This is a genomic window from Achromobacter sp. FW305-C-28, from assembly GCF_058783235.1.
The window spans coordinates 346,489-402,422 of sequence record NZ_JBYSYL010000004.1 but is presented as its reverse complement, the minus strand read 5'-3'; the positions used below and the strand labels follow the sequence as shown (position 1 = coordinate 402,422).

53 protein-coding genes (2 of these 53 only partly in view) are annotated in these 55,934 nt (G+C 67.4%); 31 read left to right on the top strand and 22 right to left on the bottom strand.

The window, feature by feature from the left end; all coding sequences use genetic code 11:
• The 5 genes in view from AC3WMR_RS13940 to AC3WMR_RS13920 are tightly spaced (at most 48 nt apart) and all read left to right on the top strand, a layout consistent with a single transcriptional unit that may run on beyond the window.
• Positions 1–162 carry the 3' portion of a VOC family protein gene (locus tag AC3WMR_RS13940; protein ID WP_492265555.1) on the top strand. Its footprint begins 408 nt before the window's first position, so the window shows 162 of its 570 coding nt (coding positions 409–570); its start codon lies off the left edge, out of view; it ends in the stop codon at positions 160–162.
• 13 nt (positions 163–175) lie between these two features.
• The gene (locus AC3WMR_RS13935) at positions 176–1,150 is read left to right on the top strand and encodes an alpha/beta hydrolase (protein WP_492265500.1); all 975 of its coding nucleotides are present in this window, start codon (positions 176–178) and stop codon (positions 1,148–1,150) included.
• A 10-nt stretch (positions 1,151–1,160) separates the two neighbouring features.
• The gene (locus tag AC3WMR_RS13930; RefSeq protein ID WP_492265499.1) at positions 1,161–2,060 is read left to right on the top strand and encodes a dihydrodipicolinate synthase family protein; all 900 of its coding nucleotides are present in this window, start codon (positions 1,161–1,163) and stop codon (positions 2,058–2,060) included.
• 28 nt (positions 2,061–2,088) lie between these two features.
• A complete protein-coding gene (locus AC3WMR_RS13925) occupies positions 2,089–2,673 on the top strand; it encodes a malonic semialdehyde reductase (protein ID WP_492265498.1) in 585 nt (194 codons plus the stop codon).
• A 48-nt stretch (positions 2,674–2,721) separates the two neighbouring features.
• Positions 2,722–3,708 carry a Bug family tripartite tricarboxylate transporter substrate binding protein gene (locus AC3WMR_RS13920; RefSeq protein WP_492265497.1) on the top strand — a complete coding sequence of 329 codons (987 nt, stop codon included), beginning with the start codon at positions 2,722–2,724 and terminating at the stop codon, positions 3,706–3,708.
• Here the strand turns inward: AC3WMR_RS13920 and AC3WMR_RS13915 are convergent.
• Complete coding sequence (locus AC3WMR_RS13915) at positions 3,702–4,691, bottom strand: LysR substrate-binding domain-containing protein (protein ID WP_492265496.1); 990 nt, start codon at positions 4,689–4,691, stop codon at positions 3,702–3,704. The genes AC3WMR_RS13920 and AC3WMR_RS13915 overlap by 7 nt on opposite strands.
• Before the next feature lie 303 nt (positions 4,692–4,994).
• Between AC3WMR_RS13915 and AC3WMR_RS13910 the strand changes: the two genes are divergently transcribed.
• Positions 4,995–6,035 carry a porin gene (locus AC3WMR_RS13910; protein ID WP_492265495.1) on the top strand — a complete coding sequence of 347 codons (1,041 nt, stop codon included), beginning with the start codon at positions 4,995–4,997 and terminating at the stop codon, positions 6,033–6,035.
• 54 nt (positions 6,036–6,089) lie between these two features.
• Entirely contained in the window at positions 6,090–7,874 is a 1,785-nt protein-coding gene (locus AC3WMR_RS13905) for an LVIVD repeat-containing protein (RefSeq protein WP_492265494.1), read from the top strand.
• A 27-nt stretch (positions 7,875–7,901) separates the two neighbouring features.
• Here AC3WMR_RS13905 and AC3WMR_RS13900 read toward each other — a convergent pair whose 3' ends face one another.
• A complete protein-coding gene (locus tag AC3WMR_RS13900) occupies positions 7,902–9,077 on the bottom strand; it encodes a GGDEF domain-containing protein (RefSeq protein WP_492265493.1) in 1,176 nt (391 codons plus the stop codon).
• Between the two features lie 201 nt (positions 9,078–9,278).
• On the opposite strand from AC3WMR_RS13900, the gene AC3WMR_RS13895 reads away from it, so the two are divergent.
• Complete coding sequence (locus tag AC3WMR_RS13895) at positions 9,279–10,100, top strand: DUF7822 domain-containing protein (protein WP_492265492.1); 822 nt, start codon at positions 9,279–9,281, stop codon at positions 10,098–10,100.
• 17 nt (positions 10,101–10,117) lie between these two features.
• On the opposite strand, the gene AC3WMR_RS13890 is transcribed toward AC3WMR_RS13895, so the two are convergent.
• Together AC3WMR_RS13890 and AC3WMR_RS13885 are read right to left on the bottom strand one after the other, a co-directional pair.
• Positions 10,118–10,597 (bottom strand): VOC family protein, encoded by a 480-nt coding sequence (locus AC3WMR_RS13890; protein WP_492265491.1) that lies wholly within the window; start codon positions 10,595–10,597, stop codon positions 10,118–10,120.
• Positions 10,563–11,594, bottom strand: a complete 1,032-nt coding sequence (locus AC3WMR_RS13885) for an aromatic alcohol reductase (protein ID WP_492265490.1) — start codon at positions 11,592–11,594, stop codon at positions 10,563–10,565. Before AC3WMR_RS13885 ends, AC3WMR_RS13890 begins: the two co-directional genes overlap by 35 nt.
• 255 nt (positions 11,595–11,849) lie before the next feature.
• Here AC3WMR_RS13885 and AC3WMR_RS13880 point away from each other — a divergent pair, with 255 nt between their 5' ends.
• The 12 genes from AC3WMR_RS13880 to AC3WMR_RS13825 all read left to right on the top strand — a co-directional run bounded on the left by AC3WMR_RS13880 (position 11,850) and on the right by AC3WMR_RS13825 (position 23,460).
• Entirely contained in the window at positions 11,850–12,749 is a 900-nt protein-coding gene (locus AC3WMR_RS13880; RefSeq protein ID WP_492265489.1) for a LysR family transcriptional regulator, read from the top strand.
• Between the two features lie 137 nt (positions 12,750–12,886).
• Positions 12,887–13,792, top strand: coding sequence for a DNA/RNA non-specific endonuclease (locus tag AC3WMR_RS13875; RefSeq protein ID WP_492265488.1), 906 nt, complete (start codon positions 12,887–12,889; stop codon positions 13,790–13,792).
• A 287-nt stretch (positions 13,793–14,079) separates the two neighbouring features.
• The gene (locus AC3WMR_RS13870) at positions 14,080–14,274 is read left to right on the top strand and encodes a hypothetical protein (protein WP_492265487.1); all 195 of its coding nucleotides are present in this window, start codon (positions 14,080–14,082) and stop codon (positions 14,272–14,274) included.
• Between the two features lie 146 nt (positions 14,275–14,420).
• Positions 14,421–14,906 (top strand): EF-hand domain-containing protein, encoded by a 486-nt coding sequence (locus tag AC3WMR_RS13865; protein ID WP_492265486.1) that lies wholly within the window; start codon positions 14,421–14,423, stop codon positions 14,904–14,906.
• 251 nt (positions 14,907–15,157) lie between these two features.
• Positions 15,158–15,793 (top strand): hypothetical protein, encoded by a 636-nt coding sequence (locus AC3WMR_RS13860; RefSeq protein WP_492265485.1) that lies wholly within the window; start codon positions 15,158–15,160, stop codon positions 15,791–15,793.
• Between the two features lie 176 nt (positions 15,794–15,969).
• Positions 15,970–16,656 carry a hypothetical protein gene (locus AC3WMR_RS13855; protein ID WP_492265484.1) on the top strand — a complete coding sequence of 229 codons (687 nt, stop codon included), beginning with the start codon at positions 15,970–15,972 and terminating at the stop codon, positions 16,654–16,656.
• A 40-nt stretch (positions 16,657–16,696) separates the two neighbouring features.
• On the top strand, positions 16,697–17,188 hold the full coding sequence (locus tag AC3WMR_RS13850; RefSeq protein WP_492265483.1) for a hypothetical protein: 492 nt from the start codon (positions 16,697–16,699) through the stop codon (positions 17,186–17,188).
• 81 nt (positions 17,189–17,269) lie between these two features.
• A complete protein-coding gene (locus tag AC3WMR_RS13845) occupies positions 17,270–18,469 on the top strand; it encodes an SGNH/GDSL hydrolase family protein (protein ID WP_492265482.1) in 1,200 nt (399 codons plus the stop codon).
• 199 nt (positions 18,470–18,668) lie between these two features.
• Complete coding sequence (locus AC3WMR_RS13840; RefSeq protein WP_175192108.1) at positions 18,669–19,970, top strand: UDP-N-acetylglucosamine 1-carboxyvinyltransferase; 1,302 nt, start codon at positions 18,669–18,671, stop codon at positions 19,968–19,970.
• Between the two features lie 78 nt (positions 19,971–20,048).
• Positions 20,049–20,882, top strand: coding sequence for an alpha/beta fold hydrolase (locus AC3WMR_RS13835; RefSeq protein ID WP_492265481.1), 834 nt, complete (start codon positions 20,049–20,051; stop codon positions 20,880–20,882).
• A 167-nt stretch (positions 20,883–21,049) separates the two neighbouring features.
• Positions 21,050–22,429: an HdeD family acid-resistance protein gene (locus AC3WMR_RS13830; RefSeq protein ID WP_492265480.1), complete on the top strand. Its 1,380-nt coding sequence runs from the start codon at positions 21,050–21,052 to the stop codon at positions 22,427–22,429.
• The gene (locus AC3WMR_RS13825) at positions 22,426–23,460 is read left to right on the top strand and encodes an Lnb N-terminal periplasmic domain-containing protein (RefSeq protein ID WP_492265479.1); all 1,035 of its coding nucleotides are present in this window, start codon (positions 22,426–22,428) and stop codon (positions 23,458–23,460) included. The genes AC3WMR_RS13830 and AC3WMR_RS13825 overlap by 4 nt, the downstream gene beginning before the upstream one ends.
• Positions 23,461–23,465: 5 nt before the next feature.
• On the opposite strand, the gene AC3WMR_RS13820 is transcribed toward AC3WMR_RS13825, so the two are convergent.
• Genes AC3WMR_RS13820 through AC3WMR_RS13810 form a run of 3 tightly spaced genes read right to left on the bottom strand, consistent with a single transcriptional unit; the run spans position 23,466 to position 25,733 of the window.
• Positions 23,466–24,209, bottom strand: a complete 744-nt coding sequence (locus tag AC3WMR_RS13820; RefSeq protein WP_492265478.1) for an SDR family NAD(P)-dependent oxidoreductase — start codon at positions 24,207–24,209, stop codon at positions 23,466–23,468.
• A 9-nt stretch (positions 24,210–24,218) separates the two neighbouring features.
• Complete coding sequence (locus AC3WMR_RS13815; RefSeq protein WP_492265477.1) at positions 24,219–25,055, bottom strand: alpha/beta fold hydrolase; 837 nt, start codon at positions 25,053–25,055, stop codon at positions 24,219–24,221.
• Between the two features lie 36 nt (positions 25,056–25,091).
• Positions 25,092–25,733 (bottom strand): TetR/AcrR family transcriptional regulator, encoded by a 642-nt coding sequence (locus AC3WMR_RS13810; protein WP_492265476.1) that lies wholly within the window; start codon positions 25,731–25,733, stop codon positions 25,092–25,094.
• Between the two features lie 137 nt (positions 25,734–25,870).
• Here AC3WMR_RS13810 and AC3WMR_RS13805 point away from each other — a divergent pair, with 137 nt between their 5' ends.
• A complete protein-coding gene (locus AC3WMR_RS13805; RefSeq protein ID WP_492265475.1) occupies positions 25,871–26,539 on the top strand; it encodes an O-methyltransferase in 669 nt (222 codons plus the stop codon).
• Here the strand turns inward: AC3WMR_RS13805 and AC3WMR_RS13800 are convergent.
• On the bottom strand, positions 26,485–28,056 hold the full coding sequence (locus AC3WMR_RS13800) for an MFS transporter (RefSeq protein WP_492265474.1): 1,572 nt from the start codon (positions 28,054–28,056) through the stop codon (positions 26,485–26,487). The two genes, AC3WMR_RS13805 and AC3WMR_RS13800, sit on opposite strands and share 55 nt — an antisense overlap.
• 110 nt (positions 28,057–28,166) lie before the next feature.
• Between AC3WMR_RS13800 and AC3WMR_RS13795 the strand changes: the two genes are divergently transcribed.
• Entirely contained in the window at positions 28,167–29,063 is an 897-nt protein-coding gene (locus tag AC3WMR_RS13795) for a LysR family transcriptional regulator (RefSeq protein WP_492265473.1), read from the top strand.
• A 46-nt stretch (positions 29,064–29,109) separates the two neighbouring features.
• On the opposite strand, the gene AC3WMR_RS13790 is transcribed toward AC3WMR_RS13795, so the two are convergent.
• The 5 genes from AC3WMR_RS13790 to AC3WMR_RS13770 form a co-directional block, all read right to left on the bottom strand.
• On the bottom strand, positions 29,110–30,420 hold the full coding sequence (locus AC3WMR_RS13790; protein ID WP_492265472.1) for an alpha/beta fold hydrolase: 1,311 nt from the start codon (positions 30,418–30,420) through the stop codon (positions 29,110–29,112).
• A gap of 9 nt (positions 30,421–30,429) precedes the next feature.
• Positions 30,430–31,416 (bottom strand): Bug family tripartite tricarboxylate transporter substrate binding protein, encoded by a 987-nt coding sequence (locus AC3WMR_RS13785; RefSeq protein ID WP_492265471.1) that lies wholly within the window; start codon positions 31,414–31,416, stop codon positions 30,430–30,432.
• Between the two features lie 176 nt (positions 31,417–31,592).
• Positions 31,593–32,150, bottom strand: coding sequence for a DUF1415 domain-containing protein (locus AC3WMR_RS13780; RefSeq protein WP_492265470.1), 558 nt, complete (start codon positions 32,148–32,150; stop codon positions 31,593–31,595).
• 68 nt (positions 32,151–32,218) lie between these two features.
• The gene (locus AC3WMR_RS13775; RefSeq protein WP_492265469.1) at positions 32,219–33,691 is read right to left on the bottom strand and encodes a M20 family metallopeptidase; all 1,473 of its coding nucleotides are present in this window, start codon (positions 33,689–33,691) and stop codon (positions 32,219–32,221) included.
• A gap of 45 nt (positions 33,692–33,736) precedes the next feature.
• Positions 33,737–34,654: a LysR substrate-binding domain-containing protein gene (locus AC3WMR_RS13770; protein WP_492265468.1), complete on the bottom strand. Its 918-nt coding sequence runs from the start codon at positions 34,652–34,654 to the stop codon at positions 33,737–33,739.
• A 114-nt stretch (positions 34,655–34,768) separates the two neighbouring features.
• Here AC3WMR_RS13770 and AC3WMR_RS13765 point away from each other — a divergent pair, with 114 nt between their 5' ends.
• Both AC3WMR_RS13765 and AC3WMR_RS13760 read left to right on the top strand, forming a co-directional pair.
• Complete coding sequence (locus AC3WMR_RS13765) at positions 34,769–35,722, top strand: alpha/beta hydrolase (RefSeq protein ID WP_492265467.1); 954 nt, start codon at positions 34,769–34,771, stop codon at positions 35,720–35,722.
• A 19-nt stretch (positions 35,723–35,741) separates the two neighbouring features.
• Positions 35,742–36,728, top strand: coding sequence for a Bug family tripartite tricarboxylate transporter substrate binding protein (locus AC3WMR_RS13760; protein ID WP_492265466.1), 987 nt, complete (start codon positions 35,742–35,744; stop codon positions 36,726–36,728).
• A gap of 42 nt (positions 36,729–36,770) precedes the next feature.
• Here AC3WMR_RS13760 and AC3WMR_RS13755 read toward each other — a convergent pair whose 3' ends face one another.
• Positions 36,771–38,141: an ATP-binding protein gene (locus AC3WMR_RS13755; RefSeq protein ID WP_492265465.1), complete on the bottom strand. Its 1,371-nt coding sequence runs from the start codon at positions 38,139–38,141 to the stop codon at positions 36,771–36,773.
• Positions 38,138–38,806 (bottom strand): response regulator transcription factor, encoded by a 669-nt coding sequence (locus tag AC3WMR_RS13750; RefSeq protein WP_492265464.1) that lies wholly within the window; start codon positions 38,804–38,806, stop codon positions 38,138–38,140. The genes AC3WMR_RS13755 and AC3WMR_RS13750 overlap by 4 nt, the downstream gene beginning before the upstream one ends.
• A gap of 142 nt (positions 38,807–38,948) precedes the next feature.
• On the opposite strand from AC3WMR_RS13750, the gene AC3WMR_RS13745 reads away from it, so the two are divergent.
• Positions 38,949–39,722, top strand: coding sequence for a MipA/OmpV family protein (locus AC3WMR_RS13745; RefSeq protein WP_492265463.1), 774 nt, complete (start codon positions 38,949–38,951; stop codon positions 39,720–39,722).
• A gap of 27 nt (positions 39,723–39,749) precedes the next feature.
• A complete protein-coding gene (locus tag AC3WMR_RS13740) occupies positions 39,750–40,391 on the top strand; it encodes a substrate binding domain-containing protein (protein ID WP_492265462.1) in 642 nt (213 codons plus the stop codon).
• Positions 40,392–40,416: 25 nt separating this feature from the next.
• Here the strand turns inward: AC3WMR_RS13740 and AC3WMR_RS13735 are convergent, their stop codons facing one another.
• Together AC3WMR_RS13735 and purL are read right to left on the bottom strand one after the other, a co-directional pair.
• A complete protein-coding gene (locus tag AC3WMR_RS13735; protein WP_492265461.1) occupies positions 40,417–42,042 on the bottom strand; it encodes a methyl-accepting chemotaxis protein in 1,626 nt (541 codons plus the stop codon).
• 174 nt (positions 42,043–42,216) lie between these two features.
• Positions 42,217–46,275: a phosphoribosylformylglycinamidine synthase gene (purL, locus tag AC3WMR_RS13730; protein ID WP_492265460.1), complete on the bottom strand. Its 4,059-nt coding sequence runs from the start codon at positions 46,273–46,275 to the stop codon at positions 42,217–42,219.
• Positions 46,276–46,639: 364 nt separating this feature from the next.
• On the opposite strand from purL, the gene AC3WMR_RS13725 reads away from it, so the two are divergent.
• The 3 genes from AC3WMR_RS13725 (at position 46,640) to AC3WMR_RS13715 (ending at position 49,597) form a co-directional block, all read left to right on the top strand.
• Positions 46,640–47,191 carry a TRAP transporter small permease gene (locus tag AC3WMR_RS13725; RefSeq protein ID WP_492265459.1) on the top strand — a complete coding sequence of 184 codons (552 nt, stop codon included), beginning with the start codon at positions 46,640–46,642 and terminating at the stop codon, positions 47,189–47,191.
• Positions 47,188–48,486: a TRAP transporter large permease gene (locus AC3WMR_RS13720; protein ID WP_492265458.1), complete on the top strand. Its 1,299-nt coding sequence runs from the start codon at positions 47,188–47,190 to the stop codon at positions 48,484–48,486. Before AC3WMR_RS13725 ends, AC3WMR_RS13720 begins: the two co-directional genes overlap by 4 nt.
• A gap of 82 nt (positions 48,487–48,568) precedes the next feature.
• Positions 48,569–49,597 (top strand): DctP family TRAP transporter solute-binding subunit, encoded by a 1,029-nt coding sequence (locus AC3WMR_RS13715; protein ID WP_492265457.1) that lies wholly within the window; start codon positions 48,569–48,571, stop codon positions 49,595–49,597.
• A 217-nt stretch (positions 49,598–49,814) separates the two neighbouring features.
• On the opposite strand, the gene greB is transcribed toward AC3WMR_RS13715, so the two are convergent.
• The 4 genes from greB to AC3WMR_RS13695 form a co-directional block, all read right to left on the bottom strand.
• Positions 49,815–50,366 (bottom strand): transcription elongation factor GreB, encoded by a 552-nt coding sequence (greB, locus tag AC3WMR_RS13710; protein WP_025136048.1) that lies wholly within the window; start codon positions 50,364–50,366, stop codon positions 49,815–49,817.
• 100 nt (positions 50,367–50,466) lie between these two features.
• The gene (locus AC3WMR_RS13705) at positions 50,467–51,312 is read right to left on the bottom strand and encodes a 3',5'-nucleoside bisphosphate phosphatase (RefSeq protein WP_492265456.1); all 846 of its coding nucleotides are present in this window, start codon (positions 51,310–51,312) and stop codon (positions 50,467–50,469) included.
• Positions 51,313–51,460: 148 nt separating this feature from the next.
• Positions 51,461–52,393 (bottom strand): alpha/beta fold hydrolase, encoded by a 933-nt coding sequence (locus AC3WMR_RS13700; protein ID WP_492265455.1) that lies wholly within the window; start codon positions 52,391–52,393, stop codon positions 51,461–51,463.
• A 59-nt stretch (positions 52,394–52,452) separates the two neighbouring features.
• A complete protein-coding gene (locus tag AC3WMR_RS13695) occupies positions 52,453–52,995 on the bottom strand; it encodes an AAA family ATPase (RefSeq protein WP_492265454.1) in 543 nt (180 codons plus the stop codon).
• Between the two features lie 130 nt (positions 52,996–53,125).
• Between AC3WMR_RS13695 and AC3WMR_RS13690 the strand changes: the two genes are divergently transcribed.
• Positions 53,126–53,680, top strand: coding sequence for a hypothetical protein (locus AC3WMR_RS13690; protein WP_492265453.1), 555 nt, complete (start codon positions 53,126–53,128; stop codon positions 53,678–53,680).
• A 131-nt stretch (positions 53,681–53,811) separates the two neighbouring features.
• Entirely contained in the window at positions 53,812–54,987 is a 1,176-nt protein-coding gene (cfa, locus tag AC3WMR_RS13685; RefSeq protein WP_492265452.1) for a cyclopropane fatty acyl phospholipid synthase, read from the top strand.
• 64 nt (positions 54,988–55,051) lie between these two features.
• On the opposite strand, the gene AC3WMR_RS13680 is transcribed toward cfa, so the two are convergent.
• Positions 55,052–55,934 carry the 3' portion of a GMC family oxidoreductase gene (locus tag AC3WMR_RS13680; protein WP_492265451.1) on the bottom strand. The gene runs 725 nt beyond the window's last position, so the window shows 883 of its 1,608 coding nt (coding positions 726–1,608); the start codon falls outside the window, past its right edge — the gene reads right to left on this strand; the stop codon is at positions 55,052–55,054.

Below are 55,934 nucleotides of genomic sequence, written 5' to 3'. Positions count from 1 at the left end.
CAGATACCGACCAGCGCCGAACACGAACCGCAGACCTGGGCCCGCGACCTCGAATCGTTCGACCGGCACCGCCTGGCGCATTTCGTGGTGCAGCCGTCGCCGGCGATTCTGGCGGCCAAGGAAGGCCGGCCCGCGCCGGGCAAGAAAGACCAGCCCGAATGAGCCGAGGCGCGCGATGACATTCCCCTTCCCGCACGCGCCGTTTCCCGGGCTGGACGACGCGCAACGTGCCGCCATGCTGACCCTGGGCCCGACCTGGGCCAACGACATCCAGGGCAACCGGCGCCAGGTCTGCGAGCTCTACGACGCCGTCCATTGTGGCCTGCCCGCGGACGGCCTGCGCACGATGCCCGCGCAGGCGTATGGCGACGATCCGCGCCAGCAGCTTGACCTATACCTGCCGGCCGCAGCCGATGGCGCCGCGCGGCCCATCGTGGCCTTCGTGCATGGCGGCGCGTTCCTGCGCGGCAGCAAGGACGCCACGCCGCACATCTACGCCAACGTGCCCAGGCTGTTCGCACGCGCCGGCTGCGTCGGCGTCAACGTCGAATACCGCCTGGCGCCGCAAGCGCCCTACCCGGCCGGCGCCGACGACGTGGCCGCGGCGGTGGATTGGCTGCGCAAGCATGCCGCCGCCTGGGACGGCGACCCGCGGCGCATCGTGCTGATCGGCCACTCGGCCGGCGGCAGCCACGTCGCCACCTTCCTGACCGACCCGCGCTACCGTGGCCAGGCGGATGGCGTGGCCGGCGCCGCGCTGATCAGCGCCCGCCTGGAGGCCGACACCCTGCCCGGCAACCCCAACGCCGCCGGCGTGGTGGCCTATTACGGCCCGGACCCCGCGTTGCAGCGGCGCCATGCCCCCATGGCGCATGCCGAGGCCATGGCCGTGCCGCTGCTGATCGCGATCGCCGAATACGAAAATCCTTACCTGGATCGCTACGCGCTGCAATACGCGGCGCGCGTCGCCGCCGCCGGGCGGATGCCTCGCATCATCCAGGTGCCCGGACACAACCACACCTCCGTGGTGGCGCACCTGGGCAGCGCCGACAGCGCCTTTGCCGCCGCGCTGCTCGATTTCGTCGCCACCCATGCCGGCCCCTTGCCCGTCACCGCCCCCGTTACCCCGGCCCCGGGCCGCTCATCCTGAGGAACCTTCCATGTCACATCCTTCGCTGCGCGGCGTGTTCGCACCCGTGGTCAGTCCGTTTCGCGCGGACGCTTCACTGAACCTGCCCGCGTTCGTCGCGCACTGCAAGCAACTGGTCGCCGATGGCGCCGGCCTGGCGATTTCCGGCACCAACAGCGAGGCCTGCTCGGAAACGTTCGACGAACGCATGTCGCTGGTCGATGCCGTGATCGACGCGGGCATCGCCCCCGACCGCATCCTGGTCGGCACGGGCTGCTGCGCGGTCGACGACGCCGTCGTCCTGACGCGCCATGCCCTGGAACGGGGCTGCGCCGGCACGCTGGTGCTGCCGCCCTACTTCTTCAAGAACGTGCAGGAAGACGGCGTGTTTGCCTATTACCGGCAATTGATCGAGCGGGTGAACAACCCCGCCCTGCGCATCGTGCTGTATCACATCCCCGCCGTGTCGGGCGTTGCCATCACGCTACCGCTGATCGAGCGGCTGGCGGCGGCGTACCCGCAGCACATCGTCGGCGTGAAAGACAGCTCGGGCGACTGGGACAACCTGAACGCCATGCTGACGCGTTTTCCGCAGCTGTCGATTTTCCCGGCATCCGAAGTGCTGATGCTGCGCAGCCTGGAAAGGGGCGCGGCGGGCTGCATTTCGGCCACCAACAACATCAATGCACGCGACATTGCGCTGGCCTGCGGCTCACCCGAGCAAGCCGCGCGCCTGGGCGACCGCATCACGGCGGTACGCAAGACCGCCGAGCAGTTCCCGATGGTGGCGGCCGTCAAGCACACCCTGTCGCTGTTGACGGGCGACGACGGCTGGCGCCACGTGCGTGCGCCGCTGGTGCCACTGGATGCCGACACCGCCGCGCAGGTCGAAGCCCGCATGCGCGCAGCGTTGCCGGCACTGCAGGCATGACGGCCGGCGTCTGCCAAGGAGACCGCGCATGAACGATTCCAGCACGCTGGACCAGTTGTTCCGGCAGGCGCGCAGCCACAACGGCTGGCTGCCCCGCGACATCGCCGACGCCGAGCTTCACGTCCTGTACGAACTGGTGCGCCACGGCCCCACCAGCGCCAACACCAGCCCCATGCGGCTGGTGTTCGTCAAGACTGCCGAGGCCAAGGCCCGGCTGGTGCCGGCGCTGGCGCCCGCCAACGTGGCCAAGGTGCTGGGCGCGTCCGTCACCGCCATCGTTGCGTACGACAGCGCCTTTCACCAGTGGGGCGAAACGCTGTTTCCGCATCGGCCATCGCAGTACGACGCCTATGCGGCGGACGCGGCGCTGGCCGAGGAAACCGCGCTGCGCAACAGTTCGCTGCAAGGCGGCTACCTGATCCTGGCCGCGCGCGCCCTGGGCCTGGACTGCGGGCCGCTGTCCGGCTTCGACGCCCACGCGGTGAACCAGGCGTTCTTTGCCGACAGCACCTGGCGCGTGAATTTCCTGTGCAACCTGGGCAAGGGCGATCCCGACAAGCTCTTTGCGCGCTTGCCGCGGCTGGACTTCGCCCAGGCCTGCCGGATTGCATGACCGACCCGGCACAACGCCGGGCGCATACCAAGAAAACGAGGAGACATCATGACAACCCCCATCAACCCGGCCAGGCGGCGCTTCAGCCTGGGCGCGATGACCCTGCTGGCCGGCGCGCCCTTCGTGGCGCGGGCCGAAGACAGCTGGCCCAACCGGCCCGTCACCATCGTGGTGCCGTTCTCGCCCGGCGGCAACACCGACCTGATCGCGCGCATGATGGCCGAGAAGCTGGGCCAGCGCATCGGCAAGCCGTTCATCGTGGACAACCGCGGCGGCGCGGGCGGCCTGATCGCGGCGGAATACGTGGCGCGGGCCAAGGCGGACGGCCAGACCCTGTTCATGTCGACCATGACGCAGATCGTCACGGCGCCCATGACCAACAAGATCCGCTACGACCCCATCCGCGATTTCGCGCCCATCATCAATGTGGGCGGCAACCCGTTCGTGCTGGCGGCCAGCGCCGACCACGGCTTCAAGACGCTGGCCGACCTGGTGGACTATGGCCGCGCCAACCCCGGCGCCCTGAACGTGGGCCACGCCGGCACCGGCGGGCTGACGCACCTGTCGGCGCTGTTGTTCCTGACACGCGCCGGCGTGCAGGCGACGATGGTGCCGTATCGCGGCGGCGCGCAAGCGCTGGCGGACGTGCTGGCCGGGCAGATCGACCTGTACAGCGCCAGCGTGTCCGAAGTGCTGCCGCACGCGGCCACCGGCAAGCTGTCCCTGCTGGCGGTGTCCAGCGCCAAGCGGCTGGCGCAATTGCCCGACCTGCCGGCCATTGCCGAAACCTATCCCGGGCATGTCGTGGAAACCTGGAACGGCCTGGTCGGCCCCACGGGGATGCCCGAAGCGGTGCTGGCCCGCCTGGCCGACGAGGGCCGCCGCATCGTCGCCGACCCCGCCTTTCGCACGCGGCTGGAAGAAGCCGGCATCACGCCCTATGGCGAACTGCGCGACGCCTTCGCCACCCGCATCAAGACGGAACAGGGGCTTTGGCAGCCGGTGATCGAAGCCGCCGGCATCGAGCCTCAGTAGCGCATCGCCGCCGCGCCGCTGCCCGGCGGCGCGGCCACCTCGCGCAGGCAGGCAATGAATGTCTGGCAGGCGGCGCCGGGCTCGCGGTTCAGGCGCAGCGAATAGCCCACGGTGCCGAACGCGCCGGTCTCGGGCAGGTTCAGGATGCGCAAGAGGCCGGCATCCGAGAATTGCCGCGCAGCGGCGCGCGGCATCAACGCCACGTGCGGCGTGTGCAGCAACAGGCCGATATTGGTCAGGATCGACAACGATTCGACGATGTCCGTGGGCAGCGGCAGGCCGGCCCCGCGAAACAGGTGTTCGGCCGCCAGTCGCGCGGGCGAATCCGGCGTGGGCAGGATCCACGGCGACCCGATCAGCTCGGCCAGATGCGTGACGCGGTCGGCCGCCGGGCCATAGCCCTTGCCGACCACCACGCACAGGGCCTCGTCAAACAGCGCGTGGTGGCTGAGCGCATGGACGTTGGCCAGCGGCAGCTCGGGTTCGGGCAGGCGGCCGACGACGATATCCACGTCGCCCGCGGCCAGCGCCGGAAACAGGTGCGCGGTGGCGCCTTCGCGCACGGTGACCAATACGCCAGGCGCGCGCGCCTTCAACATCGCGATCGCGTTGGGCAGCAGGCGGGCCGACGCCGAGATCAGCGTGCCCACCGTGACGTGGCCGCTGGCGCCCAGGCGGAAATCATTCAGTTCGTCGGTCATGCCACGCAACTCGGCCATCAGCAACTTGACCCGGCGGCCCAGCAACGCGCCCAGCGCGGTCGGCGCCACGCCACGGTTCGACCGTTCGAACAACGGGCCGTCGAAACAGGCCTCGAGTTCCTGGATGACCTTGGTCACGGCCGGCTGCGACAGCCGCAATTCCTGGGCCGCGCCGATCACGGAGCCGGCTTCGAGCACCCGCCCGAAGATCATCAACTGGTTCAGCTTCAAACGGCGGATCAGCGACAGGTCATTCAAGGGAAGCGCGTCCGCGGCATGCATGGTGGGTTCCTCTTGTCCAAAGCCCGGGGGTAGGGCATCCGGCCTGGCCGGATGCTGCCAGCCGCGATTCTGGTGCATTCGCCGCTTCGCGCCTATTCAGGAAGGCCCTGATGTATACATTTTGAAATACCGCCGCTATAACCAAATCGCCTGTCACTATAAGCAGACAGTTCAATAAACCTATTCCCCCTCTTCGTATACTTTTATCAATAAATGTATACAAAAAAAAGTCCAACGTTGACCCGAGCGACAGGCCCGAACCGCCCTGCGGCCGGGCCGGCTCACCGAGGAGGGGAAAGTGCAATGAAGAGGATTTCGGCACTGGCGGCCGTCGTGGCGCTATGCGCAGGTTCCAGCGTGCAGGCCCAGACCCGCGTCTGGCTGTCCGGCTACGTCGACATGAACATCAAGCACCTGCAGTCGTCCGGGCCCGGTTCGACGACGCGCATGTCCAGCGGCGGCCTGAACAATTCGCGCTTCAACCTGAGCGGCGTGGAAGAGCTGGGCGACGGCAACAAGGCCGTGTTCACGATCGAGCCCATGTTCTCGGCCAACAACGGCCAGCAGGCGGCGCAGTTTCGCCAGTCGTTCGTGGGGCTCAAAGGCGACTGGGGCGAATTGACGCTGGGCCGGCAGTTCACGCCGTCGTACTGGATCGCCGGCTATGCCGACCCAAGCTGGGCCGCCGAATTCAGCATGGTCAACAACATGGAATTCTTCTATGCGTCGTACCGGGTGGACGGCGCGGTGCAGTACAAGACGCCGGCGTTCCATGGCCTCACGGGCCGCCTCATGATGACCAACGGCGAAGGCGGCAGCTCCAAGGCCGGGCGCTTCATCAGCACCGCCCTCGAATACCGCGAAGGCCCGCTGTTCCTGGGCGTGGCCAGCGAGCAGCAATACACCCGCGACATCTTCCGTTCGTCCGAGGTGCATGCCTCGCGCGACAACTATTTCTCGGCCGTCTATCGCATCGGCTCGGTCGAACCCACGTTCATCTTCCATACCTACAACGGCTACTACGCCTACCCGCCCTACACCGCCTTCAACGCCAGCGGGTGGGACGTTCAGCTGGGCGCGCGCTGGAACATCGACGGCCGCAACCGCCTCTACGCCAGCGTGGTACATCGCCACGACGACGACAACAAGAGCCTGTCCAGCGCCAACGGTTTCGTCCTGGGATTCATCCACGGCCTGTCCAAACGCACCGACCTGTACGCCAGCGTGGCCCATGTGCAGCATCGCCGCGCCGCGCCCGTCCCGTACCCCGTGACCTTCCAGAACTATCCCAACGCCGGCCAGAACCCGACCGGTTACCAGGTCGGCATCCGCCACGCCTTCTGAATGCCCGCCGCCATTGCCGCATCCGGCGAGCGCCCCCGTCCCCAAGGAGACTGCATGTCCATCCCCCGCCCCCACTGGCCTGCCCGATTCGCGGGCCCGGCTGTTGCATCGCTGTTGCTGGCCGGCGCCGCGCTGCCCGCCATCGCCCAGACCGCGCCGCACAAGCCTGCCGCGCCTGTCGCCACGCCCGGCACGCCCACGGTGCAGGACCCCTATCTGGCGCAATGGCTGCGGCTGACGCCCGAGCGCCGGCCCGTACCGCTCAAGCCCGGCGTGGACTACGGCATGGACCCGGCGACCGGCCAGTTCATCTGGCCCAAGGCCACGCCCGAAGTGCACACCGGGCAGAAATTCCCTGGCGAGATGGCCACCTGGGACAAGCAAAGCTACGCCAAGAACGTCAAGGTGCTGGCCTTCTACCCCGGCGTGGGCTCGCCTTTCCATGCGTGGAACAACATCGCCGACTTCGAGGGCCGCCGCTACCTGTATGTGCACGACCGCGACTACCTGCGCATCCTCGATGTCACCGACCCGGCCCACGGCAAGATCGTCTATTCCAAGGGCGGCGTCTGGGGGCCGAAAGGGTCCAGTGAAAAGTACGATCCGAATACCGTGCAGGACTATCTGGGCGGCGCCACCATCGCCTGGAGCAAGAAGCTGGGCAAGCCGGTGCTGGTCGCCTCGTTCGAGATCGGCCGCTATGGCCTGATCAACGAAAAGCTGGAACAGCCCGACAAGGTCGCCGCGCAGCGCCAGTACAACTCGCTCAAGGGCTTCAAGGTCTTCGTCATGGACGGCCCCTTGCCCAGCCAGTGGCGCCTGATCGCCACCCGCACGACGGACTACCAGCACCCGGACGCGCCGGTGGGCAAGCAACGCGGGTCCGGTTCGCTGGATTCGCCGGAGTACTACGGCGGCAAATACATGATCCTGTCGGCCGCGCCGGACGACACCTACGGCCTGACCGAATACCCGAACTACCTGTATTCGCCCGGCTACCAGGTCTGGGACATGAGCGATCCGGCCGATCCCAAATTCGTGTCACAGGTCGCCGTGCCCGGCCAGATCCTGGGCGACAAGGAACACGAAGAGGCCTACCTGATGAATCCGCGGGCCGGCAACCGGACTTCCTGGATGGGGTCGCGCAACCCCATCTTCCTGTCGCAGCCGCTGGAAAACGGCGGCAAGATCGGCTTTGGCGCAATGGGCGGACTGGGGGTGTACGCCTTCGACCTGTCGGACCCGGCCAAGCCCAGGATGCTCAGCGGCGTGAACACGGCGCCCAGCTTCGCCGGCACCGAATTCGACAACGCCGACGTCAGCCAGTACGCGCGCACCGGCTACGTGTTCGCCAACGGCTACCCGATGAACCGCGATTGCTACGAGCCCTATAAAGACATCTTCGTCATCGACGCCCGCGACCCCTCGCACCTGAAAGTGGCCGCCAAGATGCCGCAGCCCGAAGTACCGCCGGGCGCGCCGTTCACCAGCTTCTGCCAGCGGGGCGGCAACTTCGGCCCGAAACGCGCCAACGCCATCGGCCAGCCGGGCCAGTGGCGCCAGGGCATCGTGCCCTACTCGTTCTACAACGCGGGGGTGCAGATCTTCAATGTGGAAGATCCCGCCAAGCCCACCATCGCCGGGTACTTCGTGCCCGCGCTGGCCGATGAGTCCGAGCTGCCCGTCTATACCCTGGGCAAGGGCGTGTTCTCGATCTACACCGAGTACGACCGCAACATCATCTGGGCCTTCACCGAAAACGGCGCGTACGCCTTGTCCACGCCGTTGCTGGGGGAACCGAAGCTGGGCATGGCCGACCAGCCCTGGCCCGCGCGCTGAGCCGGGCAGGCTGCGGCGGCCCCGTGCTCAATCCGCCGCCGCGGCTTCCAGCACAAACGCCGGCTCCAGCCGGTTGCCGCCCAGCGCCTTGGCCCGGTACAAGGCCTGGTCGGCCCGCGCCAGCGCATCGGCCAGCGGCGGCGCATCGCGGTCATAGCGCGCCAGCCCGATACTGACGCTGGCGCGCAGCCCCAGGCCGCTGGCCGGATCGGCGATCGTGTCGGCGAACCGTCGGGCGACGGCCTCGCCCATTGCCTGGGCCTGGCCGGCCGCTTCCCCCGACAGCAAGGCCGCGAATTCCTCGCCGCCGATGCGGGCCAGGATGGCGTCGGGGCCGAGCACGTCGCGCACGATCTGCGCGAACGCTTTCAGGACGTGGTCGCCGGCCTGGTGGCCGTAGCGGTCGTTGATGGACTTGAACTGATCCAGGTCGAACGCCAGCACGGCCACCGGTCCGCGGGCGACGCTGTCGTCGATGGCGCGCGCCCCCTGCTCGAAGAACCAGCGGCGGTTACCCAGCCGGGTCAGGTAGTCGGTCTGGGATTCCAGCACCAGCCGGCTCAAGGTTTCTTCGCGGATGAGCTTGATCAGCGTCATCGGCAGAATCACCGAATACAGCACCCCTTCGTACATGGTGATGTTGCTGGCCAGCAGTTGCGCCGCCGGGCCGTGGGCCGCCACCCACCAGGGCAGGATGAAGGCCCGACCCAGGTAGATCAGCGCATGGATGCTCGCGACCGCCACGGCGATGTAGCGTGTCTTGAAGGCTTTCAGGGAATCGCAACGCCATAGTTCCCATGCGGTCAGGCCGCTGACCAGGGCGATGGGAAACGCGCTGACGTATTTCCAGACCAGATCCTGCCCGCCCGCGCCGGCCACCAGCCAGATCAGGGCCATGACGGCCAGCAAGGCAAAGGCGCGGACCCGGTAACGCCGCCCGCTCAGCGAGGCCACGCTGTTCAGCACCAGCAGGTAGCCGCTCAGGATGACCAGGTTGCTCAAGGCCGGGCCCAGCACGGCGGGCAGGTCGGCGCGAAACAGCACCGAGGTACAGCCGACCGCCAGCGTGGCAAAGCCCGCGGCCAGCAGGCGCAGCGAACGGCTGCGAGTGGGATGGGTTCGATGCTCCCAGAACGTCAGGCCGGCGCTGGCCAGCAGCGTCCCGATGGTAATGAGATACAGGGTGAGGAGATCGACGTACATCTCGAATAGGGAGGGTTTGCGCCGGGAGAGGCGGCGGCAGTCGCGATTTTAGGGGGAAAACCTTCGCACGGATGTGACGAGTCCGGGGAACCACGAAGGTGATACGCCCCTATTTTTTGCAGGCAAACACGCAATTTCACCCCGCCCGCGCACGAATTGAGGTCAACTAGCGTCCCCAACGCTTGCGAGATCCCCGCCGCCATGGCCAACCGTTCGTATCTCTACAGCTTGAGCAACCGCCCCACGTCCTACGCCGACCGGCCCGAGACGATTTCGGGCTTGTCCGAATGGCCCTACGACGTGCCGTTCATCTACCGCCTGTTGATGTCCGGCGACCCGCAGCTGTGCGCGTCGCTCGTTTCCGATGGCCTGGACGACGACGCGCCCGGTTCCCACACCCGGCTCTACGCCATCAGCAGCCCGTTCGAACCCGGTTTCGAAAGGGTCAAGCGCTTCCTGGACATCCTGCGCGTCGCGGTGGCCGTGCCGCTGCCCACCGCCTCGCCGGCCCCGGCCGCGCCGCAACCGGTGTCGTTCCTGGAACGCGTCAAGCGCCTGTTCTCGCCGGCCAAAAAGCCCGGTTCGTCGATTCCGGTCCAGGCAGCCACCACGTCGTACGCGCCGCCGTCCGACCTGCTGGTGGCGATGGACGAAACCCTTGCCTTCCTCGAAGCGCACCGGGACGCGTACCTGCTGCTGGAAACCATCGAGCTGGACATCATGAGCGAGTCCGGCGAAGCCGCACTGAAGGCGAGCGTCGAACAGGAACTGGCGCGCTGCCAGCACGCCGGCGCGGCGCTGGACGCGTTGCCCGCGGATATCGCCGAGGCCGCGCGCCAATTGAAGACCGCCTCGGTGCAGCAGGCCGCCGAACCGCTGGACGTGCTGTTCGGGCTGCGGCTGGACAATGAGTTCGACAGCACCCGCAGCGGCGCCACGGACTATCCGCTGGGCCTGGAATGGTCAGACGTGCTGTATTTCGAGCTGTTCAATCGCAGTGAATACGAGGCGCGCCAGCGCTAGCGCCGGGATATCTACCCCTACCCCCGGCGCGCGGCCTCGATCGCGGCGACGTCGATCTTGCCCATCTGCATCATGGCCTCGAAGGCGCGCTCCGCCACGCCCGGGTCCGGGTCGGTGATGGCGTCGGTCAGCACGCGCGGGGTGATCTGCCACGACAGGCCCCATTTGTCCTGGCACCAGCCACAGACGTTTTCCTTGCCGCCGTTGCCGACAATGGCATTCCAGAGACGGTCGGTTTCCTCCTGGTCGTCGGTGGCGACCTGGAACGAAAAGGCCTCGTTGTGCTTGACGCCCGGGCCGCCGTTCAAGCCCAGGCACGGGACGCCCATGACCGTGAATTCCACCGTCAGCACGTCGCCCCGCTTGCCGGACGGAAAATCGCTGGGCGCATGCATGATCCGGCCCACGGCACTGTCGGGAAACGTCTTGGCGTAGAACTGGGCGGCTTCCAGGGCGCCGCCGTCATACCAGAGGCAAATCGTATTCTTGCTGACCATTCGGATTCTCCTGTCGAAGACGCATCGCGGCTTGCGACGCGTCGGCGGGCACGGGCCCCGTGAACAAGGCTGCGTCGTCGAGGATACTGCGACGCAGCCAGTCTTGCATGCTCGTGACGGGGATGCCGTGCCGGGCGTTGAAGGTCCCGCCCTTGTCCCAGGCCACACCGCGCCCTTGGGCGAACACGGCGCGGTACTTGCGCATGGCGCTGTCCGGCTCGGCGGCCAGCAGACGTTCCAATTCCGGCACCGTCCATTCGTGGCGTTCGACCTGGCCGCCGCGCACACGATCCAGCGCGTCAGCCACCTGGCGATAGGTGACCGTATCGCCGGCCACGAACACCGCCTGGTTGGCGATGCGCGGCTGGGCGAACAGGATCTCGGCCGTCAACGCGCCGATGTCGTCGGCCGTGGTCAGGGTCACGGCCGTGTCCAGGCTGCCCAGCGCGTTGACGCGGTTGGCGGCCAGGTCGACCACACCGAAGGCAGGTTCGAACAGGAAACTGGTGAACATGCCCGTGGACACGATGACCCATTCGGTGGCCTGCTGCGCCCGCAGCAGGTCGCGCACGTCCAGTTGTTCATCGAACAGGTCCTGCGGACTGCCCCGGCCGATGGCATCGTAATCGACCCCGAACTGCCAGGGCACGAAGCGCTTGACCCCGCCATCCAGCGCGGCCCGCGCGATCTTGCGCTGCACGCCGGGGCCGCCGACAAAGCCCGTGCACGAGATCACGGTGTGAAAATGGCCGAAGGTAGCGGCCAGCTCGGCGGCCGATTGTTCGGCCAGGTCGCCGTGGACGATGTCGACGCCCAGCGCACGCAGTTCAGCCAGGTCTTGCTGCCGGGCCGGGTCGTCGGAGGCTGCGGACGACGGGCGCAGCAGCACCGATAGCGACGCGTCGCCGGCCTGGCGGGCCCGCGGCGCCAGGGCGCGCAGCATGGCCATGCCAAGCTGGCCGGCGCCCAGGACGAGAATGGTGTTGTGATTCAACATGGAAGTCCCCGAGGGATGAGTCGATGAATTAAAGACAGCGGCCGATCGCCAGAGCGATGCGACACGACGCGGCGGTGATGCGTTGGCCAGTGTAGGAGCCCCTCGGCCGGCCATTGTTCGCGCTGCTTGAATACACATCGCAGGGACCAACCGCCCGTAAAAACCGGGGCGTTGTTAACATCGCCGCATCCCCGCCGGACTCGGCGCAGGCATGCGCCGCCCCTTCACCACACGCCCTTTCAGCAGGCATGGCCCATGGACAAACTTCAAGCGATGGCAACGTTCGTGCGGGTCGTCGAGGCGCGCAGCTTCAGCCGCGCGGCGCAATCGCTGGCGATGCCGCGTTCGTCGGTGACCACCGTCATCAAGCACCTGGAGGCCCACCTGGGCACGCCGCTGCTACGGCGCAGCACCCGCAGCCTGAGCCTGACCGAGGCGGGCGAACGCTATCTGGCCGCCTGCCAGGCCATCCTGGCCGATATTGCCGCCGCGGAAAGCGATGTGTCCGCCGCCACCCAGGCCCCGCGCGGTCGGGTACGCGTCGACATGCCGGGCACCATCGGGCGCGCCATCGTGGTGCCGCGCCTGATTGAATTCGAAGCCCGCTACCCGGACATCGAGGTGGTGCTGGGCCTGAGCGACCGGCCGACGGACCTGATCTACGAAGGCATCGACTGCGCGATCCGCAGCGGTACGCTGGCCGATTCCACGCTGGTGGCGCGCCCCTTGGGCCAACTGACCTGGCTGACCTGCGCGTCGCCCAAGTACCTGAAACGCTTTGGCGAGCCGGAATCAGTGGCGGCGCTGGCCTCGCACCGCGTCGTGAACTACCTGTCCAACGCCACCGGCCGGCCGCTGGACTGGCGCTTTCGCGTGGCGGGCAAGGCCATGTCGGTGACCCTGCCCAGCCGCTACGCCGTCAACGAAACCGAGGCCTACCTGCACTGCGGGCTGGAAGGGCTGGGACTGATTCAGCTATCCGAGCTGGCGGCTGCCGTCTACCTGCGCAGCGGACGCCTGCGCGAAGTGCTGGCCGATGCCCGCTGCGCGCCGGTGCCGATTTCCATCGTCTACCCCCAGGCCCGCGCCACGGCGGCGGTCAAGACCTTCGTGGACTGGGTCATCGAGATCGCGCGGCCCGAACTGACAGCGTGATTCGGCGCTAGGGCGACGACGCATTCAAGGTGCGTCGCGCGTCCGCTTGTGCGCCGCCAAGTGACAAATTCATCACTCATCTACAATCCGGGGTCACATTGGCTGCCTCTGGCGGCCGGTCCGTAGCCCCAGGTAGCATGACGCGCGCGAAGAAACCCGCCCCCAGAAAGAGAAGCCCCCCCTCTCGAACGAATTCCCGGTCCGCCGGCCGCATTCCCCGTTTTTTACGGGCGCTGGTCGTGACCTCGCTGGCCAGCTTCGGCGCCGCCACCTACATGCTGAATCCGCAGTGGCGGATGCCGGCATCGGCCAGCGACATCCTGTCGCGGCTGGGTTGGCCGTCGCAAGAGCGCACGGCGCCGGTGGCGCTGCCCGCACCCAATTCGGCGCTGGTGCAGACCACCTTCACCGACTGCCCGCAATTCTTTCCGAACGCGCGCCCGCCCGCCGTGCCGGCCAGCCAGCGATTGCGCGAGGTCTGTTTTTCGTCGTTCGCGATCCTGCACAATGGCCAGACCAAGACCCCCGTGTTCGTGGCCGAACGGCTGAACCGGCAGAACCTGAGCCAGGCCAAGGGCCTGCACCGCACCGACAAGTTCTATGCCGACGCCCGGCTGCCGCGCGCCGAACGATCCGAGCTGGACGATTACCGGGGCTCGGGCTATTCCCGCGGCCACATGGCGCCGGCTGGCGACATGGCCACGCCCGAAGCCATGGCGCAGAGTTTTTCGCTGGCGAACATGGTGCCGCAGGACCAGACCCACAACGCCGGCCCCTGGAGCCGCATCGAACAAGACACCCGCCAATACGTGATGCGGGCGGCGGGTGACGTGTACGTGTTCACCGGCCCGGTCTATGCCGACCGGCCCAAGACCATCGGGTCGGGCGTGGCAGTGCCGACCTATATCTACAAGGTGGTGTACGACGCCACCAGTGGCCGTTCATGGGTGCATTGGCAGGCCAACAGCGCCAGTACCAAGGCTGGCCCGCCGATCAGCTACGAAGAATTCGTGAAACGCACGGGAATGCGACTGCTACCCTGAAAAATCAGAATCTTCCAATGGGAAGATCGGACAGGCGCTGCGTACTCTCGAGGCTTTTGCGCGAACCGATGCCCGGGGCCACTCCCCACCACGCCCGCCCGCGGCAGCCAGGTTCGGCGCTGGAGCCGTGTGCCGTGGATATGAAGATACCGCTAGTCCGTTTTTTCTCTCAAGGTGACGAACAACGATTCTTCGACGCCCTGGCTGCCATCCCGGCCATTACGAACCACGCGAGACAAGGCCGGGATTTCACCCTGAAAATCGACCGTCGCAAGCTCGACTCACCCATGGTCCACGAATTGGTCGCGCTGCTGGTGCGCTATGGCGCCGACCTGTCTTCCTTGTGCCAGTTGGCGCGCGAAGAAAAATTCCGCTGGCTGAACGAGCCCGGCAAGTACTGGCACCGGCATTTGCTGGCCACGCCCGCCCCGACCACCCACGACTATCAATACGCGCCCTACCTATACGACGACCTGAGCTAGGCCAACCGCGGTGACGTCCCGAGTCCGCACGCTGATTGTCGTCATCCTCGATCCCTGAGTTATTTATTATTCGAAAACATATGGCAACACGGGTTATTCCAGTCAGCGATATGATTTGCGCCGCTTGATTGTCTAAAAGGATAACCATGAAAAATGTCACCCGGACCGGCAGCCTGACCGCAGCGTTGCTGCTTGCCTTGCTGACGGGCGGCGCGATGGCGCAATCGACGCCCGCGGCCCCGGCCCCGGCTGCCGCGCAACCTGGCAAGTCGGACGCCAAAACAGCCGAGCCGGCCAAGCCGGGCGAAAACCAGACTGGCGCCGGTAGAACCGACAAAAGCCAAACGAGCGCGGGTAAAGCCGGCGCCAATCCGGCCCCCGACGCCGTCAACCGCCCCATGACCGAGCAGGAATACTACGCCCGCATGGAAGCGGCATTCGACAAGCAGGACATCAACGGCGACGGTTATCTCACGCGCGGTCCGCTCTTGAATGAAGCGACCTCGGAACAGGTGGCCGCGATGGACTCCGACGGCGACGGACGCATCAGCAAGGCCGAGTTTCTGGACTATGCAATGAAGAATTTTCGCAGCCGGCCTAAATACGAAATGAATCGCAAGCCCAAGCCCTGAAACGCCGGCGTTCATGCGAGCGTTGGGCCGTCATTTTGCTGTTAACGAATAGATACATAAGACAGAAAATCGGCAATGGGCGAACGCATGACGCGTGCTAAGTTACGGCCCGGTAGTCCGTCCCTGGTAAAACGTACCCCGTAAAACGTGCCCTGCCATAGCGGCAAAGCACTTCCTACTTCCTACACGACATCCCTATGCATATGAACCCCGATCGCGCCCCGGCTTTCGCGCCCGCCAAGAAGCGGCTTATGTCCGGCATTTACGCTGTTGCCCTGGGCCTGGCTTTTGTGGCGGCGGCGCCGGCCATGGCGGCGCCGGGGGATGCGCCGGCATTGGCACCGGGCCAGCTCCCGCCCCGCCCCCAGTCCCAAGTGCAACCGCAATCGCAGCCGCAATCCCAATCGCCGGCGCTGCCGCCCCGGCAACCGCAGGCCCAGCCCCAGGCGCAGCCGCAACAAGCGCAGCCGCAAACCGGCCAGGCCGCAGCCCCGGGCCAGTCTCTGCAACGGGTGCAGAAAACCGAAATCCTGGACCAGGCCGCCTACGAGCGCCTGCGCAACAACAGCGGCGTCACCCTGCAGTGGCTCTGGAGCGACAAGCGCGGCCACCTGACGGCGCGCGACGACCGCGACGTGGTGAGCCTGGAAGGCGGCCAGATCAACGGCGACCGCTCGGTGGAACTGCGCGGCGACGTGGTCTCGATCTCGGCCGACCGCTTCACTTTCCGCGGCACCATCCTGATCCTGAACGCACCCGACCCGGGCCGTCGCTGCGAACGCACCGGCGACTATGAATTCCGCGCTACCGGCAAGCGCAAATACTGGCGCCTGCAGCAGATGGAAGCGTGCGGCGGCCTGACAGACTACGTCGATATCTACTATTGAAGTGCCTGCGGCGCGGCGGCCTGCCGCGCCGTTGCCCTCGAAGAACGAGGCGACCGACGCCCTGCCGTGGCACGGCAAAAATCAGAACATTCCAATGTTCGCGGGGGATTGCGCTGCGTAATCTGCAAGGCCTTGGCCCACCCTGCAGTTGCGCTACGCAATCCTCGATTCTTCTCATGAAACCGCCTGTCCCCCTGAGCGCCGCCGGCGCCCAGAACGCTTCGTCCTTCGATACCCTCCCCGAATTCGACTACCGCGCCCTCGCCCGGCAGGCGCTTGCGCAAGACATCGCTTCGCTGCGACGCCGGTCCCTGACGGGCGCCGCGCCGGTCAAACTCTACGAACACGGCTGGGGCGCCGCCCTGCTCTGCGGCCTGGCAGGGGGATTGCTGCTGGTTGCGGGCCTGCTGGCGGGTCTGGAATTGAAGCGTTGGCTCATCGGCGCCATTGGCATCGTCAGCGGCTTGCACCTGACCAAGGCAGCCCTGCGGGCGTTCTGGCTGCAGCGCCAACCCTACGCCGTGCTGTCGCACAAGGGCGTCTGGCTGCCGGACCTGAACACCTTGGTCCCCTGGGACCCGATCACCGACGTCAGCACGGAAGAACAACTGAACCTGTCGGCGGGCACCGGCGCCCTCGCCAGCAAGCGGATCGTGCTGACCATGGCCGCGGGCTATCAGCCGCCCAGGAACGCCTGCAAGGGCTCGCGCACCCGCTATGCGGCAACGTCCAGGCAGTACGTCTTGCCATGTTCCTCCCGGGACACGGCGCCCGAGACGGTCGTTGCGGCCCTGTCACGCTACTGGGAGGCGAATGCGGCGCTGTCTCGCGCCACCGCCGGCGCCAAGGGATGCGCCGATTAGCGGTATCCTGTTGCCACCTCGGCACCTGCGGGAACCCCGAATGAACCCCACCCTGATCAAATGGATTACCAGCGTTGTATTCGGCCTGCTGGTTGGCCGGGCGGCGTTTGGCGTCGTCAATCCCATACTGATCGTGCTGTTCGGTCTGAACCACCCGGCAGGGCAACCCTATGTGGCCGATGACCCCGCCGTGCTCGACCGCATGCTGATCACCGGCACCCTCATCAGCGCGGTGATCACGGTCGTGGTGGCGGCCGCCTTGCTTCGTATTTACGACAACCGACGCCGTGCCGGCTGGGGCTGCGTGCTGCTCGGCGTGACGCTGCTGCTGACGCTGATCGCCAGCGTGCTTACGATGAACGCCGGCATACAAGATGCCGCCACGGCGGGCGCGCAGGCTGCCAACGACAGCAAGACCGCGCTGTTCTTCTGGGCGCTGATCTTCGGGCTGCCCTACCTGGGCGGCGGCTTGCTCCTGACCATCGGCGGTGCGGTGCTGATCCGCAAGCGCCGCGCCCCGGCGCCGCAATAGCCAGCCGGCGGGCGCCGCGCTATCGCCGGTCGCCCGCCCTTGCTAAGATCGCGCGCTTTGAACCCGCACGGATTCCACCGCATGACGAACGCGCGCCCTGCCTTGAACGCCACCTCAATCGCCCAGGCGCTGGTGCGCGGGGCCCTGGAACTGGAAACGACCGCGCGCGGCCTGCTGCCGCATCGCCTGCCTGCATGGGCACGCCAGCAGTGCCCGGACCCGCAACTGGCCATGGCCGAATCGCAGCCGTCGGGTGTGCGCCTGGTGTTCCAGACCACCGCCACGCGGATTGAACTGGATGTTGCCCCCACGCGCTACGTCTATGCCGGTGTACCGCCACGACCTGTGGGCATCTACGACCTGCTGATCGACGGCCAACTGGCGGCGCAGGCCAGCGCTGATGGCGGCGATGTAATCACGATCAACATGGCTACGGGTGCCGTCTCGCGGCACACGGGTGCAGTCGCGACGTTGCGATTTGACGATCTGCCCGGCCACGCCAAGCGGGTCGAGATCTGGCTGCCCCACAACGAAACCACCGAACTGGTCGCCCTGCGCAGCGATGCCCCGCTTGAACCGGTGCAAAGCGATGGCCGGCCGGTGTGGCTGCATCACGGCAGCTCGATCAGCCACGGATCCAACGGCGACAGCCCCACCGCCATTTGGCCTGCGCTGGCCGCTCGCCTGGGCGCCGTGGAACTGGTGAACCTGGGTTTCGGCGGCAGCGCGCTGCTCGACCCCTTCACCGCCCGCGTCATCCGCGACACGCCGGCCGACGTGATCAGCCTGAAGCTGGGCATCAACCTGGTGAACGCGGACCTGATGCGGCTGCGCGCCTTCGGCCCGGCAGTGCACGGTTTCCTGGACACGATCCGCGACGGCCATCCCGACACGCCGTTGCTGGTGGTGTCGCCGGTCCATTGCCCGATCCATGAAGACACGCCGGGCCCCGGGGCCTTCGATACCGACGCCCTGGCCGCCGGCAACGTGGCATTTCGCGCCACCGGCAACCCGGCCGAGCGCCAGGCCGGCAAGCTGACATTGACAGTGATTCGCGATGAACTGCGTCGCATCGTGACGCAGCGCGCCGCCACCGATCCGCAGCTGCGCTATCTGGATGGCATGACGTTGTATGGCCCGGCCGACTTTGCCGAACTGCCGCTGCCCGACCGCTTGCATCCCGACGGCGCGTCGCACCGCCGCATGGGCGAGCGCTTTGCGCGGCTGGCGTTCGGCACCGGCGGGTTGTTGCTGCCGACCGCCTCGGGCGCGAAAGGTTAGCGCGGCGGGTATTGCCGTCCAGGCCGGCGTCGATCAGCTGGGCGGGGGACCGATACCCCTGCCCACGCAAAGCCAGGCAACACGGTTTGCAGTCTGACACCATTTTCGCCAGGGCCGCCCGGCGCCCGCCAGGCCCGCCCGGTACAATTTCCCGCGCCCTTCCCCCAACCGCTTTTCCTGTCGTCCCAGCTCCTCGCCCATGTCCAATCTCATCGTCCACGGCGGCACGCCCCTGCGCGGCCGCGTCATTCCGTCAGCCAACAAGAACGCCGTGCTGCCCGTGCTGTGCGCCACGCTGCTGACCGACCAGCCGCTGCGACTGCATGGCGTGCCCGACATCACCGACGTGCGCAAGATCCTGGACATCTTCCGCACGCTGGGCAGCGAGGTGCGGCTGGACGAAAGCACCCGCACGCTGGACCTGCACCACCGCGACACCGCGTTCGACGCGGCGCAGCACCGGCTGCCCGAGGAAATGCGCTCGTCCATCATGCTGGTACCCCCGCTGCTGGCGCGCTTTGGCGTGGCCCGGCTGGAAGACAACGTCAAGGGCTGCACGCTGGGCGTGCGCGAGATCGACCCGCACGTCGACATCTTCCGTTCGTTCGGCGGCGAAGTCGAACGCGCCAGCGGTTCCTTGCTGGTGCGCAGCGCCGGCCCGCTCAAGCCCACCCACCACTGGCTGGACTACGCGTCGGTCACCACCACCGAGAACTTCGTACTGTGCGCGGCGGCCGCCGCGGGCGAATCGACCCTGACCAACGCCGCATCCGAACCGCACGTGCAGGAATTCTGCCGCTTCATGGCCATGATGGGCGCCGACATCGACGGCATCGGCACCTCGCGCCTGACGGTGCGCGGCGGTGCCACCTTGCGGGGCGGCGAATTCACCTTCGAAGAAGATTTCCACGAAATCACGACCTTCCTGGCGCTGGGCGCCATCACCGGCGGCGACGTGGTGGTGCGCAACAGCACGCCCGGCAATTTCCCGCTGATCGACCGCACCTTCGCCAAGTTCGGCGTGCAGATCGTGCACGAAAACGGCTGGTCGCGCGCGCTGCGCAACGGCCCGCTGAAGGTGCAGACGCCCTTCACCAGCAATGTGCTGACCAAGGTCGAAGCCGCGCCGTGGCCGTATTTTCCGGTGGACCTGCTGCCGATCTTCATCGCGCTGGGCGTGTGCGCCGAAGGCAACGCGATGTTCTGGAACAAGGTCTACGACGGTGCGCTGGGCTGGACGGGCGAACTGTCCAAGTTCGGCGCCCACGTGTTTTCGTCGGACCCGCACCGGGTCATCACCTTTGGCGGCAATCCGCTGACGCCAGCGGTGGTCGAAAGCCCCTACATCATCCGGGTCGCGATCGCGCTCTTCATGATCGCCAGCAGCATCGACGGCCGCTCGGAAATCCGCAACGCCACCCCCATCCGCCGCGCCCACCCGCGCTTTGTCGAAAACCTGCGCAGCCTGGGCGTGCAGGTCGAATGGGCCAGCGAGGAATAAACGGGGCACGGGTTTCCTATAATCGGGGGCTACCCACGGACGGCGCCACGGTGCGCCCTAGCCCCCAGGACCCCCTACATGCTTCCGATTGCCCGCCAGGATATCCACGTGCCCACCCGGCAAGGCCGCCTTTTCGCGCGCCGCTGGGACCCCGCGGGCCAGGACGTTGACAGGGCTGACAGCATTGGGGCGGGAAACTCGGCAGCAAACCTGGCCCCCATCGTGCTGTTCCACGACTCGCTGGGCTGCGTCGACCTGTGGCGTGATTTTCCCGAGCACCTGGCCGCGGCCACCGGCCGCAGCGTCATCGCCTACGACCGGCTGGGCTTCGGCCAGTCGGACCCCAACCCCGCCGTGCTCGCCACCGGCTTCGTCGAAGCCGAGGCCCACGAGGGCTTTCATGACCTGCGCCAGGCGCTGGCCATCGGCCGCTACATCGGCCTGGGCCACAGCGTGGGCGGCGGCATGGCGATCTGCGCGGCGGCGGCCTACCCCGACGACTGCGTGGCGCTCATCACCGAGTCGGCCCAGGCGTTCGCCGAAGACCGCACGCTGGACGGCATTCGCGCCGCCCAACGCAATTTCGCCGAACCCGGCCAACTGGACCGGCTGAAGAAATACCACGGCGACAAGGCCGCCTGGGTGCTGGCCGCCTGGGTCGATACCTGGCTGTCGCCGGCCTTTGCCGACTGGAATTTGAACGACACGCTGCGGCGGGTGCGCAGCCCCGTGCTGGCGCTGCATGGCGAACTGGACGAGTACGGCTCGGCGGCGCATCCCGAACGCATCGCGGGCCTGACCGGCGGCAAGCAGGCGCTGCTGGAAAACTGCGGCCACGTACCGCACCGCGAACAGGAACGCATCGTGCTCGACCTGACCCGCCACTGGCTGCAGGCCGTGACCCCTCGCTAGGCTGGCCTGACGCCGGCGTCCTGGCGACGCCGGCTCGCCGCCCGCACGGCGTGCCACCCGTGATACTTTAGTACCGCCCTGGCAGCCGCGCCGCGACCTATTCCGCCCAGCGCTGCCCGCCAAGCCCGAACCGCAATACCTGCCCCTACTCACGGAGCGCTAGGAACATGAGTCACCTGGTCTTGCTGCTGCTCGGCGTTGATTACCTGCACAAGCGCGCGCGCACGCTCGCCATCATCGGCTGGCTGGTACTGGCCGCCGGCGTCACGATCTTCATCGATGCGCTGGACGGGGCGCTGTATTTCCCGCTGTACCTGTTCGCCACGCTGTTCGTCATCGAAGGGCTGGCCACGCTGGCCATCGCCACGTCCGGGGTGGGCGGCCAGCGGGTGCTGCGCTACGCCAAGGGCCTGTTCGTGCTGGCCGCCGGCGTCCTGATTCTGGCGGGCCACCACCACGGCCATTTCCTGCTGTCGATGATCTTCGGCCTGCTGTTCCTGGCGGACGGGTTGCTGCAGTGCATCGCCGCCTATGTGGTGCGCTATCCGCGCTGGCGCTATGTGTTCGCGTCCGGCGTGGTCGAGATCCTGCTGGCGATCTTCTTCTTCCAACCCTACCCCACGCATTACGTGGGCACGGTCCCGTACTGCCTGGGCCTGTTTCTGGCGTTTTCGGGCATGAAGCTGGTGTGGCTGGCGCGCCGGGTGCGCAGCCTGGATTCCAACCCGGCGCTAGCCGACAACCCGCATCCCGACTTCATGCCGACCCGTGTCGACGGTCCGGCCCAGACCGTGTTCGACGGCCCGCCGCAAGCCAGCGAACGGGCCTTGACGGTGCACGTGTGGACGCCGTCCGGTTCCGCCAAGACGGCCACGCGCAACTACCCGGTGCTGGACCGCTACATCGCCGCGGTCGACATCAACGGCGTGGTGTCCACCGGCCACGCCGCGCTGGAATCGCCCGAAGGCGTGTACATCAGCCTGTACCCCGCGCAGGAAATCGATCATTCGCCCGAACAGTTCGGCACGCTGCTGCGCGCCACCGCCGACAACAACGTGCCCGGCGTGTACCAGCCCGATTACGCCACCGAATCGCGCGCCTGGTGCCCCTCGACCATGCGGGTGCGCATCCGCAACTATGACGCGGCCAAGCTGCAGGCGTTCTGGGACGTCTACCGCCAGACCGAGATCTACAACCTGACGCACCGCAATTGCTCCAGTTCGGTGTCGGCGGCGCTGGAAGCCGCGCTGGACGGCGTCGTGGGCCGCCTGCATGGCCCGCGCGCCGGCTGGGGCGTGCTGCTGCGCCTGCTCTTGACGCCCGAACTCTGGGTGGCCGCGCAGATCCGCAAGCGCGCCCTGACCATGGCCTGGACCCCGGGGCTGACGCTGGACTATGCCCGTGCGCTGAGCATGCTGGCCGACCCGCGGCCTTTCGGCTGGTGGAAGATGTCGCAGGCCGCCATTCGCCAGATCGCGGCATTGCGCGCCGGCTGGCGCCGCCAGGACCGCGAGGCAGGCGCCCGCAACGCGCAGGCCCAGCCATGATCTGGGCCGTTGCCGCTGGCCTGGCCATTGCGGCGGGCGCGGCCTGGGGCGCGCTGGCGCTGTGGTTCCAGCCCTTGATGGGTACGCGGTGGCGGCCCCTGCTGCCCGCGGCCTGGCTGGCGCTGGCGGCCGCCGCGCTGATCGGGCTGGCCACGGGCCACGCCTGGCCGGCCTGGGTCTTCGGCGGGCTGCTCTTGATGCTGCTGGCCTGGTGGCGCTGGGGCGTGCGCCCGTCCAACGACCGCGACTGGATTCCGGAAGTCGCCCGCATCACGCAAGGCTCGGTGCAGGGGGACACGCTGACGCTGCGCAACGTGCGCAACTTCAACTGGCGCAGCGCCACCGACTACGACGCGCGTTGGGAAACGCGCACCTATGACCTGTCGCGCCTGGCCTCGGTGGACCTGGCGCTGTCGTACTGGGGCCGCCCGGCCATCGCGCACGCGCTGGTGTCGTTCGGCTTTACCGAAGGCCAGCAGGTGGTGTTCTCGGTGGAAATCCGCCGCAAGCGGCACGACAAGTTTTCGGAAATCGGCGGGTTCTTTCGCCAGTATGAACTGTCGGTGCTGGCTTCTGCCGAAGAAGACAGCCTGCGCGTGCGCACCAATATCCGCGGCGAAGACGGCTACCTGTACCGCGTGCACATGCCCGACGGCGCGGCACGCAAGCTGCTGCTGTCGTATGTGGACACGGCGAGCCAGCTGGCGCGCCACCCGCGCTTCTACAACACGCTGACCGCCAACTGCATCACCATCATCTACCAGCTGGCCGACAAGATCGTGCCCGGACTGCCGCTGAACTACCGGCTGCTGCTGTCGGGTTACCTGCCCGAATACCTGTACCGGCTGGGCACGCTGGAAGGCGCGGACAGCGCGGTGGCCTATCGGCGCGCCGGGCGCTATACCGAGCGGGCCCGCGCCACGACGGACCCGGCGCAGTACTCCCGCAACATCCGCCGGGGCGTGCCCGGCGTAGCGCCTGCCGAAGACGAAGACGCCGCTGGCCCACGCACGCCACGCGCCCCGGCGTAGGCCCGTCAGGTCAGGTTCAAGCCGCCATCCGACAGCAGGATTTCTCCGGTCAGATAATCGGACTGCACCAGCAACGCCACCGCCTGCGCGATGTCGTCCGGGCTGGCCGCGCGGCGCATCGGCGCGCGTTCTTTCCAGAGTTGCTGCGCCGCCGTCCAGTCCTGCGTCAACGGCGTGTCCACCAGGCCCGGCGCCACCGCGTTGACGCGGATGTTCGGGGCCAGCGACACGGCCAGAAGCCGGGTCACGTGGTTCAGCGCAGCCTTGGCCGCCGCGTAGGGAATGGACGCGCCCTTGGGCCGCACCCCGGCGTGCGAACTGACATTGACGACGCACGCCGACCTGCCGCCCGCGGCCGCTGCCAGCAGCGCGGGCTGCGCGTGGGCCACCAGGCGAAACGGCGCCACCACATTCACTTCGTGCATCTCGTGCCAGACGTCCGGCGTCGCGGCGGCCAGGTCGCCATGCGGGATGACGCGGCTGATGCCGGCGTTGTTGACCAGCACGTCCAGCCGCCCCCAGGCGGCAACCGCTTCGCGCACCAGCCGGACCCGGTCGGCGTCGACGGCCAGGTCGGCCTGCACGTAGACGGCCGAACCGAGTTCGGCGGCCAGCGCATGGCCGGCATCGGCCGAACGGCGCGAATGCAGCACAAGGGAATAGCCGTCACGCGACAGGCGCCGGGCGATGGCGGCGCCGATGCCGGACGTGGATCCGGTGACCAGCGCGACGGGAGCGGAATGCGGCATGAGCGTCCGTTATGAAAAAGCGTGGCCCGCGCCAGGCGGACAGCGGCGAATGAAGGCCAGAAGGCGTTCCGTGATGGCCGCTGGATGATCCATGCTGGGCAGATGCGCGGCGTCTACCGATTCGTACGCCTCGCCCTGGGGCAGCATCTGCGCCACGCGGCGCGCGCGTTCCTGGATGTGGGGAAAATCCAGATTGCCCCACATCACCAGCGCGGGCGCCGTGAACTCCTGCAGGCGCGCGTACGCGGCCACGTTGTCCTGGCTGGCGCCCGCGGGCGCAGCGCGCAGCGCCTGCCCATGCATGTCCAGGAATTGCTCGCGCACCGATCCGGCGACACGGCCTTCGGCGGCCAGGGGACCGTCCAGGAACAAGCGCGCTTTCAGGCGGTTGACCTGATCGATATCGCGCGCGGCCTCGGCCGTCTTCAACGGCGCCATCAGCGCTTGCAGCGCGGGTGGCAGCGCCGCTTCGGGCGCGCCGGCTACCGTCGGCGATATCAGCACCAGGCCGCGCACCGAGGCGGGATGCAGCAGCGCCGCGTCCAGGGCGATGCGTGCGCCTTGCGAGCACCCCACCAGGATCACCGGCTTGCCCCCGGCGGCCGCCTCGATGACGGCCATCAGGTCAGCCACGGCCGAATGTTCCTCGGCCTGTCCGCGTGTGTCGCCGAAGCCGCGACGGTCGTAGGCGATGGCCTGGCAACTTGCAGCGATGCCTGCCATCTGGGGCCGCCACATGCGGCGATCGCAGATGGACGCATGCAGAAAAACGACGGGATCACCACGACCCATGGTTTCGCCGGCCAGCACGGCATGGCCGTTGGCGACGTCAAAACGAGAATGCATGGCCTAACCTCGCAGGCGCAGGAATGAGCGGCAATCTTACCCCCGGGCGGATGACGCCAGGCTGTCCAGGTAGGCACACAGCATGTCGCCCAGCGCATCGGCATAGGCGTCGATTTCCTGAGCGGTGCGCGGGCTTTCCGAGAATTGCTTGCCGACCGAACTAAACGTGGTGGTGATCAGGTCGCCGGCCAGCGCGCGGGTGGCCTCGGATGCCTGCGGCAGCGCTTCGCGCAGAAAGACCTGGACGATGCGGGCGCCCTCTTCCTTGGTGGCCTTGGCTTCGGGCGCATCGCGGTACAGCGGCGCGGCGTCGTTGAGCGCCACGCGCATCACGGCTTCCTCGCATTCGGAATGCAGGAACGTGCGCACCACCGTGCGCAGACGCTCGCGCGGCGGCTGGCTGGCGTCTTCCAGAATACCGCGCAGCAGGCCTGACGTTTGCGCCCATTCTTCCATCTGCAAGCGGTACAGGATGGCGGCCTTGTTGGGAAAGTACTGATAGAGCGACCCGATACTGACGCCGGCCTTTTCCGCGACCCGCGCCGTGGTGAAGCGCTGTGCGCCTTCCTTGGCCAAAACCTGAGCCCCGGCTTGCAGAATGGCGGCGACCAGTTCTGCCGAACGGGTCTGCTGGGGCTGTTTTCGCTCTGAAAGCCTGGCGTTGCGGCGAGTGGGCATGGGATATCCGGAAATGCGAATAGAGAAATGCGACGAATTCGTCGTATTCTAAACCGGCACCGGCAGCGCTTCAACGGACCGATCCGACAGGCCCTCTGATGCTGCCGCAACCGCTCATTTGATATCGGACCCCTCGCATGACCAACACCCTGACTTCCTCCCCCGTGGCCCCGCTCCTGGACCTGCTGTTCACGCAGGCCGACGCGTCGTGGTCCGCCGCCGACCCGGCCCTGACCACGATGTCGGACGCCGAACAGACCCGGCTGATGCGCAGCAAGACTGACTACCGCGATTTCTACGGCCGCATGAAAGACCTGCCGCTGGCCGTCTCGCCCGAAACCGGCACGCTGCTCTACATGCTGGCGCGCAGCGGCAACGCGCGCCACATCGTGGAATTCGGCACCTCGTTCGGCATCTCGACGCTGCACCTGGCGGCCGCGCTGCGCGACAACGGCGGCGGCCGCCTGATCACCAGCGAGTTCGAGCCGTCCAAGGTGGTGCGTGCCCGCGAGAACTTGGCCGCGGGCGGCCTGGCGGACCTGGTGGAATTGCGCCAGGGCGACGCGCTGCAAACGCTGGCCGCCGACCTGCCGGACCAGATCGACCTGGTGCTGCTCGATGGCGCCAAGGCTTTGTATTCCGACATCCTGGCGCTGCTGGAAAGCCGCCTGCGCCCGGGTGCGATGATCGTGGCCGACAACGCCGACTACTGCCCCGAATACCTGGCCCGCGTGCGGTCGCCGGCATCGGGCTATCTCTCGACGCCGTTCAGCGGCGATGTGGAAGTGTCGATGCGGCTGGGCTGACGCGCGGCGGGCTTCGGTTCCGTTCGCCCCAGGCACAGGAACACGATCAGCGCGGTCAGCACGGTCACGGCCGCCAGCCCCCACAACAGGCTGGCGAATGCTTGCCCCGAAGCCTGCACCAATGCCGCGCGCCCGACCGCGGGCAGCCACTGCGCGGCGGCGGCGAAATCGCCCGCCACCAGCCGCTGGGCGGCCTCGGCGGCGTGCGCAGCCCCGCCCGGAACCGCCGCGCCGATGTGCCGCGCCGTCAGTCCGGCCAGCACGCCGCTGACGATGGCCAGGGCCACGCCCTCGCCCGCCACTCGCGTGGTGCTGAAAATGCCCGTCGCCATCCCCGCGCGTTCCTTGGGCACGACACTGACCGCCAGGCCGTCCATCAGCCCCCACGGCAGGCTGATGCCCACGCCGATCATCAGCATCGGGCCGATGAAGGCCTGGGGCTCACCGGCCGCCATCGCCACGGCCAGCCACGCCAGGCCGCCCGCGGACACCAGCAGGCCGGCGCCGCAGATGACGGCGGGCGCCAGCCAGCGCGTCATCAGGCCGGCCGCCACCGGCAGCAGCAGCAACGGCGCCGACAGCGCGATCATCAAGCGGCCCGCGGCGATTTCGCTCAGGCCGTCCACGGCGATGAAACGCACCGGCAGCAGGATCAGCAGCACCACGAAGGCATAGGCCGGCGCGGCCGCCAGCCACTGCACGCCGACAAAGCGCGGGTAGCGAAACAGCGTCAGGTCCAGCATCGGCCGCGCCGTGCGCAGTTCGATCCGCGTGAAAGCCACGAACAGCAGCAACGCGCCCGCCAGCATCGAAAGCGTCAGCGGATCGCCCCAACCTTCTTGTGGCCCCCGCATGATGCCCCACGTCAGCAGCGCCAGCGCCGCAGTGAAGGCGGCCGCGCCGGGCCAGTCCAGCCGGCCCGCGTCAGGGTCGCGCGATTCGCGCAGGTTGCGCACACCCAGCACCAACGCCACCACCGCCAGGCCGATCACCAGCAAGAAGATGCTGCGCCAGCCGTAGTGTTCGATCAGCCACGCCGACGAAATCGGCCCGAACGACAGGCCCGCGCCGAAGCTCGCCCCGAGCAGGCTGAACGCCCGCATACGCGGCAGGCCATCGAATTCCTGCGCCAGGGCGGCGGCCCCGCCCGAGAAGATCGCCGCGCCGCCCAAGCCTTGCGCGGCGCGTAGCCAATCGAAGCTGACGATGCCGGGCGCGTAGACCAGGCCGATCGAGGCCGCGATGAACAAGGCCGTGCCGGCCAGGAACACCCGACGGCGGCCATAGCGGTCAGCCAGGGCGCCGGCCACCAGTAGCGCGCTGCCAAACGCCAGCATGAAGGCATTGGTGACCCAGTTCAGCGCCACCGGTTCGCCGCCCAGCGCCCGGGCGATCGACGGCAGCGCGACGGCCGGCCCGGTAAAGCTGAGCGGCATGGCCGCGCAAGCCAGGCATACGGCGATCAGGATCAGGGTCTTGCGGGCCGCGGCAAGCGGGGCAACAGGGGATGAGGACATGAGGAAACCAGAAGTAGACGCAACGGCATTGAAGATACTTGCGCATGGCTTCTGGATAAATAGGGTAAAAATCCACACATAGAAGAATTAAATTCCTCAATGGAGCCCCCATGGACCGCTTGAGCGGCTTGATGCCGTTTGTCCGCAGCGCCGAACTCGGCGGCTTTGCCGCCGCTGCCCGCGACCTGGACCTGTCGCCGTCCGCCATCGGCAAGGCCGTGGCCAAGCTGGAAAAAGACCTGCACGTGCGCCTGTTCCAGCGCAGCACGCGCCGCATGCAGCTCACCGAAGAAGGCCAGCTGTTCTACGAGCGCTGCAAACGCATTCTGGAAGACCTGGACGATGCCCACGCCATGCTGTCGCAGACGCTGGAAGTGCCGCGCGGGCGGCTGCACGTCAGCGCCCCGCTGGTCAGCTACCACTTCCTGTTGCCCGTGCTGCCGGCCTTCGCGGCGCACTATCCGGGCATCGAACTGGACATGGATTTCAACGACCGTATCGTCGACCTGATCGGCGAACGGGTCGACGTGGCCATCCGCAGCGGCGACCTGCCCGACTCGCGCCTGGCGGCCCGCACGTTGGGCAAGTACCGGTTGCAGCTATGCGCGGCGCCGGCCTACCTGGCGCAGCACGGCGTGCCCGCGCGGCCACGCGACCTGGAACGGCACCGCGCCGTGCGCTTTCGCTATCCCAACGCGGGCACGCTGCAGGAATGGCCGCTGATCTTGCCCGCGGGCGACGCGCCGCCGCGCCTGGCCCCGGCATTCACCTGCAACAACATGGAAGCGCTGCTGGGCGCCACCGTCAGCGGCTTCGGCATCGGCTGCATGCCCGACTTTTTGGTACGCGACGCGGTGGCGAGCGGGGCCTTGCAGGTCGTGCTGGCCGACCATGTGCAAGGCGAAGGCCGCTTTCAGGCGCTGTGGCCGTCCAACCGCAACCTGTCGCCCAAGGTGCGCGTATTCGTGGATTTCATCAGCGAACGACTGTTCAGGCACGGCCACTGAAGCCTGCCGCAGGCACACGGGCCGCGCGCCCGTCACTGCCCGACCTTCAGGCCTGCTGCGCACGAGCGCCACCCGACGCACGCCCCAGGAAATCCAGCACCGCCAGGTAAGACCCTTCGTTGCCCGCCGCATTGGCGGCCGGCGTGCCGCCCGCGTCCAGCAGCAGGCCGGACATGGCGTGCGGCTTGCTGATCAGCGTGGCCGGCAGGTAGGGATAGTGCACGTGGTGCCCCGCCCCCATGCAGACATGGTGGAACGTGGGCAGGCCATGCGCCTGGCGCTGACGCATCACGATTTCGGAATACGCCGTGCTGGGCCAGAAGCCGTCGTCGGACGCGCTGACCAGCATGACCGGCCCCGGATAGTGCTCGACCGGAATGCGGGCCCGTTCGAACGCCGCGGCGTCGCGGCTGGCGCTGAGAAAAGCGTGGGTCTGCCGATACGGCGGGTCGGACGCATAGGCCGCGTCCCAGTCGGCGGTAGCGTTGTCCTGCCACAGGTGCGGCAGCGGCTCGCCGGCCTTGCGCCAGACCTGCGCATTACGCCCGGTGCCCGGCTCACCCGCGCTGACCACGCCATGCGTCACGGGCGACGGCACGTAGGCCACCACCGCGCTGACCAGCTCGGGATAATGCGCCGCAGCCAGCAACGAAGTCTCGCCGCCCCGGCTGATGCCCGACAGCGCCACGAAGCCGTCCCGTGGCTGCAGCGTGTCGCGGGCCCAGCGCAGCGCCTGCGCGAAGTATTCCAGCGGCATGTCGTTCAGGTACTTGGGCCGGCCCTCGTAATTGAAAATGCCCAGCGCCAGGCATTGGTAGCCACGGGCGGCGAACAGCGCGGCGCGCGGCGCGTTGACGCCGCCGGACGAGCCGTTCATGTAGACCACCAGCGGATGCGGGCCGGGGCCAGCGGGCGTGTAGAGTTCGCCCGATACGGTCATGCCGCCCACTTGTTCGCGCACCGGCCGGTGCGTCACGCCATCGGCCAGGAAGTCCTGCACTAGCTGCGCAGTGGCGCTGCGCTGGCCGTCGGTGGCATGCAGCTCGACGATCAGCGGCTCGGTGCGGTCGGGCGGAAACACCACCCGTTCCATTTCGGTGCACACCATCGACCAGACGATGCCCATGGCCGACGGTTCGGCGTAGCTGCCGGACACCGGGCAGTCGCGCCCCAGGTCCAGGCTGCCGTCGTGGCCGGCCATGAACACGGCTTGCGACTGCCACGGCGCGCCGCACATGCGCATGCGGGCCGTGACGGTCACGAAGGCATAGGGCGCGAAGCCGTCGATGCGGATCTCGCGGGCAACGTCGATCAGCGCGAATTCCGGGCTGACAGTGATGCGGGGCTGTTCGGTCATGGCGGGTTCTCAGCCTTTCAGGTCGGTCTTGGGCACGTTGTTGGCGCGGATCACGCCGGCCCACAACGCGGATTCTTCGGCAATGACGCGGTCCAGGTCGGCCGACGAGGTGAATTCCACCGTCACGCCCTGCGCGGCAAACTGCTGCACCAGGCCGGGGTCGCGCGTGCCTTCGCGCACCGCGTTTTCCAGCGTGCGGACCACGCTGCCCGGCATCGCGGCCGGGCCCGAAATCATCATGCGGGTGTAAAGCTCCATGCCGTCGACGCCCGCCTCTTTCATGGTGGGCACGTCGGGCAGGCTGGACAGCCGCTTGTCGGCCGTCACCGCCAGCACCTGCAACTTGCCCGACTGGATGTTGGGCAGCGCCGAGGTCGGAAAATCAAACGTGCTTTGCACCGTGCCGGCCATCAGGTCCAGCAGCGCGGGGCCGCTGCCCTTGTAGGGCACGTCCTGGAACTGCGTGCCGGTCTTGGACTGGAAGTGCAGCAGCGCCAGGTGGTTGATGACGCCGCGCCCGGCGTGCGCGCAGGTCAGGTCGCCCGGCTTTTTCTTGGCGAGCGCGATGAATTCCTGCACGTTCTTCACGCCCAGCGCCGGATGCACGATCAGCAGCATGGGCGACTTGCCCATCGACCCCAGTTGCTTGAAGTCCGACACTTGGTACGGCAGGTTGTTGTACAGCAAGGGGTTCAGGATCATGCCGTTGGTGCCGGCGAACCCCAGCGTGTAGCCGTCGGGTTCGGCCCGCGCCACCGCCACGGTGGCGATGATGGCCTGGCCGCCCGGGCGGTTCTCCACCACCACGTTGCCCTTCAATATCTTGGCCATGCGCTCGGCCAGCGCGCGCGCGGCAATGTCGGTCAGGCCACCCGGCGCAAAGCCGACCAGCAGCCGTACGGGGCGGACAGGAAAGTCAGCCTGCGCCCGGGCGGGGCGAGGCATCAGCGGCAGCGCGGCAAGCGCGCCCAGGGCATGGCGGCGGGTGAACGGCATAAGGCTCTCCGGACAGGCGTGCACGGCAGGCGCGCGGCATCCGGCCGCGGCGAGCCATGCGATCAACGACAAGGGGGAAAGGAGGCACAGGCCGCCCGCCGAACGGCGGGGGTCTCAATGGCGGTATCTTGTATGCAATAGGGCGCCGGGGCTATCTAGGGATATCCCGGTGAGTCTCACGCCTTGGTCATCAGGCGCTTCCAGCCTGCAAGACCCAGGCGGTTCATCGTCTCGATATTCTTTTCGTAGATCTCGGCGGCATCCGGGAAGGATTCCACCGCGCGGTCGATGCTGTCTTCGCGCAGCAGGTGCAGGATCGGGTACGGCGAACGGTTGGTGTAGTTCTCGATGTCGTCCGGCTTGGTATCGGCGAACTGGAACTGCGGATGAAAGGTGGCGACCTGCAACTCGCCCACCAGGCGCATGCGCTTGAGCAGGCGGTCGGACAGTTCCTCGAAGTCGTTGAAATCCAGGAAATCGTCCAGCGCGTCGGGAATGATCAGCAGGGTCGTGTCGATCTTTTCCGGATCGGCTTCGGCCAGCAGGGCCAGTTCATCCTGCAGATCGGTCAACACGCCTTCGGCGTCGGTCGCATCGCTGACGGCAAAACGGATCTGGTCCTTGACCTGAACCGCCTTGGCGAACGGACAGAGGTTCAGGCCGATCACGGCCTGGTTCAGCCAGTGGCGGGTTTCTGCGACCACGTTGGCGTAGGCGTCGGAGGTGGAAATCATGTGGGCAATCCTGGAAAAGAAAAACGCGGGCTTGATATAGCCCGCGCTCGGTAACGCGTGTCCGCCCGTCAAGCGGCCGGCATGGCGGCCATCGTCTGGGCGACCGCGGCCGTGAGCTTCTTGCCGTAGGGCACGTGCAGGAATTCGTTCGGGCCGTGGGCGTTGGACTTCGGGCCCAGTACGCCGCAGACCATGAACTGCGCCTTGGGGAAGCCCTTTTGCAGGATGCTCATCAGCGGAATCGTGCCGCCCTGGCCGATGTAGCCGCAGGGCGAGCCGTAGTACTGCTGTGAGGCGGCGTCCAGCGCGCTGGTCAGCCACGGTACGGATGCGGGCGCGTTCCAGCCGGTGGCGGCGCCTTCGTTGGCCTTGAAGATGACCTTGGCGTTGTAGGGCGCGTCGGCTTCGAGCAGTTCCTTGATTTCCTGCGAGGCGGCCACGGCGTCGACCAGCGGCGGCAGGCGCAGCGACAGCTTGAAGGCAGTGCGCGGACGCAGCACGTTGCCGGCGCTGGACAGCGGCGGCAGGCCTTCGGCGCCGGTCACCGACAGCGTCGGACGCCAGGTGCGGTTCAGCAGGGCCTGTTCGGGCTCGGTGGTCATGGGCAGCACGAAACCGCCTTCGGCGCCGCAGCTCCAGGGGAAACGGCGCCACACTTCGTCGCCCAGGATGCGGGCGGTGGCGGAAACCTGTTCAATGCGTTCGGCCGGGATTTCGCAGTGCAGGCTTTGTGGCAGCAGGCGGCCGGTGCCGCTGTCTTCCAGGCGGTCCAGCAGATGGCGCAGGATGCGGAACGACGACGGCACCACGCCGCTGGAATCGCCCGAGTGCACGCCTTCGTCCAGCACCTGCACTTCCAGCGTGCCCGACACCATGCCGCGCAGCGACGTGGTCATCCACAGCTGGTCGTAGTTGCCGGCGCCCGAGTCCAGGCACACCACCAGCGCCACGTTGCCCAGGCGGTCGCGCAGCGCGTCCACATAGGGCAGCAGGTCGTAGCTGCCGGATTCTTCACAGGTTTCGACGATGCCGACGCAGCGGGGGCGCGGAATGCCCTGCTTGTCCAGCGCCATGATGGCAGTCAGCGAGGCGTACACGGCGTAGCCGTCGTCGGCGCCGCCGCGGCCGTACAGCTTGCCGTCTTCGTATTTGGGCGTCCAGGGGCCCAGGCCGGCGCGCCAGCCCGAGAATTCCGGCTGCTTGTCCAGGTGGCCGTACAGCAGCACCGTATCGCCGTTGTCGCTGCGGGTGGCCGGCGCGTCAAAGAAGATGACGGGCGTGCGGCCCGGCAGGCGCACCACTTCCAGCGTCAGGCCCGAGACCTTCTGCGCTTCGACCCACTGGGCCGCGTCGCGCACCACGCGCTCGATGAACGCGTTCTTTTCCCAGTCGGCATCGAACGCCGGGCTCTTGGCCGGAATGGCGATGTAGTCGGTCAGTGCGGGGATGATTTCGTTATCCCACTTGTCGTCCACAAAAGCCTGCAGAGCCTTCGGATCGAGGGTAGGAGGAAGGGCGTCGTCGGGGATACGTGCGTTCATGGCGCGGAATCCTGTGAGGGGATGTCAGGGGGGAATTCCGCTATTTTAACGCGCCGCGTACGCCTCGATCCGGCCCCACACCTGGCGCGCCAGCGGCTTGGCGTTGTCTACCGACTGGTACAGCCGGATCTCCATATGGATGTCGTTGCGCGCGCTGTCGGCGCGCACCAGGCTGCCTGCGCGCAGGTCGGCCTCGACCAGCGTGTGCGGCAGCCACGCCAGCCCGAACCCCTGGCGGGCCATGGCGTGCAGGGCGTCGGCCAGGTCCGATTCATACATCGTCTGCAACTGCGCGGTGACGCACAGGCCGCGCAAGCGGTCGCGCAGGATGCGGCCCAGCGACATGCTGTCGGCATAGGCCAGGAACGGCACCGCCGGGTCGCTGGCCAGCTTGGGCACGGCGTGGCGCGGGTGCTTGCTGCCTGCGGCCAGCGGCGCGCTTACCGCCACCAGCTTGTCGGCGCCCACCCGGCGGCAGCGGTAATGGGGGTTGTCGATCTGGGCGTACAGCGGTTCATGGGCGTGGCACAGCAGGAAATCGACCTCGCCCTCGGCCAGCATGTCCACGCCGTAATTCAGGGTGGTGGTGATCACCTTCAACTGGAAGGGCGGCATGCCCTGCTGCACGCTGGCCATCAGCCCGGGCAGCACCGAATGCGCCAGCGTCTTGCCCGAGGCAATCGAGATCTTGCGGCTGCGGGTCAATTCCGGCTTTTGGAGGCTCAGCCGGGTTTCCCGCAGGATGTCCAGCACGTCGATGGCCGCCGCCAGCATGCTGCGGCCGGCCGGGTTCAGGGTGGACACCTGGTGGCCGCGTTCCACCAGCGGCACGCCGGCCCAATCCTCCAGCGCCTTGATGCGGCGCCCGAACGCCGGGTGCGTGATATTGCGCGCCTCGGCCGCCTGGTACAGGTTGCGCGATTTGGACAACGCCACGAAGTCCTCCAGCCACTTGATGTCCATCCTGTCTCCGACGGCTTGTTATGGTGCTGTGCCGATTCGGCACAGCGTCTGCACATTTTGCACAAAGCTGGCTTTAGTTACAACTAGTATTACGGCGTCATTCCGGAGATGCCGATGCCCGACGCCCCCATTCTGCTGAAAACCCTGCGCAGCCACTTTCTGGGCGGGCACGAGGTCGTGGCCAGCGGGCTGCCGGTGCTGCAGAAGAAAGTGGTGGGCAACGCCTCGGCGCGCGCCATCGACATGAACGGCCGCTACAGCGCCGGCCAGCTCTACGTGCAGGAATACCGGCTGGCGCAGCCGCGCCACCCCTACCCCGTGCTGCTGTGGCATGGCGGCGGCATGACGGGCGCCCAATGGGAAAGCACGCCCGACGGCCGCCAGGGCTGGCTGTGGCGCCTGCTGCAATCAGGCTACGACGTGTTCGTGGCCGATGCCCCCGAACGCGGCCGCGCGTCGTGGGCCATGTCGCCGCAGGTCTACGACACCGCGCCGATCTTCCGTTCCAAGGAAGAAGCCTGGCAGTTGTTCCGCATCGGCCCCGCCGACGGCTACGCGCCCGCCGGCCAGGCGCGCCGCGCCTATCCGGGGCAGCAGTTTCCCGAAGACGCCTTCGATACCTTCGCCAAGCAATTCGTGCCGCGCTGGCTGAACCACGACGCGATGGCGCTGGACGCCTATCGCCTGCTGCTGGACCTGGCCGGCCCCTGCATCGTCATCGGCCACAGCCAGGGCGGCGGCTACGCCACGCAACTGGCGCGCGAATGCCCCGGCCCGATCCGCGCGGTGGTGGCGGTGGAACCCACCGGCACGCCCGCCACGGTCGACGGCCCCCTGCCGCCGCAACTGCTGGTCTGGGGCGACCACTTCGCCGCCAACGACACCTGGCAGGGCTACCGCGCCCGGACAGACGCCTATTGGCACGCCTTGCAACGCGCGGGCAAGCGGGCCGACGTGCTGGACCTGCCCGCCGCCGGCATCGCCGGCAATTCGCATTTCTGCATGCTGGACCGCAACAGCGACCGCATCGCCGAACTGATCGTCGACTGGCTCAACGGCCTCGACTAACCTTCGCCTGGAGACACTCATGACATTGACCAAAACCACCCTGGCCGTGGCGCTCTTGACGGGCGCTTCGCTGCTGCCCGGCGCGGTCTCGGCCCAGCAGGCCGACTATCCCAACAAGCCCGTGCGCCTGATCGTGCCGTTCGCCCCCGGCGGCACCGCCGACATCATCGGCCGCGTGTTCGCCGCGCAGCTGGGCACCGAACTGGGCGCCACCGTGGTGGTCGAGAACAAGGCCGGCGCGGGCGGCTCGATCGGCACGCGCTTCGTAGCAGATGCCGCGCCCGATGGCTACATCCTGCTGCTGGCCTCGTCCAGCACCCACGGCACCAACCCCGCCGTCTACAAAAACCTGACGTACGACGCGGTAGAGGACTTCACCGCCATCACGCAACTGGTCACCGTGCCGGGCGTGCTGAGCGTGACCAAGGACTTTCCGGCCGCCGACCTGAACGCGCTGATCGCTTCGGCCAAGGCCAACCCGGACAAATACACCTACGCCTCGTCGGGCGCGGGCGGCCTGGGCAACCTGGCCATGGAACTGATGAAGTCGATGACGGGCGCCAAGCTCATGCACATCGCCTACCGTGGTGCGGGCCCGGCGTTCACCGACGTGATCAGCGGCCAGGTGTCGATGATCTGGGAACCCGTGCCGGCCTCTCTGCCCTACATCAAGGGCGGCCAGATTCGCCCGATTGCCATCGCCGCCGACACGCGTTCGCCCGAACTGCCCGACACGCCGACCTTCAAGGAAGCCGGCCTGCCGCGCTATGAAGCCAATGCCTGGAACGGCCTGTTGGCCCCCAAGGGCCTGCCCGCCGACGTGACGCAGAAGTTGCACGACGCATCGGTCAAGGCGCTGAACAACCCCGAGGTGAAGGCCAAGATGGCCAGCCTGGGCGGCACGGTCGTGGCCGGCACGTCCGATGCATTCAAGAACGTGATCGCCAGCGACGTGAAGAAGTGGAAGAACGTGGCGGCCGACGCCAAGATCCAGCTGGATCAGTAAACGGCGCGCCCGCAAGGCCTGATTCGCGCGGGGACGCGCGGTTCAGGCCGCGGCCGGCGGCGCGCCGGGAAAAGTCACCAGCAGCCCCACGCCACGGCCATTGAGTCCCGGCGCGAACGCCACGGTGGCGCCGTGCCGCGCGGCAATCTGCGCCACCAGCGACAAGCCAATGCCGCTGCCGCCGTCCCCCGCGCCCGCCCCCACCCCGCGATAGAAACGATCGAACACCCGCACCCGTTCTCGCGGCGCGATGCCCGGACCATCGTCGGCCACGCGCAGCCAGGCGCCGCCATCTTGCGCGGGACCGCAGGCCACCGCGATCTGGCCATTTTCCGGGGTGTAGCGCAAGGCGTTGTCCAGCAGGTTGCGCACCAACATGCCCAGGCTATCCAAGCGCCCCCGCACCTCGCAGGCCTGCACATCCAGCTGAATGCGTTGGCGCTTGCGAGAGGCAGCCGATTCGCTGTCGCGCACCAGCAGCACCACCAGCTGGTCCAACGCCACGGCTTCCAGATCGGCGCCTTTTTCGCTGACCGCGTCCATCCGGGCCTGGTCCAGCAATTGCTCGGCCAGCCGCGCGGTGCGCTGTGCCACGGCCCGCAGCTTGACGCCGACTTCGGCCGCTGGCGTACCCGCAATGCCCTGCAACAGCAGTTCGGTCTGGGCGCTGAGCGCGGCCAGAGGCGTACGCAGTTCATGAGCGGCGTCAGCCAGAAAGCGCCGTTCATGGTCCATGGCGGCTTGCAGACGCAACAACAAGGTATTGATGGATTGCACGTAGGGATGCAGCTCGCCGGGCAAATTGTCCAGCGGCAAGGGAGCCAGATCGAACGGCGCGCGTTGCTGGATCGCCTCGCCAGCCTGGTCCACCCGGCGAAAAGCCTGGCGCACTACGATCCAGATTGCCGCGGCCAATAACAGGAACAACGCCGATACGATCAGCAGGCCTCGCTTGAAGGCGGCCACGGCCTCGGCCCGCAACACACTGTCAGCGCGCGCCATTTGCACCTGTACCTGGCCGAAAGCATCGCTGAGCGTATACACACGCAGGCTCTCCCCCTCTCCTTGGCCATCGCTGAAACCGTCCTCGAAGCCCGGATTCAGGGGCTGGGCCGGCGCCTCCGGGGATCGCAACACCAGGCGGCGCTCTTGCAGGGACCAGATCTGAACCAGGCTGCGATCTCCCCGGTACAGGCTGGAAGGAGGCAGCTCGAAGCGTTCATCGGTCATTTCGGCCAAGAGATTGCGCCGCAGCGACAGGATGGCCTGGTTGGCGCTGTCCATCAACGCCTGGTCGCGTATGCCGGTACGCGCCTCGTTCATGGCGTGCTGCTGGCAAAAGAATACGGCCGCCCACGTGAGCAGCAGCGTCAGCAACAGGGTGATAGTCAGACGTCGGCGCAGGGTCTTCATGGCGCGTCCGCCGTGGCGATGCGGTAACCCAGGCCGTGCACGGTCGCCACCAGGTCGTCGCCCAGCTTGCGCCGCAGTTGGTGGATATAAACCGCCACGGTATTGCTTTCGATGGTGCCGCTGCCGCCGTACACGGCGGATTCGAGCTGTTCGCGGCTGACGGTCTGGCCGGACCGTTCCATCAGCGCCAGCAGCGTGCGATATTCGCTGGCGCTCAGCACGACTTCGGCGCCCGCCTTGGTGACCACCCGCCGGGCCGGGTCCAGCAGCACATCGCGGCAACGCAGGACCGACACCACCGAATTGCGGCTGCGCCGCACCACCGCGCGCAACCGCGCCTGCAGTTCATCGAGCTGGAACGGCTTGACGATATAGTCGTCCGCGCCGGCATCCAGGCCCTGCACCCGCTCGGTCAGGCGGTCTCGGGCGGTGATGATGAGCACCGGCGTGGCGTCGTAACGCGACCGCAGGTGTTTCAGCACCGCCAGGCCGCTGCCCCCGGGCAAGCCCAGGTCGAGCAGCACCGCGCCATAGCTGTGCTCGACCAGCGCCAGGCGTGCAGCCGGTACGTCGCGGACCCAATCGACCCGCATGCCCGACCCCGCCAGGCTGGCGCGCAAGGCGTCCCCCAGCATGGCGTCGTCTTCCACCAGCAAGACTTGCACGAACACTCCCTGACTATCCACGGTGCGGCATTGTGCCGCCCAGGATTTAAAGAATTTTTAAAAGCGCGCTTCGACAATGGGCGCCTTATCGCGCTGCGGCCGCTGCCGCGCGCAAGGCCCACCAGAAAGGAAGATCCCCGCAATGAAGCTGGCAATGTTAGCAAGAGGCGCCGCCACCGCCGCCGTCCTGGCCTGCGCCGCAGGCCAGGCCCAGGCCGATCAACCCGGCACCAATTTCATCGGCCTGGGCGTGGGATACGTCCCGGTTTATGAAGGCTCGCGCGAGTACCGCGCCCTGCCCGTGCCCCTGATCAACTACCATTCCGGCAACTTTTTCATCTCGCCGCGCGCCGGCCTGCCCGCTCTGGGCCTGCAGACCGACCTGGCGCCCGACTGGAAGGCCGGCGTCTTCCTGGGCATGGCGTTGGGCCGCGATGCCAGCGATGCCGACCGCACCAAGGGGCTGGACGACATCGACTTCCACGCCACCTACGGCGGCTTCGTCGAATGGACGCCCGGCCCCTGGTCGCTGGGCGCGGCCTACCGGCAGGCGGCCCGCAGCGGCTACGGCGGCACGCTGGAACTGCGCGCCACCTATAACGCCTGGCAAGAAGGCGCCCACCGCGTCAATGTCGGCGCCAGCACGCAATGGGCCAGCCACGACGCCATGCAGACCTGGTTCGGCGTCACGTCCAGCCAGGCCGCGCGCAGCCGCGAAGGCCTGTCGACCTATTCGGCGTCATCCGGCTTCAAGTCGGCGGCCGTGTTCGCCAACTGGTCGTATCGCATCAACCCCAGCTGGAGCACCATCACCACCGTGGGCGTGAACACGCTGTTGGGCGACGCCCGCGACAGCCCCTTGACCGAACGCCGCGCCAATGTGTTCGGCAGCGTCGGCGTGGTCTACGCGTTCTGATCGGTTGCGATCGCACCGGACATCGAAATGATGCGTTTGACCCAAGCGGGCGCGCTGCACCTGATCCTGCCGGACGCCCGCGTGCACGACGCGCTGGCACCGGCGCTTGCGGCCTTCGCCGAACGGCATCCAGACGTGCGGGTCCAGTTGGGCCAGGGCGGCGCCGAAACTGACGCGGTGCGCGAGCGCTGCGATCTTTCCATCGGGTTGGAACCGCCCGCGGACCCCGCCCGGGTGGCCCATCGCCTGGGCGCCCTGCGTGCCCGCCTGTATGCCGCGCCCGGCTACCTGGCGCAGCGGCCGCCGCCCGAACATCCCATCGAGCTGGCGCTGCACGACTGCGTCGGCCTGCACGTCGGTCCGCAGCGCGGGCACGATAGCCGGCCGGCTCGCTGGCGGCTGTGGTCGGGATCGGAACGCGTGGTGGTCATGGTGCGTGAGCGCTATGGCGTCGATACGCCGGCCATGGCGATGCAGCTGGCCGCGCGCGGCGTCGGCATTGCCGCGTTGCATGCCACCGGCACGGCGGCCCCGCTTGCCGCCGGGCTGGTGCCGGTGCTGCCCAACTGGGAAATGGAGCCGGTCACGCTCTATGCGCTGAGCGGCCCGCGGCGCCTGCCGGCGCGCGCCCGCGCGCTGGTCGACTGGCTGGCGCGGGCGCTGGCCTGAAAAGCCATCCTGGTCGGCGGCGGGTTCAGGCGCCCAGCAAGACCGGTTCGCCGTCACGCCCCAAGGCCTGCGCATCGGCATCGATCACCCGGCCGGCCTGCAGCTTGAACACCGCCACCGCTTCTCGCAGGCGTTGCGCCTGCGTTTCCAGCGAAGCCGCCGAGGCGGCCGCCTGCTCGACCAGCGCCGCGTTCTGCTGCGTCACGCTGTCCATCTGCGACACGGCCTGGTTCACCTGCTGGATACCCTGCGACTGCTCTTCGGACGCGCTGGAAATCTCATTGATGATGTCCGTCACCCGGCGCACCGACGTCACGATTTCCTGCATGGTGGCGCCGGCCGCTTCCACCTGGTCCGAACCGATCGACACCTTCTGCACCGAATCGTCGATCAAGCCCTTGATTTCCTTGGCGGCTTGACCGCTGCGCTGGGCCAGCGCGCGTACTTCGCTGGCCACCACGGCGAAGCCCTTGCCCTGTTCCCCGGCCCGGGCGGCCTCCACCGCCGCGTTCAGCGCCAGAATGTTGGTCTGGAAGGCAATGCCGTCGATCACGCCGACGATGTCGGCGATGCGGTTGGAACTGTCGGCAATGGCGCGCATGGTGCCCACCACATCACCCACCGCCTGGCCGCCGCGGGTGGCCACATCGGACGCGGCCACGGCCAGTTGCGATGCGCTGCGCGAGCTGTCGGCGTTGTTCTTCACCGTGGACGACAGCTCGTCCATGCTGGCGGCAGTTTCCTCCAGCGAGGCGGCCTGCTGCTCGGTGCGCGACGACAGGTCGATGTTGCCCGCCGCGATCTCGCGCGAACCCGTATGGATTTCCTCGACCCCCAGCCGCACGGCGGCCACGGTGCGCGCCAGGCTGTCCTGCATGCGCTTGACGGCGGCGTAGAGCACGCCGATCTCATTGTTGCCGCGTTGCTCGATGCGGTTGGTCAGGTCGCCGCTGGCAATACGGTCGAACAGGCGGCCGGCGTCGTGCAGCGGCCGGAACACCGACCGGGCAAACACGGCGTACAGGCCCACGACCAGCACGGCCACGACCACCAGCAGGCCGATCAGGAACGCGATGGCGCCATTGATGCGCGTCGACGACTCGTTCGCCACCCGGCGTCCGACCTCGTCGGCAAAGTCCGAATACTTCTGGTTGGCCTGCGTGAACGTGATGCCCAGCGGCGTCACCTTGTCCAGGTTCAGCCGGCTGGCTTCCTGGGGATTGCTGGCGCGAATGGCGGCAATCATCGGCAGGACCGCCTCGCGCAGGTATACGTCATAAGCCGCCAGCGCGGCCTCGAACAGGGGCTTGCCCACCGGCGACGTTTCGGGCGTCTGGCGCGCGCTCTGCACCAGGTCGGCCGCCCGCTTGGTATAGCCGTCCAGCCGCTGCATGCTGGCCAGGCTGTCGATGCGCTTGCCTTCCAGCAACGCGCTCTGCGCGGCCAGCAGCACCAGGCGGGCACGCAGCAGTTCGGCGCCTGCGTCGTCCATGGCGTTGGATCGCACCAGGTTGGTGTCCAGCAGCACTTCGATGGAAGTGCGGTTGGACGTCAGTTGCTGGTAGACGGCAATGCCGGTCAGCAGGAACAGCGCGAAAAAAACGCCAAGCGCGGTCGTCAGGACCGCGCGGATACTCAGGTTCTTGAACATGGGGGGCCTTTCCGGGTTTGCATGAGGCAGCCGCCAAGGGCTGTCCCCCTTCTTTACGGCCCGATGCAATGAAAAGTTAAATATCTCATTGGGTTACATCGTGGGTTACCCAGCAGGCGAAAAAAAACCTCACCAGAACCTGGTGAGGTCTTTGTCGGCGGCAACAGCCGCCTTTTATTTAACCCAGACGCGGGCGTTGCGGAACATGCGCATCCAGGGGCTGTAAGCGCCGCCGGTATCCGCATTGCCCCACGTTTCCGGCGCCCACGACATCATGACGTTGCGCGTCACGCGTTCCGGGTGCGGCATCATCACCGTGAAGCGGCCGTCGGCCGTGGTGACCGACGTGAGGCCGGCCGGGCTGCCGTTCGGGTTGAACGGGTAGGCCTCGGTGGCATTGCCGTAGTTGTCGATGAAGCGCGCGGCGGCCAGCACGCGGCCGGCATCGCCCTGCTGGGAGAAGTCGGCGTAGCCTTCACCGTGTGCCACGGCGACCGGAATGCGCGCGCCCTCCATGCCGGCAAAGAAGATCGACGGCGACTTGGCCAGTTCGACCAGCGACAGGCGGGCTTCGTACTTTTCGGACTGGTTGCGCGTGAAGCGCGGCCAGTGCTCGGCGCCCGGAATCATCGGGGCCAGCGCGGCCATCATCTGGCAGCCGTTGCACACGCCCAGCGCAAAGGTGTCGGGGCGCGCGAAGTACGCGGCAAACTGGTCCGACAGCTTGCTGTTGAAGCGGATGGTGCGGGCCCAGCCTTCGCCGGCGCCCAGCACGTCGCCGTAGCTGAAGCCGCCCACGGCCACCAGGCCCTGCACCCGACCCAGGTCGACGCGGCCCGACAGCAGGTCGGTCATATGGACGTCAACGGCCTCGAAACCGGCGGTGTCGAACGCCCAGCCCATTTCCACCTGGCTGTTGCAGCCCTGCTCGCGCAGGATCGCCACGCGCGGACGCTTGCCGGTGTTGATGAACGGCGCGGCCACGTCTTCTTGCGGATTGAAGGCGACAGCAGGCGTCATGCCCGGGTCTTTCGTGTCGTTCCAGACGTCCAGCTCGGCTTGCGCGCAAGCCGGGTTGTCGCGGCGCGACATGATGCGGTAGGACACTTCGCTCCAGGCGCGGGCGAGTTCGGCGCGCGGCTGGCCCCAGACCTTCTTGCCGTCGCGATAGAACTCGATTTCGTCGGCGCCGTTCAGGCCGCCGATGACGTGCGAGTGGGCCGACAGGCCCGCGCCGCGCAGCACCTGCATCACGGCGTCGCGCTGGGCGGCCGGCACCTGGATGACGGCGCCAGCTTCTTCCGAGAACAGCGCCTTGAGCGTCAGTTCTTCGCGCTGCACGGCCACTTGTTCCGGACGGATCTTGTAGTCGCCCCAATCGGCCGATTGCGGGTCGAAGGTGAGCATGTCCAGGTTGACCGAGATGCCGGTGCGGCCGGCAAAGGCCATTTCGGCCAGCGTGGCGAACAGGCCGCCGTCGGAGCGGTCGTGGTAGGCCAGCAGCGTGCCGGCTTCGGCCAGCGTGCGGATGGTGACGAAGAAGGCGCGCAGGGCTTCGGGCGAATCGATGTCCGGCACGGTTTCGCCGACCTGGTTGTAGGTCTGGGCGAGGATCGAGCCGCCCATGCGGTGCAGGCCGCGGCCCAGGTCGATCAGGATCAGCACGCTGTCGCCGGCGTCGGTGCGCAGCTGCGGCGTGAGGCTGGCGCGCACGTCGCCCACCGGCGCGAAGGCCGTGACGATCAGCGACACCGGCGCCACCACCTGGCGCTGCTCGCCGTCCTGTTGCCAGGACGTTTTCATGGACAGGGAATCCTTGCCGACCGGAATCGACAGGCCGGCGGCCTGGCAGAGTTCGCTGACGGCGGACACGGTGTCGTACAGCGCGGCGTCCTGGCCGTCGACGCCGCACGCGGCCATCCAGTTGGCGGACAGTTTGATGTCTTCCAGGCGCGCCACGTCGGCGGCGGCCAGGTTGGTCAGGGCTTCGGCCACGGCCATGCGGCCCGAGGCGGGCGCGTTCAGCATGGCGATGGGGGTGCGTTCACCCATGGCCATGGCTTCGCCGCGGAAACCTTCGTAGTCGGCCAGGGTGACGGCACAATCGGCCACCGGCACTTGCCACGGGCCGACCATCTGGTCGCGGCTGGACAGCCCGCCCACGGTACGGTCGCCGATGGTGATCAGGAACGACTTGTTGGCCACGGTGGGGTGGCGCAGCACGCGCAAGGCAGCGTCGGTGAGGTCGATGCCGGCCAGGTCCAGCGGTTCGGACACGCCGGGCAGGCGGCGCACGTCGCGCGTCATGCGGGGCGGCTTGCCCAGGATGACGTCGATCGGCACGTCGACCGGACGCACTTCGGCGTCGCCTTGCGGGCGGATGGTGTCCAGGCCCGGCAGGCCCTCGCCGTCGACCACGCGCAGCTGGCGTTCTTCGGTGGCCACGCCCACCACCGCGTACGGGCAGCGTTCGCGGCGGGCGATGGCGTCGAAACGCTCCAGGTCGCGCGGCAGGATCGACAGGACGTAGCGTTCCTGGGATTCGTTGCTCCAGATTTCGGCGGGCGACAGGCCCGATTCTTCCAGCGGCACGCGCTTGAGATCAAAGATGGCGCCGCGGCCGGCGTCGTTGACCAGTTCGGGGAACGCGTTGGACAGACCGCCCGCGCCCACGTCGTGGATCGCGATGATGGGGTTGTTTTCGGCCTGCTGCCAGCAGCGGTCGATGACTTCCTGGGCACGGCGTTCAAGTTCGGGGTTGCCACGCTGGACCGAATCGAAGTCGAGTTCAGCCGAGTTGCTGCCCATGCTGATACTGGATGCTGCCCCGCCGCCCATGCCGATACGGAAACCCGGGCCGCCCAGCTGGATCAACAGCGCGCCGGGGGGAATGACGTCTTTGTGGGTCAGGCCGGCGTCGATGCTGCCCAGGCCGCCCGCGATCATGATGGGCTTGTGGTAGCCCCAGCGCGTGCCGCCGGCGCTTTGCTCGAACGAGCGGAAGTAGCCCAGCAGGTTGGGACGGCCGAATTCATTGTTGAACGCCGCGCCGCCGATGGGGCCGTCGATCATGATGGACAGGGGCGAGGCGATGCGGTCCGGCAGGCCGTGGTGGTCGGCTTCCCAGGGTTGCAGGGCGTCGTCGAAACGCAGATGCGACACGGTGAAGCCCGTGAGGCCCGCCTTGGGCTTAGAGCCGCGGCCGGTGGCGCCTTCGTCGCGGATTTCGCCGCCCGCGCCGGTCGAGGCGCCGGGGAACGGCGCGATCGCGGTGGGGTGGTTGTGCGTCTCGACCTTCATCAGGGTGTGCACGGTGGTGTCGCGGCGGATGTACCTGGCGTTGTCGACGCCCTCGCCCGTACTGCCCGGCAAACCCGGCACGCCAGCCTGGAAGCGCTGCGCCGGGCCGCCGGCCATGATGGCGGCGTTGTCGGAATAGGCCACCACGGTGCCTTCCGGCTGCGCCTTGTGGGTGGCGCGGATCATGCCGAACAGCGTGTTGGGCTGTTCCTGGCCGTCGATCACCCACTGGGCGTTGAAGATCTTGTGGCGGCAGTGTTCGCTGTTGGCCTGCGCGAACATCATCAGTTCGACGTCGGTGGGATCGCGGCCCAGGTCGGTGAACGACTTGGCCAGGTATTCGATTTCGTCGTCGGACAGGGCCAGGCCCAGAGAGACGTTGGCCTCTTCCAGCGCCTGGACGCCGCGCGCCAGCACGCCGACCTGGCGCATCGGCTTGCCGGCCAGCGCCTGGAACAGCGCCTGGCCATCGAAGCTGGCGTCGACCACGGTTTCGGTCATGCGGTCGTGCAGGCAGTCTGCCGCGCGGGCCAGCATGGCGTCGTCGAACGACTTGGTGCCCAACAGGCCGCGTTCGGGGGTGATGGTGTAGCGCACGCCGCGTTCGATGCGGTGCACGGCCGACAGGCCACAGTTGTGGGCGATGTCGGTGGCCTTGCTGGCCCACGGCGAAATGGTGCCCAGGCGCGGAATGACCAACAGGGCCAGGCTCTTGGCGGGGGCCTCGCCGGTGGCGGGGGTGCCGTAGTCGAGCAATTGGGCCAGGTGCTGCTGCTGTTCGGCCGTCAGGGCGGCGTCGGTGCTGACGAAGTGCTCGTAGCGGGCGGAAATGTCGGCCACGGGCAGGCCGGCTTCCTTCAATTGCGCCAGCAGGCGATCACGACGAAAGGAGGACAGGACAGAGGAACCAGGCAGATGCTGAACTAGGGACACGATGCGGGCGCCGTATAAGGAGGGGAGCAAAGAAAGGATTTTACCTGTTTAAGGGGTTTTCCCGGAGCCGGGATTACCTCAGCCCCGATCCGGGCCGTCACAACGGCATTTCGTCCGATGTTACAAAAGAATTCCACGATGCAACGATGCGCCTGCTGCAAAGCAATATCCGGAACAAACCCCTGCCGCGCGCGCGGTTTATCGCCCCAGGTCGGTGCACGCCCCCTTCCTCGGTATTGCAACGCACCATGTTGCAGCCATACCGCAGCGCGGGAAAACACGAACACCCGCGCCCGCGCCCCGACGGTAGGATGCAGCGACCCTATAACTAGAAAGCGCCCTGCCGCGCTGGCCGTTGCCTCACATGTCACGCCCCGAAGCCCCCGCCGAGCCTGTTGAACCGATCATCCCCGCCGAAACAGATCCCGCCGTGAAAGTGCCGCTGGCCATCGAGGACTGGCTGGCCGTGATCCTGCTGGGGGCCCTGGCGACCATCACCTTCCTGAACGTGCTGGTGCGCTACTTCACCGACCAGTCGTTCGCCTGGACCGAGGAAATCTCGGTCTTCCTGCTGATCGTGCTGACCATGGCCGGCGGCAGCGTCGCCTTCGTGCGCAACCATCACATCCGCATCGAGATCCTGGCCGACAACGGCTCGCCCCGCCGCCAGCGCATCATGGCGCTGATTTCCAATGGCTGCGTGCTGGCGTTCTTCGTGCTCCTGACCGTGCTGTCGGTCAAGCTGGTGGCCGACGAGTACCTCTACGAAGAAACCTCGCCGGCCATCGGCGTGCCCACCTGGTGGTATTCGATCTGGCTGCCGGTGATGGCCGCGGCGATCTCGCTGCGCACGCTCGGCACGATCCGCCGCCTGCTCAAGCGCACGGACAGCGCGGGCCAAGGAGGCCAGGCATGATCGCCGGCATCCTCTTCGCGGTCTTCATCGCGCTGATGCTGATCGGCGTGCCGGTCGGCGTGGCGCTGGGCATCGGCGGCACCGTCGCCATCGTGCTGTCCAACCTGGATACGCCCTGGTATGGCCTGTTGACCGTGCCGCAGAACTTCTACGCGGGCCTGGCCAAGTACCCGCTGCTGGCCATTCCGATGTTCGTGCTGGTCGGCTCCATCTTCGACCGCTCGGGCGTGGCCAAGCGGCTGGTGGATTTCGCCATCGCCATCGTCGGACGCGGCCCGGGCATGCTGCCGCTGGTGTCGATTGCCGTGGCCATGTTCCTGGGCGGCATTTCCGGCTCGGGCCCGGCCTGCGCCGCCGCCGTGGGCGCGGTGATGATCACCGCCATGTCGCGCGCCGGCTACCCGGGCTCGTTTTCGGCCTCCGTGGTGGCGGCCGGCGCCGCCACCGACATCCTGATTCCACCGTCGGTCGCCTTCATCATCTACTCGGTGCTGGTGCCCGAGGCCTCCGTGCCGGCGCTGTTCGCCGCCGGCATGGTGCCCGGCATCCTGGCCGGCCTGGCGCTGATCGTGCCGGCTGTCTGGCTGTCGCGCAAGCACAAGATGGGCATGCTGGAAGCGCACCTGCCGCGCCCGCCATTCTGGAAGAGCCTGCGCGATGCGTCGTGGGGCCTGGCCGCGCCGGTGCTGATCCTGGGCGGCATGCGCATGGGCTGGTTCACGCCCACCGAAGCCGCGGTCGTGGCCGTGTTCTATGGCCTGTTCGTGGGCATGTGCATCCACCGCACCATCAAGCTGCGCGACCTGTACACCATCCTGCGCGAAGCCGCCGAGCTGTCCGCCGTGATCATGCTGGTCGTGACGCTGGCCGGCATCTTCGCCTGGGCCCTGTCCACGCTGAGCGTGATCGACCCCATTACCCACGCCATCGTCAATTCCGGACTGGGCGAATGGGGCGTGCTGGCGCTGCTGATCCTGCTGCTGATGACCGTCGGCATGTTCCTGGACGGCATCTCGATCTTCCTGATCTTCGTGCCGCTGCTGATGCCGATCGCCAAGGCCTACGGCTGGGACCCGGTGTGGTTCGGCGTGATCCTGACGCTGAAGGTGGCGCTGGGCCAGTTCACCCCGCCGCTGGCCGTGAACCTGATGGTGTCGTGCCGCATTGCCCGCGTGCCGATGGAATCCACGGTGCGTTGGGTCGTGTGGTTGCTGGGCGCGATGTTCCTGGTGCTGGTGGCGGTACTGGTGTTTCCGCAACTGGCGCTGTGGTTGCCGCACAAGCTGGGCTATTGAGGGCGCCTGGCCGGGCGTGGGCTCGGGCAGGCATGGCATTCATGACAACAACAGACAACACAGCAAAGAGAGGAGACGCAACATGAATTTCCGCAACCTGATCGGCGCCGCCCTGTGCGCCGCCGCCGTGGTCGGCGCGCCGGCCGCGCATGCGCAGAACTACAAGCCCGAATACAAGCTCTCCATCGTCGTCGGCACCACCTTCCCGTGGGGCCAGGGCGCCGAGATCTGGTCCAACCTGGTGCGAGAGCGCACCCAGGGCCGCATCAACATCAAGGTCTACCCCGGCACCTCGCTGGTGCAAGGCGACCAGACCCGCGAATTCACCGCCATCCGCCAGGGGGTGATCGACATGGCCGTGGGCTCGACCATCAACTGGTCGCCGCAGGTCAAGCAGCTGAACCTGTTCTCGCTGCCCTTCCTGATGCCCGACTACGCCGCCATCGACGCGCTGGTGCAGGGCGACGTGGGCCGCGAAATGTTCAAGCTCATCGAAAAAGCCGGCGTCGTGCCGCTGGCCTGGGGCGAAAACGGCTACCGCCAGCTCAGCAATTCCAAGCGCGAGATCAAGCGCCCCGAAGACATGAAGGGCATGAAGCTGCGCGTAGTGGGTTCGCCGCTCTACATCGACACGTTCACCGCGCTGGGCGCCAACCCCACGCAGATGAGCTGGGCCGACGCGCAGCCGGCGCTGGCCAGCGGCGCCGTCGACGGCCAGGAAAACCCCCTGTCCATCTACACCGGTTCCAAGCTGTACACCGTGGGCCAGAAGTACCTGACGCTGTGGAACTACGTGGCCGATCCGCTGATCTTCGTGGTCAACCGCGAGGTCTGGAATTCGTGGTCGGAAAAAGACCGCGACATCGTGCGCCAGGCCGCGCTGGACGCCGGCAAGCAGCAGATCGTGATCGCGCGCAAGGGCGTCACGCCGGAAGATCCGTCGCTGCTCAAGGAAATCGAAGGCCACGGCGTGACCGTGACCTCGCTCAGCCAGGCCGACCACGACGCGTTCGCCAAGATCACCCAGCCCGTCTACGACAAGTGGAAAAAGCAGATCGGCGAAGACCTGGTCAACCTGGCCGAGAAGTCCATCGCCGCCCGCAAGAAATAAGCAGCAAGCCCCAGGGGAACGGCGGCGCAAGCCGCCAACCGAGGCAGGGACGCCAGATCCCGCCCACCAAAAGACGGGCGCCGGCCACAAGCCGGCGCCCGTCGCCTTTTTGGGGTGGGATTGATGCGGCTGTCTGATTGCCGCTATCTGATTGGGGTAACGCTGGGGTAACGCGCCCGAAGCCGCCCTCACCCCATGCACGCCCTTTCAGACCACGCTACTCGGGATAGCGCACTTCCAGGATATCCAGTTCCTCGATGCCGCCCGGCGTGCGCAGCACCACCGTGTCGCCTTCGCGGGCCTTGATCAGCGCGCGCGCCACCGGTGAGATCCAGCTGATCTTGCCGGCCAGGGGTTCGGCCTCGTCCACGCCCACGATGGTGACCGTGTGGTCTTCACCGGCCTTGTCGGAATACAGCACCGTGGCGCCGAAAAAGACCTGGTCGCGGTTGGGCTGGATGGCCGGGTCGACCACCTCGGCGATGTCCAGCCGCTTGGTCAGAAAGCGCATGCGCCGGTCGATCTCGCGCAGCCGCTTCTTGCCATAGAGATAGTCGCCGTTCTCGGAACGGTCGCCGTTGGACGCGGCCCAGGACACCACCTGCACCACCGACGGGCGCTCGACGTTCATCAGGTGCGTCAATTCGGCACGCAGGCGTTCGTAGCCTTCGGGCGTCATGTAGTTCTTGGTGCCTGCCGGCAAGGCCTGGGCCTGCGGCAGGTCGTCGTCGTCCTCGTTGTCGGATTCTTTGACAAAAGCTTTGTTCATGGCGGCAGCGCCTTGGGCGCACATTCAGATCAAGGGCGGCACGGTCGCACCGTGCCATGAGCCAGGCGGCATCGCACCGCCCGCATAGGGCCTGTCGCCCCTAGAACCAGTCGTGCCAGACCGGTTTGAGATCGGACGGCAAAGGCGGCAAGCGGCCCAGGTCCATCCGGCTTTCTTTCGGGCTGTGGAAATCCGACCCGCGCGAGGCCAGGAAACCATAGCGGCGCGCCACGTCGGCGTACTGCCGGGCTTCTTCCACCGTGTGGCTGCCCGTGGTGACTTCAATGCCCAAGCCGCCCAGCTGCAGGAATTCGTCGAACAGCGCGGCGAACTGCAAGGGCGTGTACTTGTAGCGGCCCGGATGCGCGATGACGGCAATGCCGCCCGCGCCGCGGATCCAGCCCACCGCCTCGGCCAGCGTGGCCCACTGCATGGGCACATGGCCGGGGCGATCGTCGCCCAGGTGCTTGGTGAATACGGTCTGCACATCGGGGCAGTAGCCGGCTTCGACCAGGTAGCGCGCAAAGTGCGTGCGGCTGATCAGTTCCGGGTTGCCGGCGAACGGCAGCGCCCCTTCGTAGGCGCCGGGCATGCCCATTTCGGCCAGGCGGTCGCCGATGCGCTTGGCGCGTTCGGCGCGGCCCGAGCGGGTCTGGCGCAGGCCTTCGACCAGCGCCGTGTTGGCGGGATCAAAGCGCAGGCCGACGATATGCACGGTCAGGCCGGCCCAGGTGACGGAAATCTCGACCCCGGTGGCGAAACGCATGCCCAGTTCCCGTGCCATGGCCGCGGCTTCGGCCAGGCCGCCGACTTCGTCGTGGTCGGTCAAGGCCCAGACATCGACGCCGTTGGCATGCGCACGCTGCGCCACGTCGCGCGGCGCCAGCGCGCCGTCAGACACGGTGGAATGGCAATGCAGATCGATGTTCAGGACAGGGGTTTTCATAGGGCCTATTGTAGAGAAGGCCCGTGCCCCTGGATAGCGCGGGTAGCCGGCGGTGTCCCCATTAGCAGGAACCGACGACCGCCGCATCACTTGAGCGCTTTGCCCGACGCCACCGTCCGCACGCCGCCGCCATCGCCCTGCCCCCGCCTCACGCCAACAGGAAATCCGCCACCGGCGTCACCTGGCTGTCCGCCATCAGCGTCGGCGCGTGGCCCACGCCGGGTACTTCCAGCACCTGCGCCCGCGGATTGCGCTGGCGCATTTCTTCGGTCGTGGCGCGGGTCAGCAGGTCGGATTGCTCGCCGCGCACGATCAGGATCGGGCAATCGATCGCGTCATACGAGCGCCACAGCACCTGTTCGCCCGCGGCCAGTTCCTCGGGCGTCATCGCCATCGGCTGGGCCAGCGCCAGGTCGTAGTGCTTGACCCACTTGCCGTCCTGCTCGGGATAGACGAAGCGGGCCAGGTGTTCCCACTGTTCGTCGGTATGCGGCCCGAAGGTCCCGGAATTGGCGCGCATGTTGGCCACGGCCTCGGCAAACGAGCCGAACGCGCCCGGTTCGCCCACATACTGGCCGATGCGGGCCAGTGCGCCGGTTTCCAGGCGCGGGCCGACGTCGTTGAGCACCAGCTTGTCCAGGCGCACCCCGGCTTGCGGCGGCAGCATGCCCACGTGCGGGCGCAGCGGCAGCATTGCCCGCGCGAACGCGGCTGCGCCGGCCAGGCCCAGGCCGATCAGGCCGCCCATCGACGTGCCCACCCACGACAGGCGGGCGGGCCGCAGCCGGGCCACCAGCGTCACCATGTCGGACACGTACTGCGGCACGGTATAGAACGCCGGGTTCACCAGCCAATCGGAACGGCCCCGCCCCGCCACGTCGGGGCAGACCACGCGGTAGCGGCCAGCCAGCCGGCGCGCCAGGGTATCGAAGTCGCGGCCGCTGCGCGTCAGGCCGTGCACGCAGACCACCACCTGGTCATTGGCCGGATCACCCCACTCCCAGTACGCCATGCGGTGCAGGCCCGCGGGGCTGGCGCAGGTGACGAATTCCAAACGGGGTTCCAGGCTTGCGTCCGACATCGTAGTGCTCCAAATGGCCGGCGTCCGCCCAAATGGCGGCGTCGCGCATGGCCGGTATCTTATCGGATCGTCGCCAGCACCTGATCCACCAGGTCCGCCACGCTGGCGCGCGCGTCCAGCGTCAGGACCGGGCAATGCAGCGAGCTCATCCACTGCCGATGCTGGGCGGGCGTGCGGGTGCCCTCGGTCGCCGTGTCATAGCTGGCCGCCCAGGCCAGGAACTTGCGGCTTTTTTCCTGGATGGCCGCATCGCTGTCCAGCTGTGCGCCATAGCGCTCGGCCTCGCGCCGGCGCAAACGCGCCATGCGCTCGTCCGGCGGCAGGCGCAGGAACACCGCCAGCGTGAATTCCGGAATCAGGCCCGGGCCCCAGTTGTAGACCGAGCCGCCGCTCAGCACCCAGTCGTCGTGCCCCTGCAAGCGCTCGCGAATGCGGCGCCACCGCTCGGCCTTGGGATACTTGTCGGTAAAGGGCGGATCGGTCGGCAGCCAGTAGTAGTCGTCGGCTTCCAGGTGCGGGATGCCAAGCCGTTCGCCCAGGGCCGCCCCCAGCGTGGTGGTGCCGCTGCCGGAGGCGCCGAACAGGTGGATGCGCGTGGCCATGGGGCGATCTCCTTGAAACAGGACTGACATGAACGCGGCGGGCAAATCGGGCCTGCCGGCAAGCCTGCCAGTGTAGCGGCGCTAGAATCACGCCGTTGCCCTATCCCGGTCTTCAGGAACCCCTCACGCCATGCCCGGCGGATACATGCTCAATGGCGACTATGTCGCCCCGGCCCTGATCTTCATTGCCGTGCTGTTCGGCGTACTGGTGCTGGGCCTCGTCGTGGGAAAGCTGGCCCGCCCAGGCACCCGCACGCAACTGCTGCTGGCCTGGCTGCTGGCGCTGATCCTGCTACCGCCCTGGCTGCTGGCACTCACGGCCGACGGCGACATCTTCGGCGTCGTGATCATCGCCCGCTACGCCCTGGCCATCCCCGCCGTGGCGGCGCTGTGGTGGTTGCGGCGCAGCATTCGCGCGTTCAAGGCGCGGCACCCCGCCCTGCCCCCGCTGCCGCGCAAACCCTGGTTGCTGGTGATCCTGGCGCTGGCGCTGTTCGGCCTGCTGGACTATCTGTCGCGCCACCGCTACGACGCCGCCATCGCCTTGAACGACACCATCGCCTCCATGGTTTTTATCGGTGCCGCCGCCTTGTTGCTGGCAGGATGCGTCTGGGCCTTGCGCAGCAGCATACGTTGGTTAAGATTGGCGGGTCCCGGTTCGGCGACCGCGAGTCCGCGGCGCTGACGGCCCGCTGAAATTAGATTGCCTATCGGCACGATTCAATCATTAAATTGGATTCCCGGCGCCGGTCCGGCGAGAGTTATGCGCTTCGAGCATTGCCACATCAGTCATTCCCGAATTGATTTGGAGTCACTATGCAACAAAGCAGTCCGTCATCTCAGCTAAGCACTCAACACACCGAAACCGCCCCGCCTGAGCCGCCCAAGGTACTGCAGGACGTACTGGCGCGAGCGGACGTCCAGATCAACGGGTCGCGCCCCTGGGACATCCAGGTTCATGACAAGCATATGTACGAACGCGTCTTCGCCAGCTGGTCGCTGGGCCTGGGCGAGTCGTACATGGACGGCGAATGGGATTGCGAACAACTCGACGAGCTCTTCACCCGCCTCTTGCGCGCCGACATGGGGTCCGCCGCGCTCGGCCTGGCCCGCGTCAAGCTCATCGCCGAACACCTGCGCCACAAACTGTTCAACCTGCAATCAAAGAGCCGCGCCTTCGAAGTGGGCGAGCAGCACTACGACGCCGGCAACGACGTCTTCGAAGCCATGCTCGACAGCCGCATGATCTATTCCTGCGCCTTCTGGGAAAACGCCGAAACGCTGGAAGACGCGCAGGAAGCCAAGCTGGACATGATCTGCCGCAAGCTGCAGCTCAAGCCCGGCGAAACGCTGCTGGACATCGGCTGCGGCTGGGGCGGCCTGGCCAAGTTCGCGGCCGAGCGCTACGGCGTCAAGGTCACGGGCGTGACCGTATCCAAGGAACAGCTGGCGCTGGCCCAGGAACGCGTGCGCGGCCTGCCGGTTGAACTGCTGCTGCAAGACTACCGCGATCTGCAAGGCAGCTTCGACAAGGTCGTGTCGGTGGGTATGTTCGAACACGTCGGGCCCAAGAACTACGACACCTACTTCACCCACGTGCAGCGGCTGATGGCGCCCGGCGGCATCTTCCTCTTGCATACCATCGGCATCGCCTCGACCAGCCAGAGCACCGATCCCTGGATCGACCGCTACGTCTTCCCCAATGGCAAGCTGCCGTCGGCGCGCGAGATCGCCACCGCCGTCGAAGGCCGTTTCATCGTCGAAGACTGGCACAACTTCGGCGCCGACTACGACCGCACGCTGATGGCCTGGTGGGACCGCTTCCAACGCGCCTGGCCGCAACTGCAGGAACGCTACGGCACGCGCTTTTACCGCATGTGGCAGTACTACCTGATGTGTTGCGCGGGCTTTTTCCGGTCGCGCGAAGGGCAGCTGTGGCAAGTGATCCTGACGCACCCGCAGCGCCAGGATATGTACCGTTCGCTGCGCTGATTCTGTCGCCCCGGCGGCGCTTGCGCGGGCCGAACCGCGCAAGCGTTCCGGTTACGCCGCCCGGCTATGCGGCGGCATCTTCCGCGATCATCTGCGCGGCCCGTTCGGCAATCATGATCGTCGGGGAATTGGTGTTGCCCGACGTGATGGTCGGCATGATCGACGCATCCGCCACGCGCAGGCCCTGCAAGCCGTGCACCCGCAGCCGCGCATCCACCACGGCGCCATCATCCGCCTTGCGGCCCATGGCGCAGGTGCCCACCGGGTGAAAGATCGTCGTGCCGATCTTGCCGGCCGCTTCGCGCAGCTCGGCCTCGGTCTGGTACGACGGGCCGGGCAGCCATTCCTCGGGTTGATAGCGTTGCAACGCGGGCGCCGCACTGATCCGGCGCACCAGGCGAATGGCATCCGCCGCCACCTTCAGGTCCTGTTCCTCGCGCAGGTAGTTCGGCGTGATCACCGGCGGCTGCGCGCCGTCGGGCCCCTGCGCATGCACGCTCCCGCGCGACACCGGCCGCAGGTTGCAGACGCTGGCCGTGAAGGCATCGAAGCCGTGCAGCGGTTCGCCGAAAGCGCCCAGCGACAAGGGCTGCACATGGAATTCCACGTTGGCGCGTGCCTGGCCCGGGTCCGACTTGGCAAACGCCCCCAGCTGCGACGGCGCCATGCTCATCGGCCCGCTGCGGTTCAGCAGGTATTCCAGGCCGATGCCCGCCTTGCCCCACCAGGTCGACGCGATGCGGTTCAGCGTCTTCACGCCTCGCACCTTCAGGATGACGCGCAATTGCAAGTGGTCTTGCAGGTTCTCGCCCACGCCCGGCAAGGCGTGGCGCAGCGTGATGCCGCTTTCGCGCAGGCGCGCCGGTTCGCCAATGCCCGACAGTTCCAGCAATTGCGGCGTGTTGACCGCGCCCGCTGCCAGCACCACTTCCCGCGTGGCGCGCACG

Coding starts and splice junctions, on each gene's coding strand:
- AC3WMR_RS13835 (WP_492265481.1), top strand. CDS start 20,049: ATGCTTCCGATTGCCCGCCAGGATATCCACGTGCCCACCCGGCAAGGC.
- AC3WMR_RS13805 (WP_492265475.1), top strand. CDS start 25,871: ATGACCAACACCCTGACTTCCTCCCCCGTGGCCCCGCTCCTGGACCTG.
- AC3WMR_RS13715 (WP_492265457.1), top strand. CDS start 48,569: ATGAATTTCCGCAACCTGATCGGCGCCGCCCTGTGCGCCGCCGCCGTG.
- AC3WMR_RS13850 (WP_492265483.1), top strand. CDS start 16,697: ATGAACCCCACCCTGATCAAATGGATTACCAGCGTTGTATTCGGCCTG.
- AC3WMR_RS13735 (WP_492265461.1), bottom strand. CDS start 42,042: ATGTTCAAGAACCTGAGTATCCGCGCGGTCCTGACGACCGCGCTTGGC.
- AC3WMR_RS13870 (WP_492265487.1), top strand. CDS start 14,080: ATGGTCCACGAATTGGTCGCGCTGCTGGTGCGCTATGGCGCCGACCTG.
- AC3WMR_RS13740 (WP_492265462.1), top strand. CDS start 39,750: ATGATGCGTTTGACCCAAGCGGGCGCGCTGCACCTGATCCTGCCGGAC.
- AC3WMR_RS13705 (WP_492265456.1), bottom strand. CDS start 51,312: ATGAAAACCCCTGTCCTGAACATCGATCTGCATTGCCATTCCACCGTG.
- AC3WMR_RS13800 (WP_492265474.1), bottom strand. CDS start 28,056: ATGTCCTCATCCCCTGTTGCCCCGCTTGCCGCGGCCCGCAAGACCCTG.
- AC3WMR_RS13925 (WP_492265498.1), top strand. CDS start 2,089: ATGAACGATTCCAGCACGCTGGACCAGTTGTTCCGGCAGGCGCGCAGC.
- AC3WMR_RS13700 (WP_492265455.1), bottom strand. CDS start 52,393: ATGTCGGACGCAAGCCTGGAACCCCGTTTGGAATTCGTCACCTGCGCC.
- AC3WMR_RS13935 (WP_492265500.1), top strand. CDS start 176: ATGACATTCCCCTTCCCGCACGCGCCGTTTCCCGGGCTGGACGACGCG.
- AC3WMR_RS13860 (WP_492265485.1), top strand. CDS start 15,158: ATGTCCGGCATTTACGCTGTTGCCCTGGGCCTGGCTTTTGTGGCGGCG.
- AC3WMR_RS13865 (WP_492265486.1), top strand. CDS start 14,421: ATGAAAAATGTCACCCGGACCGGCAGCCTGACCGCAGCGTTGCTGCTT.
- AC3WMR_RS13875 (WP_492265488.1), top strand. CDS start 12,887: ATGACGCGCGCGAAGAAACCCGCCCCCAGAAAGAGAAGCCCCCCCTCT.
- AC3WMR_RS13905 (WP_492265494.1), top strand. CDS start 6,090: ATGTCCATCCCCCGCCCCCACTGGCCTGCCCGATTCGCGGGCCCGGCT.
- AC3WMR_RS13855 (WP_492265484.1), top strand. CDS start 15,970: ATGAAACCGCCTGTCCCCCTGAGCGCCGCCGGCGCCCAGAACGCTTCG.
- AC3WMR_RS13895 (WP_492265492.1), top strand. CDS start 9,279: ATGGCCAACCGTTCGTATCTCTACAGCTTGAGCAACCGCCCCACGTCC.
- AC3WMR_RS13915 (WP_492265496.1), bottom strand. CDS start 4,691: ATGCATGCCGCGGACGCGCTTCCCTTGAATGACCTGTCGCTGATCCGC.
- AC3WMR_RS13755 (WP_492265465.1), bottom strand. CDS start 38,141: ATGAAGACCCTGCGCCGACGTCTGACTATCACCCTGTTGCTGACGCTG.
- AC3WMR_RS13890 (WP_492265491.1), bottom strand. CDS start 10,597: ATGGTCAGCAAGAATACGATTTGCCTCTGGTATGACGGCGGCGCCCTG.
- AC3WMR_RS13810 (WP_492265476.1), bottom strand. CDS start 25,733: ATGCCCACTCGCCGCAACGCCAGGCTTTCAGAGCGAAAACAGCCCCAG.
- AC3WMR_RS13790 (WP_492265472.1), bottom strand. CDS start 30,420: ATGACCGAACAGCCCCGCATCACTGTCAGCCCGGAATTCGCGCTGATC.
- AC3WMR_RS13815 (WP_492265477.1), bottom strand. CDS start 25,055: ATGCATTCTCGTTTTGACGTCGCCAACGGCCATGCCGTGCTGGCCGGC.
- AC3WMR_RS13770 (WP_492265468.1), bottom strand. CDS start 34,654: ATGGACATCAAGTGGCTGGAGGACTTCGTGGCGTTGTCCAAATCGCGC.
- AC3WMR_RS13765 (WP_492265467.1), top strand. CDS start 34,769: ATGCCCGACGCCCCCATTCTGCTGAAAACCCTGCGCAGCCACTTTCTG.
- AC3WMR_RS13820 (WP_492265478.1), bottom strand. CDS start 24,209: ATGCCGCATTCCGCTCCCGTCGCGCTGGTCACCGGATCCACGTCCGGC.
- AC3WMR_RS13885 (WP_492265490.1), bottom strand. CDS start 11,594: ATGTTGAATCACAACACCATTCTCGTCCTGGGCGCCGGCCAGCTTGGC.
- AC3WMR_RS13785 (WP_492265471.1), bottom strand. CDS start 31,416: ATGCCGTTCACCCGCCGCCATGCCCTGGGCGCGCTTGCCGCGCTGCCG.
- AC3WMR_RS13745 (WP_492265463.1), top strand. CDS start 38,949: ATGAAGCTGGCAATGTTAGCAAGAGGCGCCGCCACCGCCGCCGTCCTG.
- AC3WMR_RS13795 (WP_492265473.1), top strand. CDS start 28,167: ATGGACCGCTTGAGCGGCTTGATGCCGTTTGTCCGCAGCGCCGAACTC.
- AC3WMR_RS13840 (WP_175192108.1), top strand. CDS start 18,669: ATGTCCAATCTCATCGTCCACGGCGGCACGCCCCTGCGCGGCCGCGTC.
- AC3WMR_RS13910 (WP_492265495.1), top strand. CDS start 4,995: ATGAAGAGGATTTCGGCACTGGCGGCCGTCGTGGCGCTATGCGCAGGT.
- AC3WMR_RS13825 (WP_492265479.1), top strand. CDS start 22,426: ATGATCTGGGCCGTTGCCGCTGGCCTGGCCATTGCGGCGGGCGCGGCC.
- AC3WMR_RS13725 (WP_492265459.1), top strand. CDS start 46,640: ATGTCACGCCCCGAAGCCCCCGCCGAGCCTGTTGAACCGATCATCCCC.
- AC3WMR_RS13760 (WP_492265466.1), top strand. CDS start 35,742: ATGACATTGACCAAAACCACCCTGGCCGTGGCGCTCTTGACGGGCGCT.
- cfa (WP_492265452.1), top strand. CDS start 53,812: ATGCAACAAAGCAGTCCGTCATCTCAGCTAAGCACTCAACACACCGAA.
- AC3WMR_RS13780 (WP_492265470.1), bottom strand. CDS start 32,150: ATGATTTCCACCTCCGACGCCTACGCCAACGTGGTCGCAGAAACCCGC.
- AC3WMR_RS13720 (WP_492265458.1), top strand. CDS start 47,188: ATGATCGCCGGCATCCTCTTCGCGGTCTTCATCGCGCTGATGCTGATC.
- AC3WMR_RS13845 (WP_492265482.1), top strand. CDS start 17,270: ATGACGAACGCGCGCCCTGCCTTGAACGCCACCTCAATCGCCCAGGCG.
- AC3WMR_RS13775 (WP_492265469.1), bottom strand. CDS start 33,691: ATGAACGCACGTATCCCCGACGACGCCCTTCCTCCTACCCTCGATCCG.
- AC3WMR_RS13695 (WP_492265454.1), bottom strand. CDS start 52,995: ATGGCCACGCGCATCCACCTGTTCGGCGCCTCCGGCAGCGGCACCACC.
- AC3WMR_RS13690 (WP_492265453.1), top strand. CDS start 53,126: ATGCCCGGCGGATACATGCTCAATGGCGACTATGTCGCCCCGGCCCTG.
- AC3WMR_RS13880 (WP_492265489.1), top strand. CDS start 11,850: ATGGACAAACTTCAAGCGATGGCAACGTTCGTGCGGGTCGTCGAGGCG.
- AC3WMR_RS13830 (WP_492265480.1), top strand. CDS start 21,050: ATGAGTCACCTGGTCTTGCTGCTGCTCGGCGTTGATTACCTGCACAAG.
- AC3WMR_RS13920 (WP_492265497.1), top strand. CDS start 2,722: ATGACAACCCCCATCAACCCGGCCAGGCGGCGCTTCAGCCTGGGCGCG.
- greB (WP_025136048.1), bottom strand. CDS start 50,366: ATGAACAAAGCTTTTGTCAAAGAATCCGACAACGAGGACGACGACGAC.
- AC3WMR_RS13930 (WP_492265499.1), top strand. CDS start 1,161: ATGTCACATCCTTCGCTGCGCGGCGTGTTCGCACCCGTGGTCAGTCCG.
- AC3WMR_RS13900 (WP_492265493.1), bottom strand. CDS start 9,077: ATGTACGTCGATCTCCTCACCCTGTATCTCATTACCATCGGGACGCTG.